We start from the raw sequence: 57,376 nt of genomic DNA on the forward strand, positions 1-57,376 counted from the left end.
CAGCTATCGATCGCCAGTTACATCCATGGGTTTTACAACGACAGCCGACTGCACTCTGCGCTGGGCTACCGTTCTCCGAACGAATATGCCAAAGGCTTGAGGCAGAAGGCTGGATAACAAGCTTCTTGGCGTCCGCTGCCAGGGGACAGGCCCAGGGTTACTTCTCTGGTTCCGCGCCTCGGGCTGGGGGCTGGATGAACGGCATCGCTGGTTCTGTAAGGGTGAGCTTGTTAGGTCTCTTTATGCACCGGTGCACCTCCTCATGCCAGCAGGGTGAGTCGGCTCCAGCAGCTTGGGTGGATCAACGTCAGTGTCGTGGTTGGCGCCTATCTCTTGGAAGCAATACTCGATGGGATCGGCTGATGCGGGTGAGCTTGTGCTTCGCGTTGGTACGAGCCCTCGGACAGGCTTCATGGATGCCACCGTTTCACTCACAGTGCTGCTCTATAAAGATAGCTTTCGTTCTGGCGGGGCACTCTCCGGCAGAGGGCGATAGCGCTTCGAAAATGGGGGAGGGCTCTGGGGGTGAGGGGTGGTCTGGTGCTGCATCTGAGGATGTTTTTTTGAGGGTCGCTCCGGGGAGAATTGTCAGTCTCTCTCGCTTCGAGGTAGGTGTCAGAAAAATGGCAGTTGTAGGGGGCGGTTTTTTTGGGGGGTAATCAGAAGTAAGGGTTCGGAGTGGGGCAGGCCCAGGCGCACTTTGGGCGAGGCGTTTTTCTGGGCGCGCGCCGCGCCGTGGGCTGGATCATTTCTTGCGGAGTATTCAGTTTGGGAGGGGGCGATCAGGCTTGAGAGGGGTGAGGGGTGACTGGCTTTCCGGGGTCGGATTGGGTTGGTGGGTGGGGGTTGTGTGTGGTTTAGGGAGTCGGGCAGGGAAATAGTAGTTCTGGGGTTGGGGTGATAATATCAATACAACAAGAAGCTGCTGCGCGAGATCGACCGGCGAGTGCGTTATCTGCGCAAGCGCCTGGAAGACGTCAAGGTCGTCGACTATTCACCGGAGCAGGAAGGCAAGGTGTTCTTCGGTGCCTGGGTCGAGGCCGAAAGCGAACAGGGCGAGCTGCGTACCTTCCGTATCGTCGGCTACGACGAAATCTACGGGCGCAACGACTACATCTCTATCGACTCGCCAATGGCCCGTGCCCTGCTGAAGAAAGAGGAGGGCGACGAGGCCGTGGTCAACACCCCGACTGGCGAGGTGCTGTGGACTATCAACGGTATCCGCTACGAACAGCCCTGAGGCGGCTCAGCCCTCGCGCAACACCGTCAACGGGCTGGCATTCAGCGCCCGTCGCGTGCCGAACACGCCGGCCCCGCCAATCAGCAATGCACCCAGCACCGGCAACAGCAGCAGGCTCGGGTGCGGGCTCCAGGACAGGTCGAAGGCGTAACGGTAAAGCGCCCAGGTAATCAGTTCCGTGCCCAGCGCCGCCAGCAGGCCACTGGCCGCACCAAGTAAGCCGAACTCGATGCGCCGTGCCTTGACCAGCAGCCCGCGACCGGCCCCCAGCGCCCGCAGCAGCGCACCTTGGCGAATGCGCTCGTCGAGGGTCGACTGCAAGCCGGCGAACAATACCGCCAGGCCTGCCGCCAGCACGAACAACAGCACGTACTCCACCGCCAGGGTGACCTGGGCGAGGATACTGCGCAGCTGTTCGAGCAAGGCATCGACTTGCAGGATGGTCACTGCCGGGAAGGCGCGGGACAGGGCCACCACCTGCTGGTCGTGGCCGGGGGCGAGGTAGAAACTGGTCAGGTAGGTGGTCGGCAAGTCCTGTAGCGTGCCGGGCTGGAAGATCATGTAGAAGTTGGGTTGGAAACTGTCCCAGTTCACTGTGCGCAAACTGCTGACCTGAGCCTGACGTTCAAGGCCGCCGATGCTGAAGGTGAGACGGTCGCCCAGTTTGAGCTTCAGGCTCTCGGCCAGTTGCGCCTCCACTGAGACGCCGGGCAAGGCGTCCGCCTGCGCGGTGGCTTGCCACCATTGGCCGCCGCTCAGGGCATTGCCCGCCGGCAGCTCGGCGGCCCAGGTGAGGCTGAGGTCGCGCTGTACGGCGCGGTCGCCGGTGGACTCCTTGCTGACCAGCTGTTGCACCGGCTGCTCGTTGATCTGCGTGAGGCGCCCGGGGATCACCGGGTACAGCGGTGCGGCGAGGGCCGAGAATTCGTCCAGGCGCTGGGCGAAGCTGGCCTTGTCGTCGGGCAGGATGTTCAGCGCGAAATAGTTTGGCGCGTCCTTGGGGAGCTGGTTCTGCCAGGTATCGAGCAGTTCGCCGCGTAGCAGGGCGATCAGCGCCATGGCCAGCAGAATCAGGCCGAACGCCAGGGCCTGACCAGCCGCCGCCAGCGGGTGGCGCAGCAATTGGCCCAGGCCCAGACGCCAAGCCAGCGGTGCCCCGGCCAGCAGCCGGCGCAGGCTGCGCAGGCCCAGCAGCAACAGGCCGCCAAGCAGCAGCGCGGCCAGCAACCCGCCACCGAGCAGGGCGAAGGTCAGCAGCAGGTCGAGGCTCAGCCGCCACATGATCAGGCCCAGTGCCAGCAGTGCGGCGCCATACACCAGCCAACTGCTCGGCGGCACCGGTAGCAGGTCACGCCGCAACACCCGCAGCGGCGGCACCCGGCCCAGCGCCGCCAGCGGTGGCAAGGCGAAGCCGGCGAGGGCGACCAGTCCGGTAGCGATCCCGGCCAGCGCCGGGGTAATACCGCCTGGTGGTACCTCGCTGGGCAGCAGTCCGGCCAGTAGGCGGAACAGGCCCAACTGTGCAAGCCAGCCGAGCAGGGCGCCGGCCAGCGCCGCCAGGCCGCCGAGCACTGCCAGCTGCAGGCAGAACAGCGTCAGCGCCTGGCGCCGCGACAGGCCCAGGCAGCGCAGCAACGCACTGGCGTCGAAACGCCGCGTGGCGAAGCGACTGGCCGATAACGCTACCGCCACCCCGGCGAGCAGCACTGCTACCAGGCTGGCCATGTTCAGATAACGCTCGGCTTTGCCCAGGGCGCCGCCAATCTGCCGGTTGCCATCGCGCGAGTCCTGCAGGCGCTGGTGGGCGGCCAGGCCCGGTTTGACCGTGGCACGGTAGGCGGCCAGGGCGTCCGGCGCGCCGCGCCAGAGGTCGCGGTAGGTGACGCGGCTACCGGGTTGCACCACGCCAGTGGCGTCGAGGTCCGCGAGGTTGATCAGCACACGGGGCGTGAGGCTGTAGAAATTACCGGCACGGTCGGGCTCGTAGGTGAGTACGCGGCTCATGCGCAGGGTTTTACTGCCGACGTCGATGCTATCGCCGATCTTCAGGTTCAGCGCTGCCAAGAGTCGCGATTCGACCCAGGCTTCGCCAGGTGCAGGGCCGCCGCCGGGGCTTTCCTGGCCTAAGGCTGCCGGCGCGCTGCGCAACTCGCCGCGCAGCGGGTAAGCACCATCGGCTGCCTTGACGCTCGACAACTGAATGCCGTTGTCGGTGGCGATGACGCTGGCGAACTCCACCACTCGCGCATGGTCGAGGTTCAGCTTGAGGCCGCTGTCGACCTGCGCGGTGTTCGCCGGGGCACTGCCTTGCAGCACCAGGTCGGCGCCGAGGAATTCGCTGGCGCGCATCAGCATCGCGCCGTTCAGGCGGGCGCCGAAATAGCCGATAGCGGTGCTCGCCGCCACCGCCACCAGCAGGGCGAAGAACAATACGCGCAGCTCGCCGGCGCGGGCATCGCGTAGCAGCTGGCGCACAGCCAGGGACAGCAGGCGCAGAAACGACAGATGTGCCATCAGGGCTCCAGGGGGCTGACCAGGTGCCCGGCGTCCAGGCGGATCAGGCGCCGGCAGCGATGTGCCAGGCGTTCGTCGTGGGTGACCAGCACCAGGGTGGTGCCGCGCTCCTGGTTCAGTTCGAAGAGCAGGTCGCTGATGCGCTCGCCGGTGTGGCTGTCGAGGTTGCCGGTGGGCTCGTCGGCAAACAGCACGGCGGGCTCGGCGGCAAAGGCGCGAGCAATTGCCACCCGTTGCTGCTCGCCACCCGACAGTTGGCGTGGCGCGTGGCTCAGGCGCTGGCCCAGGCCGACCCGCTCCAGCAGGCTGCGGGCATGCTCGCGGGCATCGCGGCGGCCGTCGAGTTCCAGCGGCAGCATGACGTTTTCCAGGGCGTTGAGGCTGTCGAGCAGTTGAAACGACTGGAACACGAAACCGACATGCTCGGCGCGCACGCGGGCGCGCTGGTCCTCATCGAGGGTGCCGAGCTCGTGCCCGGCCAAGGTCACCGAGCCGGCACTGGGCAGGTCGAGACCGGCGAGCAGGCCGAGCAGGGTGGATTTGCCCGAGCCGGAAGCGCCGACGATGGCCAGGCTGTCGCCCTGGTTCAATGCCAGCGTGAGCGGGTGCAGGATGGTCAGGTCGCCTTCCGCGCTGGGAACCACTTTGCTAAGGTTGCGCGCACTGAGAATGCTTGGGCCCATGGAGAATCCGATGCGAGTGTGGTTATTGAGTGCTGGCCTGGCCTTGCTGTGTATGGCCCAGAGCGCAACCGCAGGTACCGTGCTGATTGTTGGCGATAGTATCAGCGCCGCTTTTGGCCTGGATACCCGTCAGGGCTGGGTCGCCCTGTTCGAACAGCGCCTGCGGCAAGAGGGAATCGCTGCCCGGGTGGTCAATGCCTCGATCAGCGGTGACACCAGCGCGGGAGGCCAGGCGCGGCTGCCGGCGCTGCTTGCAGCGCACAAGCCGGCGCTGGTGGTGCTCGAATTGGGCGGCAATGATGGCCTGCGCGGGCAGCCGCCGAAGCAATTGCAACAAAACCTTGCGGCGATGATCGACAGCGCACGTCAGGCTGGCGCCAAGGTGGTGTTGCTGGGCATGCGCCTGCCGCCGAACTACGGCGTGCGTTATACCCAGGCGTTCGCCAAGGTGTATGAAAACCTTGCCAGTGAAAAGAACGTGCCGCTGGTGCCGTTCTTCCTTGAGGGCGTAGGTGGGGTGCCGGAACTGATGCAGGCCGATGGCATCCATCCGGCGCAGGGCGCCCAGGCGCGCTTGCTGGAAAATGCCTGGCCAACCATAAAACCGCTGCTTTGACGCTTTTATAGTGACCGGCTTTCGGCTAATGTTGCGCCCCCGATTTGGAGCCCCCGATGCCGCGTCCCGCCTGGTCCCTGTATGCCTATCAATTGATCGAGCCTGACGAACAGCTCGACCTGTTCGCCTGCCAGGAGATTCGTGTCCATCTGACGGCCCGCCAGCTTGAGCTGGGCGGCTCCGCCGACCGCACCTTGTGCGGCTCGTTGCTGCCTGCGCAGCCGCGCTGGTCCGGGGTGCCGCGCACCATCTACCGCGACCGCCGGCTGTGCACGCTGTGCAAGGCCATTCTCGATGCGCAGCGGCGTGGCACCCGTCCGGTGTGGCCGGAACTCTAGCCGTTCGTCCCGTTCTTAGCCCTTGCAGAGTGTGATCTGCGCCCGCGACTCCCGGTTGTGCGAGGCGCGGTGTACAATCTCTGACTGCCCTAACTGAATTTGCGAAGGATTTCCCGGATGTTGCCGCGCTTTCCCGCCGTCACCCGTTGCCTCTCCCTGGCCGCCCTGCTGCTGGCGGGCCCTGTTTCTGCGTTGGAGTTCCCCTTGCCGCCGCCTGGTGAGGACATCATCGGCCAGGTCCAGGTGATCAAGGCCAAGTACGAGGACACCTTCGCCGATATCGGTACCGCCAACGACCTGGGTTACCTGGAGCTGGTTGCCGCCAACCCGGGTGTCGATGCCTGGTTGCCTGGCGTGGGCACCGAGATCATCCTGCCGACCCGTTTCATCTTGCCGCCTGGCCCGCGTGAAGGCATCGTCATCAACCTGGCCGAGTACCGCCTGTATTACTTCCCGAAAGGCGAGAACAAGGTCTACACCTTCCCGCTGGGTATCGGTCGTGAAGGGTGGGGCTCGCCGATCGCCAACACCCGTATCACCGCGAAGACGCCGAATCCGACCTGGACCCCGCCGGCCTCGATCAAGGCCGAGCACGCCGCCGATGGCGACCCGTTGCCCAATGTGGTGCCGGCGGGCCCGGACAACCCGTTGGGGCCGTTCAAGTTCACCCTGGGCGTTCCGGGTTACCTGATCCACGGTTCGAACAAGAAGTTCGGTATCGGCATGCGCACCAGCCACGGCTGTTTCCGCATGCTCAACAACAATGTGCTGGAACTGTCGAAGATGGCGCCGGTGGGCACCCCGGTGCGAATCATCAACGAGCCGTACAAGTTTGGCCTGAGTGGCGGCAAGGTTTATCTGGAAGCGCACACTCCGTTGGATGACAAGGGCGATCCATCGGTTGTCGACAAGCACACCGCGGTGATCAATGCGCTGCTCAAGCGTGAAGACCTCAGCGGTAATGTGCGGATGAACTGGGACATGGTCCGCGACGTGGTGGCCGCCGAAGATGGTATCCCGGTAGAAATCGCCCTGCCTGCCGCCGCTTCGGGCACCGCGGTCAGCAGCATCCCGGCCGAAATACAGTAAGCCGTCGGTAACGAACAAGGCCCGCCTTTATGGCGGGCCTTTTCGTTGTTGGCGCAACTGGAAACTAGCGGGCAATAAAAAAGCCGACCCACATGTGGGTCGGCTTCTTCATAACAATCCCGAGGGACTATTACTTGCGGCTGGCTTTTTCCAGCATACGCAGAGCGCGCTCGTTAGCTTCGTCAGCAGTTTGCTGAGCTTTCTGAGCGGCAGCCAGAGCGTCATCAGCCTTACGATAGGCTTCATCAGCACGAGCTTGTGCACGAGCTGCTGCGTCTTCGGTAGCAGTCAGACGAGCTTCGGTTTCTTTGGAGACGCTGCTGCAACCGGTAGCCAGAACTGCGGCCAGAGCCAGAGCAGAGAATTTCAGAACGTTGTTCATCGTGTTCCCCTTCAAGGACTTTCTATTAAAGAGCCATCTCTCAACAATGAGAAACTGGCCGGCGTACATAGTACCCATTACTTGTAGTAAGTAAACTGACAGAGCGCAAGAAACGGAAAAAAATTGCGCCAACGTGCGGTGCTGCACAGCGCTTGGTTGAAAACCGCTCAAACGCCGCCGTGGCGGCCTGTAAGGGATTCTTCCTGCCGTGTTTTTTGTTGAACTAAAGGTGACTTAAAGTGCCACCCATCGTCATAGCACTACATGATCCGGCGACTGTTCGGAATCGGCTGACCGGTCGACCTGGCGTGCTGCAACTGTCAGAAATTTTACGCTCAACTGCCTTGAGCATCCGGCCACCGGGCGCCTACTATTTGTAGCGTGCTCAACCCGAGAACGAGCAGACTCTTCTCGCTGTCCAACAGGGCACGGGTGGCGTAGAGGTTCCTTCGCCGGATAAATATCGGTAAGGTAGGGGTCTATTAGAAGACCCGCGAGGAGTAGCGATGAGCGAGGCGTTGACCATCCACCATGACCAGGCCGGTCATCAGTTCGAGACCAATGTGGACGGTCATCGTGCGTACCTGACCTACATGGACCTGGGCAAGCAGACCCTGGACATCTACCGCACTTTCGTCCCCAACGCCCTGCGCGGCCGGGGTATTGCCGCGGCATTGACCGAAACGGCGCTGGCCTACGCCGAAGACATGGGCTACACGGTGATCCCCTCGTGCTCGTACGTGGAGCGCTACATGGAACGTCACCAGAAGCACTCGACCAAGGCCTGATCACTTCCGCACAAAAAAACGCCGGGCAATGCCCGGCGTTGTTGTCTCTGTGCCTCAGCCGCGGTTGCGCTTGGGCAGGACGTCCTTGAGCTTGGCATGCATGCCGCGCAGGGTTTTTTCGGTCGCGTCCCAGTCGATGCAGGCGTCGGTGATCGATACACCGTACTGCAGTTCGTCGAGGTTCTTCGGAATGGCCTGGCAGCCCCAGTTCAGGTGACTTTCGACCATCAGGCCGATGATCGATTCGTTGCCTTCGAGAATCTGGTTGGCGACGTTTTCCATCACCAGCGGTTGCAGGGCCGGGTCCTTGTTGGAGTTGGCGTGACTGCAGTCGACCATGATGTTCGGCTTGATCTTCGCCTTGTTCAGCGCCTGCTCGCACAGGGCGACGCTGACCGAGTCATAGTTCGGCTTGCCGTTGCCACCGCGCAGCACCACGTGACCGTAGGCGTTGCCCTTGGTGGTGACGATGGACACGCCACCTTCCTGGTTGATCCCGAGGAAGCGGTGCGGGCTGGAAACCGACTGCAGGGCATTGATCGCGACGGTCAGGCCGCCGTCGGTGCCGTTCTTGAAGCCGACCGCCGAGGACAGGCCCGAGGCCATCTCGCGGTGGGTTTGCGATTCGGTGGTACGCGCGCCGATGGCCGACCAGCTGATCAGGTCCTGCAGGTACTGCGGGGAGATCGGGTCGAGCGCTTCGGTAGCGGTCGGCAGACCCATTTCGGCCAGGTCCAGCAGCAACTGACGACCGATGTGCAGGCCGTCCTGGATCTTGAACGAGTCGTCCAGGTACGGGTCGTTGATCAGGCCTTTCCAGCCGACCGTGGTACGCGGCTTCTCGAAGTAGACGCGCATCACCAGGTAGAGGGTGTCGGAGACTTCGGCAGCCAGCACCTTGAGGCGCTCGGCGTACTCGTGGGCAGCCTTGATGTCGTGGATCGAGCAAGGTCCGACCACCACGAACAGGCGGTGATCCTTGCCGTCGAGGATATTGCGCACCACTTCGCGGCCCGCAGTAACGGTCTTCAGCGCGGTGGCGCTGAGTGGGATTTCCTTCTTGAGCTGATCGGGGGTGATCAAGGTCTCGTTGGAGGCAACGTTAAGGTCGTCGATCGGTAAATCAGCCATCGTGTTACTCGTCAGGTCACGGATGCCGGCCGCCAGCGATCCCCGTGCGGCGGAGCAGCATGATTGAACGCAGCGGGGAGCGGAACCTTAGCGCGTTACACCGTGGCTCGACAATGGGCAAGGCCAGCTTTCCTGCGCTTTGCCGGGCATCTAACGGTGGTTTTTTACGCCTGCAGCGGCATCGTCGACGCCGATGGGCCGTGTCGGGCGTCCAGGCTGGCCTCGGAAAACTCGCTGGCGTGCAGGCTGACCCATTCCTGGGCAAGGGCTTCGAGGTGGTAAGGCTCGGCCTGGCTGACACCGTGCAACTGGCAATACTGCTGGATCTGGCAGACCTGTTCGCTCATCCGCGCGCCGAACAGCGCCTGTTCGTCGACAAAGGCGATACCGACGCGGTAGCCATCATCCTGGCGCTGGCACCAGGCCACATAGCCGGGATAGCGAGCCTGTTCGCCGAGCGACGGAATGGTCATTTCCACTGCCATGCCGCGGCGGTAGGCGCGAGGATGGTTGCAGGCCACCCCGCCCAGGCTGATAGTGTGAAGTCGCTGGCGGAACAGGCTGGGTGACGGGCGCAGCGACAGTTCGACTGGCACATCGTCAGGGTGAGGCAGAAAACCACGCATGTTGACTCCGTGTCGGTTATTTGACTTTGTATGCCTGAGTATAGTGAAGCTTCTGAAAGCGGCTGATTTACGCGTCAAGATCTGATCAAAAAATCATCAAGGGGCAGGTATGGACAAGGCGAGGCTGCGCATCGGCGTTATTGGCACCGGGGCGATTGGCGGTTTTTATGGGCTGATGCTGGCGCGCGCCGGGTTCGACGTGCATTTTTTGCTGCGCAGCGAGTTCGCCGCAGTGCATGAGAACGGCCTGCAGGTGAACAGTGCCGTGCATGGCGAGTTGCGCCTCGACGGCGTACAGGCCTATGCCGATGCCGCCGACATGCCGCCCTGCGACTGGCTGCTGGTGGGCGCCAAGACCACCAGCAATGCAGCGCTGGCACCGTTGATCGCGCAGGCCGCCGCACCGGGGGCGAAGGTGGTGCTGCTGCAGAACGGCCTGGAGGTCGAGGCACAGGTGCAGCCCTTGTTACCGGCCAGCCTGCACCTGCTGGGCGGTTTGTGCTTTATCTGTGTCAATCGCACGGCACCGGGGGTGGTCCGGCATCAGGCCTTGGGCGCTGTAAACCTGGGCTATCACAGTGGCCCGGCGGACGACGGCCTGGCGCTGGCCGAGGAGGGGGCGGCGCTGTTCCGTGCGGCCGGGATCGAGTCGCAGGCAATGCCGAATCTGGCTCAGGCGCGTTGGCAGAAGCTGGTGTGGAACGTGCCCTACAATGGCCTGTCGGTGCTGCTCAGGGCCAGCACCACGCCGTTGATGAACGATGAAGCGAGCCGCGCGCTGATCCAGGCGCTGATGGCCGAGGTGGTGGCGGGGGCGCGGGCGTGTGGGCATGAATTGCCAGCGGGCTATGCCGAGCACCTTTTTGCCATCACCGAGAACATGCCGGATTACTGGCCGAGCATGTACCACGATTTCAGCGAGCGGCGGCCGCTGGAGCTGGCGGCGATCTATGCCGCGCCGCTGGCCAGGGCGCGGCAAGTCGGGTGTGCGTTACCACGGATGGAAGCGTTGTACCAGGCGCTGGCGTTCATTGACCGGCATTAAGCGCATCGCGACCCGACTTGTCCCGCGATAGGGCCCTCAAGTAAAAGGAGCAACCATGCCTCACGCGCTCACCGACAAACTGGTCATCGCCATCTCCTCGCGTGCGCTGTTCGATCTTGGCGAGAGCCACAGCGTCTACCTCGAACATGGCGTCGAAGCCTACCGCCAGTACCAGATCGAGCACGAAGACGAGCACCTCGAGCCCGGCGACGCCTTTCCGCTGGTGGAAAAGCTCCTGGCGCTGAACGCCAGCCTTGGCCAGCAGCGGGTCGAAGTGGTGCTGGTATCGCGCAACAGCGCCGACACCGGCCTGCGGGTGTTCAATTCGATCGAACACTATCGCCTGGATATCTCGCGCGCGGCTTTCGTCGGCGGGCGCAGCCCGTACCCTTATCTGTCGGCGTTCGGCTGCCACCTGTTCCTCTCCACCGACGCCGAGGACGTGCGCAACGCCCTCGCCGCCGGTTTCGCCGCCGCCACCATTCTTTCCGGCGGAGCCCGGCGTGCCGACAGCGCCGAACTGCGCATTGCCTTCGACGGCGACGCGGTGGTGTTTTCCGACGAATCCGAGCGGGTCTACCAGCAGGGCGGCCTGGCCGCCTTCCAGGCCAGCGAGCGCCAGTCTGCCCGCGAGCCGCTGCGCGGAGGGCCGTTCAAGCCGTTTCTGGCAGCGCTGAACCTGCTGCAGAACGAGTTCCCCAGCGACGCCTGCCCGATCCGCACGGCCCTGGTTACCGCACGTTCGGCGCCGGCGCATGAGCGGGTGATCCGCACGCTGCGCGAGTGGGACATCCGCCTCGACGAATCGCTGTTCCTGGGCGGTCTGGACAAGTCGGCATTCCTCGAAGCGTTTGCCGCCGACGTGTTCTTCGACGATCAGGCCGGCCACTGCGAACGGGCCCGCGGGGTGGTTGCTACCGGCCATGTGCCGCATGGCATCAGCAACGAGCGCAGCCCTGGCTGAGCCACGCCAGGCGGGCGCCGGACGGCCCTGCGCATCAGTTTGGCGCTGCTAAGCTGAAGCTTGCTCTGCCGTATCGGCAGTCGAGGAGGTCAAATGATCCGTTCGATGTTGTGTGCCACGGACCTCGGGGTTTACTCGCCTTATGTCATGCAGCACGCGCTGGTGCTGGCGCGCGGTTTTGGCGCCGAACTCTATGTGATTCATGCGGTGGAGCCGATGGGGCAGTTCGCCGAGTCGTTGCTGCAGAGCTACCTTGATGAGCAGACGCTGGACCAGTTGCACAGCCAGGGCGTGAACACGGTGATGGCCAACATCGAACAGCGCGTCCTGGAAAACTTTCGCGACGAACTGGGTGAGCAGGAGGACCTGGCCCTGATCAAGGCGGTGCGCGTGCGCCAGGGCGACCCGGCACAGGTGGTGCTGGAGCAGGCGCAGCGGCTGAGTGTCGACCTGCTGATCGTTGGCAGTCATGGTCACGGCGCCGGGGTAGAGATTCCACTCGGGCGCACTGCGGTGCGAATCCTGCAGCTGTCTCCAGTGCCGGTGTACATGGTGCCCTTGGCGCAACACCTGGGCCGTAGGAAGTCGTGAAGCGGGGGAGGGGAGGTTTGCAAGAAAACCAGGGAAATAGTTCTAGATTTATTCTTCAAACCACTAATATAGTTATAACTCGTCGCTGCTGCCGGTGACGCCCAGCTGATTTGAGGGATACCTATGAAGCTTCAACAATTGCGCTACATCTGGGAAGTGGCGCACCACGACCTCAACGTTTCCGCGACAGCGCAGAGCCTGTATACCTCGCAACCGGGTATCAGCAAGCAGATCCGCCTGTTGGAAGACGAGCTGGGCGTGGAAGTGTTTGCCCGCAGCGGCAAGCACCTGACCCGCGTAACGCCAGCCGGCGAACGGATCATCACCACCGCCGGGGAAATCCTGCGCAAGGTCGAGAGCATCAAGCAGATCGCTCAGGAGTTCTCCAACGAGAAGAAGGGTACGCTGTCCATCGCCACTACCCACACCCAGGCACGCTACGCGCTGCCACCGGTGATCAGCTCGTTCATCAAGCAGTACCCGGAAGTGGCCCTGCACATGCACCAGGGTTCGCCGATGCAGATTGCCGAAATGGCTGCCGACGGTACGGTCGATTTCGCTATTGCCACCGAGGCGCTGGAGCTGTTCGGCGACCTGGTGATGATGCCGTGCTACAAGTGGAACCGCTGTGTGGTCGTGCCGCAAGGCCACCCGCTGACCAAGCTGCCCAAGCTCACCCTGGAAGTCCTGGCCGAGTACCCGATCGTGACCTACGTGTTCGGTTTCACCGGCCGTTCCAAGCTCGACGAAGCATTCAGTCACCGAGGTCTCACGCCGAAAGTGGTGTTCACTGCGGCTGACGCCGACGTGATCAAGACGTACGTGCGCCTGGGCCTGGGCGTCGGTATCGTCGCCAAGATGGCGGTCGATCCGAAGCTCGACAGCGACCTGGTGGTGCTCGATGCCAGCGAGCTGTTCGAGTCCAGCATCACCAAGATCGGTTTCCGTCGCGGGACTTTCCTGCGAGGCTTCATGTGCGACTTCATCGAGAAGTTCGCCCCGCACCTGACCCGCGAAGTGATGGCCAAGGCCATCCAGTGCCACAACAAGCAGGAGCTCGAAGAGCTCTTCGAAGGCGTCGAGCTGCCGGTGCATTGAAGCCAGCGAAGAAAAAAGCAGCCCGCGTAGGGGCTGCTTTCTTTTGCAGCTTGCAGCTCGCCTTTAGGCTTTAACAATCAGATTGCCGGCGTGTAGGCCGCATTCCTTCTGCGTCGACTCTTCCCACCACCAGCGGCCTTCGCGCTCGTGCTGGTTCGGCAGTACCGGGCGGGTGCAAGGTTCGCAACCGATGCTGATGAAGCCGCGCTCGTGCAGGCTGTTGTAGGGCAGTTCGAGCATGCGGATGTAGCCCCAGACTTCCTCGCTGCTCATCTGCGCCAACGGGTTGAACTTGTACAGGGTGCGCTCGGCGGTGGAGAACGCCGTGTCGATTTCCAGTGCGGCCACCTGGCTACGGGTGCCGGGGCTCTGGTCGCGGCGCTGGCCGGTGGCCCAGGCGCTGACGGTGTGCAGCTTGCGGCGCAGCGGTTCGATCTTGCGGATGCCACAGCATTCGCCGTGGCCGTCCTTGTAGAAGCTGAACAGGCCCTTGTCCTTGACGAACGGGTCGAGCGTGCTGCGGTCGGGGGAGAGGATCTCGATCGGCAGGTTGTACTGCTCGCGCACCTGGTCGATGAACCGGTAGGTTTCTGGGTGCAGGCGCCCGGTATCGAGGCTGAACACCTTGACGTGCTTGTTCAGTTTCCAGGCCATATCGACCAGCACTACGTCTTCGGCGCCGCTGAAGGAGATCCACAGGTCGTCGCCGAAGTGTTCGAAGGCAAGCTTGAGGATGTCTTGCGGGGACTTGTTGGCATAGGTCGCGGCGAGGGCGGCGACGTCGAAGGGTTGGCTCATCAGGCGGCTTCCGGTCATTTGAATGGCGCTTAGCGCTCGTAATGAACCCGATGTTACCAAAAAATACCGGGGTAGACGGGCTGCTGTGTGGGAGTGTTGGCGCTGGCTTGCCTGCTACAGTTCGCCTAATGTCTGCAGCAACACCTTCACCTTGGTAATCGACTCCTGGTACTCCGCTTCCCAGTCCGAGTCCGCCACCACGGCGCCGCCGCCCCAGCAACTGACCTGGCCATCCTTGACCAGCAGGCTGCGGATCGCGATCGAGCTGTCCATCTCGCCGCGCACATCCAGGTAGATCAGCGAGCCGCAATACAGCGCCCGCCGGCTCGGCTCCAGCTCGTCGATGATCTGCATCGCGCGGATCTTCGGGGCGCCGGTGATCGAGCCGCCGGGGAAGCTGCCGGCAATCAGGTCCAGTGCGTCCTTGCCCGGCGCCAGCCGGCCGGTCACGCTGCTGACCATATGGTGCACGTTCGGGTAGCTCTCCAGGCTGAACAGTTCCGGTACCTTCACCGAGCCGATCTCGCAGCTGCGCCCCAGGTCATTGCGCAGCAAATCGACAATCATCAGGTTCTCGGCGCGGTCCTTGGCACTGGCCAGCAGTTCGAGGCCGTTGGCGGCATCTTCGGTCGGGTCGCTGCTGCGCGGCCGGGTGCCTTTGATCGGCCGGGTTTCGACCTGGCCGGCGCTGACCCGGATAAAACGCTCCGGCGAAAAGCTCAGCAGCGCACTGCCGTCGGCGAGCAGCTGGAACCCGGAGAATGGCGTCGGGCAGGCTGCCCGCAGCGCGCGGTAAGCGGCCCACGGATCGCCCTGGCACGCCGCGCGAAAACGCTGGGTGAGGTTGATCTGGTAGCAGTCGCCGGCATGGATGTACTGCTGCACGCGCTCGAACGCCTGCCGGTACTGCCCGGCAGTGATATCGCCGCGCATCGGCGCGAGCAGCTTGAACTGTCCCTGCTCGGTCGGCGCCGGAGCGCTGAACAGCTGCACCAGCCGCTCGCGTTCGGCCGGGGCCAGGTGCGGGTGGAAGACCAACTGGCTGGTGCCCAACTGGTGGTCGCTGATCAGGGCCCAGGCATACAACCCCAGGCTGGCATCGGCGAGGCCGAGGTCGTCCTCGGCCAGGGCCGGCAGGTGCTCCAGGCGGCGGCCGAAATCGTAGCTCAGGTAGCCGATCAGGCCACCGGCGAACGGCAGCGTCACGCCCTCCGGCAGTTGCGCTTCGCCGAGCGTGGCGAGCTGCTCGCGCAACCGCTGCAAATAGCTCAGGCCGTGTTCCCCGGCAGTCGGCGCCAGGCTGCACAGCGGCCAGGCGCTGAGCAGGTCGAAACGTCCGCGTTCGGCCCCAGGGCGGGCACTGTCGAGCAGCACCGCACCGGGCGCCAGGCGCACGTGAGCGAAATAGACGGCTGGGTCAGCCTGGTAGGGTAGGGGGTGGAGTGTGCAGGTCGGCATTCGAATGAACAGCTATCGAGGCGGGGGCAGGCATTGTAGTCCTCTGTAGGAAATGCTCCTAGAGGGCTGCCAGATCAAACCGACCGCCCCGGTCGCCAGCGCGCCAGGGCGGTACACGGTCAGTGCGAGGGAACGTGGCCGAACAGCTGCTGAGCAAAGCGCACGCGCTCGGCAGCGGTTTCTGTTACGCGATTTTTCGCCAGTGCTTCGAGGTGCGCCTCGATGGCGTGGGTGCGCTGGGTCAGGCCGCAGTCGTTGGCGATCTGGATGTTCAGGCCCGGTCGGGCATTGAGTTCCAGAATCAACGGGCCCTTGTCCTGGTCCAGCACCATGTCGACGCCGATGTAGCCCAGCCCGCACAGCTCATAGCAGCCGGCGGCGAGGGTCATGAACCCGTCCCAGTTCGGCAGTTGCACGCCGTCCACCGCGTTGGTGGTGTCCGGGTGCTTGCTGATGATGTTGTTCAGCCAGGTGCCACGCAGGGTGACCCCGGTGGCCAGGTCGACACCGACACCGATGGCGCCTTGGTGCAGGTTGGCCTTGCCGCCGGACTGGCGGGTCGGCAGGCGCAGCATGGCCATGACCGGGTAGCCCATCAGCACGATGATGCGGATATCCGGCACGCCTTCGTAGCTGATGCTCTTGAAGATCTGGTCCGGGGTGACCCGGTACTCGATCAGCGCCCGGTCGCGGTGCCCGCCCAGCGAGTACAGGCCGGTGAGGATGCTGGAGATCTGGTGCTCGATTTCCTCGTGGCTGATGATCTTGCCGGACACCGTGCGATAGCGGTCCTCGAAGCGGTCGGCGATCACCAGGATGCCGTCACCGCCGGCGCCCTGCGCCGGCTTGATGACGAAGTCGTTGCGGTTGCCGATGATCTCGTCGAGCTTGTCGATTTCTTTCTCGGTGGAAATGATCCCGTACATCTCCGGCACGTGAATGCCGGCCTTGATCGCGCGCTCCTTGGTGATGATCTTGTCATCGACGATTGGGTACAGGTGGCGCTTGTTGTACTTGAGGACATAGTCCGCATTGCGCCGGTTGATGCCCATGATGCCCCGGGCTTCCAGGGCCTTCCAGGTTTTCCAGAGTCCGAACATCAGGCGTCAGCCTTCATGAAAGCCTTGAAACGAACCAGCTCCGTCAGGCGGTAGCCGCGGTAGCGACCCATCGCCAGCATGAAGCCCACCAGAATCAGCAGCACCGCCGGGAAGGTAAAGACGAAGTACACCAGCTCCTGCACGCTCATCAGCAGGTGCGCCAGCGAGGCGGCGAACAAGGTGCCGACGGCCACTTTCATCGCATGGCCGCCGCCACGTTCTTCCCAGGTGATCGACAGGCGTTCGATGGTCATGGTCAGGATCACCATCGGGAACAGCGCTACCGACAGGCCGCGTTCCAGGCCCAGCTTGTGGCTGAACAGGCTGATCGCGGCGATCAGCACCACGACAAAGGTCAGTACCACCGACAGCCGCGGCAGCATCTGCAGCTTCAGGTGTTCGAGGTAGGAGCGTAGCGACAGGCCGAGTGCGGTAATCACCGTGAACAGCACGATGCCGAAGCCCAGCTGGGTTTCGCGGAAGGCCAGGGCGATCAGTACCGGGGTGAAGGTCCCGAGGGTCTGCAGGCCGATCAGGTTGCGCAGCACCAGGATCACCAGCACGCCGATCGGGATCATCACCATGATCATGAAGGTTTGCTGGGTTTGCAGCGGCAAGCCGTACAGCGAGTATTCGAGGAAGTCGGCGTCGGTGTTCTCGTCGGTCAGCTTGGCCAGGCGGATGGCGTTCATCTCGCTGTTGTTCAGGCTGAAGCTGACCGTGGCTTTCTTGCCTCCCTCGACGGTGACCAGGTTGTCGTCGCCGGTCCACCACAGCAGGCGGTCGGACGGCAGGCCCTGTTCGCCGGTTTCCGGGTTGAAGTACAGCCAGTCGTTACCGTTGAAGCTGCGCAGCCACAGCTCCGGGGTTTGTGGCTGGTCGGCCACCAGGCGGATGGTTTGCACGCGCTCCAGCGGCACGTGGGCGATCGACAGCAGCAGATCGATGACCTTGGCTTTCTTCTGCACCGAGGTGTCGCCGGCCAGCAGCAGCTTGACGTTGTCGTCGTTGAGGTTGTTGACGCGCTTGATGGTTTCGCTGACGAAGGTCTCGACGTCAGCCGAATGCTGGCGGATAGGCGCCATCAGGGCTTCGGCGGCGATCTTCTCCGGGCCTTCCACCGGCTGGCTGTCACGGAAGGTCGGGCCCTTGATCTTCGGCTTCTCGCTGCTGTAGCGCTTGGTCAGCACCAGACGGTAGTAGAGCGTCTGGTTGCCGCTGGCGCGGCGTGCCGACCAGGTCACCTTGCGGTTGCCGTCGACGCGGTTGACGCTGACCCCGTAGTTGTTGGAGATGAAGCTCTCGTTGAGGCTGACGTAGTCACGGCTCAGCGGCGGTACGAACATCTGTACCTTGACTGGGTCCTTGGGGTTGGCGACGAACTCGACCTTGGCGTCGATGTTCCACAGGTCGTCGGTTTCGTCCTCGGTCACCGGGATGCCAAGGAAGAAGATCTGATAGGCCGTAACGATGACGCCGAGCAACACCAGCACGGTGATCAGGACTTTCAGATGAAGGGTAAGAGAGCGCATCGGGGTTACTCTGCGGTGTGAGCGACAGTGGCGCAGGCGGGTTTGCCAGCAGCGTATTTAAGGCTTGGATCGACCAGCGCGTCGAAGTGCTTGAGCGCTTCGGAGCCGATCAGCAACGGGTACTGGAAGGCGCTGCGGTCGGTCAGGTTGACCTCGATGCTGCGCACGGCGGTACCCATGCAGATGTTCAGTTCGATGACCGGGCGGGCGGTGTAGGCCTTGCCTTCGTCCGGGTCGTAGTCGCCGGCGCGACGCTTGATCTTGCTCACGCGGGCCAGCGGGCGTTCTATCGGGTGCGAGTGGGCGGCGTCAATCGCCAGGTAGAAACGTACCCAGGATTCACCATTGCGCTTGAAGCGCTTGATGTCGCGGGCACTCAGCGAGGCGGTCTTGGCCCCGGTGTCGAGCTTGGCGGCGACTTCGAGGTCGAGGTCGTTGAGCCGGGCGTATTCGTTCAGGCCATAGACGGTCTTGTCCGCGGCCAGGCCCAGGGCGGGCAGCAGACAGAGGCTGAACAGCAGTGGAAGGGGCGTGAGTCTCATAAATCCTGGCGCGTTGCTCTGCGATGTTCGGGTCAAGGCCACTGGCAGTTCTGCGCAAGCTTCCTCTCGTTGATCCGCCATCGGCATAAACAGATGACAGACACACTATTCCTGCCCCAATGAGGCGGCGGCATTCTATCACGCTGGTATTCCGGCGCCAGCGGCTGCACTCAGACAACATTCACGGCTGCGAAGTTCGTTCTTAGACGATTGTCGACAATATTGAATTTGTCTTTGACTGGGCTGGTTGTTTTAGCTAGTTTTTGCCCTATCGATTTCCAAGGTGTCGACAATCATGCTGGACACAGCCCACGCCGCCACAACTGTTCAGGACGACTCGGAAACCCTTTCCGAAAACGTCTTCCGGCGTATCCAGGCGGCCATCGTCAAGGGCGAGATCGCTCCGGGCAGCAAGATCTCCGAGCCTGAGCTGGCGCGCACCTACGGCATCAGCCGCGGGCCGCTGCGCGAAGCCATCCACCGCCTCGAAGGCCAGCGCCTGCTGGTGCGCGTGCCGCATGTCGGGGCGCGGGTGGTGTCGCTGAGCCACGCCGAGCTGATCGAACTGTACGAGATCCGCGAGTCCCTCGAAGGCATGGCCTGTCGCCTGGCTGCCGAGCGTATGAGCGTAGCCGAGATCGACGAGCTGCGGCGGGTGCTCGATACCCACGAGCGCGATGCTACCTTCCAGGCCGGGCTCGGCTATTACCAGCAGGAAGGCGACTTCGACTTCCACTACCGGATCATTCAGGGCAGCGGCAACCGTACCCTGGTGCAGATGCTCTGCGGCGAGCTGTACCAGCTGGTGCGCATGTACCGCATCCAGTTTTCCGCCACGCCCAACCGGCCGCGTCAGGCTTTCGCCGAGCACCACCGGATTCTCGATGCCATCGCCGAGCGTGACGGCGAGCTGGCCGAACTCCTGATGCGCCGCCACATCGGCGCGTCCAAACGCAATATCGAGCGTCACTACAGAGACGCCACCGCCAACAGCCCACGAGGTGAGTCATGAGTCAGAAAAGCAGTCCAGGCCAGCGTTTTCGGGATGCGGTAGCAGCCGAACACCCGTTGCAGGTGGTCGGTGCAATCAATGCCAACCACGCGCTGTTGGCCAAACGTGCCGGTTTCAAGGCCATTTACCTGTCCGGTGGCGGGGTGGCTGCCGGCTCCCTCGGCCTGCCGGACCTGGGCATTACCGGCCTGGACGACGTGCTCACCGACGTGCGCCGGATCACCGACGTCTGCGACCTGCCGTTGCTGGTGGATGTCGACACCGGTTTCGGTGCCTCGGCGTTCAACGTGGCGCGTACGGTCAAGTCGATGAGCAAGTTCGGCGCCGCTGCCATCCACATCGAGGACCAGGTCGGTGCCAAGCGCTGTGGCCACCGTCCGAACAAGGAAATCGTCTCGCAGCAGGAAATGGTCGACCGCATCAAGGCTGCCGTCGATGCCCGTAGCGACGACAGCTTCGTGATCATGGCGCGTACCGACGCGCTGGCCGTCGAAGGCCTGAATGCGGCCCTGGACCGCGCGGCGGCGTGCATCGAGGCCGGCGCCGACATGATCTTCCCGGAAGCGATCACCGAACTGCAGATGTACAAGACCTTCGCCGAGCGGGTCAAAGCGCCGATCCTGGCCAACATCACCGAATTCGGCGCCACCCCGCTGTACACCACCGAACAGCTGGCGTCGGTCGACGTGTCGCTGGTGCTGTACCCGCTGTCGGCGTTCCGTGCCATGAACAAGGCGGCCGAGAACGTCTATACCGCGCTGCGCCGCGACGGTACCCAGCAGAACGTGATCGACACCATGCAAACCCGCATGGAATTGTACGAGGCCATCAACTACCACGCGTTCGAGCAGAGCCTCGACGCGCTGTTCGCCCAGAAGAAGGGCTGAGCCGCCTTAGCCGTGATGAATCGCCGTTTCCCATAACAAATTCAAGAGTGGAGAAAGACAATGGCCGAAGCAAAAGTACTCAGTGGGGCCGGCCTGCGTGGTCAAGTGGCCGGGCAGACCGCCCTGTCGACCGTGGGCCAGGCTGGTGCCGGGCTGACCTACCGCGGTTATGACGTCCGCGACCTGGCGGCGGGCGCCGAATTCGAAGAAGTTGCCTACCTGTTGCTCTACGGCGAACTGCCGAGCGCAGCGCAACTGGCCGAGTACAAAGGCAAGCTCAAGGGCCTGCGCGACCTGCCGCAGGCATTGAAGGAAGTGCTTGAGCGCATCCCCGTCACCGCCCACCCGATGGACGTGATGCGCACCGGCTGCTCGGTGTTGGGCACGCTGGAGCCGGAGCACAGCTTCGATCTGCAGCACGACAAGACCGACCGCTTGCTGGCGGTGTTCCCGGCGATCATGTGCTACTGGTATCGCTTCAGTCACCATGGCGTGCGCATCGACTGCGTGACCGACGAAGACACCCTGGGCGGGCATTTCCTGCACCTGCTGCACGGCAAGCAGCCGAGCGCGTTGCACGTGAAGGTGATGAACGTTTCGCTGATCCTCTACGCCGAGCACGAATTCAACGCCTCGACCTTCACGGCGCGGGTCTGTGCGTCGACCCTGTCCGACCTGTATTCCTGCGTGACCGCGGCCATCGGCTCGCTGCGCGGCCCGCTGCATGGCGGCGCCAACGAGGCGGCGATGGAACTGATCGAGCGCTTCCAGACCCCGCAGGAAGCGGTCAACGAGCTGCTGCAGATGCTGGCGCGCAAGGACAAGATCATGGGCTTCGGCCATGCCATCTATAAAGAGTCCGACCCGCGCAACGAGGTGATCAAGGGCTGGGCCAGGCAGTTGGCCGACGAGGTCGGGGACAAGGTCCTGTATCCGGTTTCGGAAGCCATCGACCAGACCATGTGGGAACAGAAGAAGCTGTTCCCGAATGCCGACTTCTACCATGCCTCGGCGTACCACTTCATGGGTATCCCGACCAAGCTGTTCACACCGATCTTCGTCTGCTCGCGCCTGACCGGCTGGGCGGCGCATGTATTCGAGCAGCGTGCCAACAACCGCATCATCCGCCCAAGCGCCGAGTACACCGGCGTGGAACAGCGCAAGTTCGTGCCAATCGAGCAACGCTGAGCACAGCGCTGCACCGGTTCAGCACCACCGACCTTACTGTGATTGAGTCCCGTGCCATGAACACAGATTTCCGCACATCGCTTCCCGGTACTGCGCTGGATTACTTCGACGCCCGTGCGGCTGTCGAGGCGATCCAGCCAGGCGCCTATGATCGCCTGCCGTACACCTCGCGCGTACTCGCCGAAAACCTCGTGCGCCGCTGCGCCCCGGCGACCCTCAACGCTTCCCTCGGCCAGCTGATCGAGCGCAAGCGCGACCTCGACTTCCCCTGGTTCCCGGCGCGTGTGGTCTGCCACGACATCCTCGGCCAGACCGCCCTGGTCGACCTCGCCGGCCTGCGCGACGCCATCGCCGAAGGCGGCGGTGACCCGGCCCAGGTCAACCCGGTGGTGCCGGTACAGTTGATCGTCGACCACTCGCTGGCAGTCGAATGCGGCGGTTTCGACCCGCAGGCCTTCGAAAAGAACCGTGCCATCGAAGACCGTCGCAACGAAGACCGCTTCCATTTCATCAATTGGACCAAGAAGGCCTTCAAGAACGTCGACGTGATCCAGCCGGGCAACGGCATCATGCACCAGATCAACCTGGAGAAGATGTCCCCGGTGATCCATGCCGAACGCGGCGTGGCCTATCCCGACACCTGTGTCGGCACCGATAGCCACACCCCGCACGTCGATGCCCTGGGCGTGATCGCCATCGGTGTCGGCGGTCTTGAAGCCGAGAACGTCATGCTCGGCCGTGCATCGTGGATGCGCCTGCCGGAAATCGTCGGCGTCGAGCTGTCCGGCAAGCCGCAACCGGGTATCACCGCCACCGACGTGGTGCTGGCCCTGACCGAGTTCCTGCGTCAGCAGAAAGTCGTCGGCGCCTACCTCGAATTCCACGGCGAAGGTGCCCGCGCCCTGACCCTCGGCGACCGCGCGACCATCTCCAACATGGCCCCGGAATACGGCGCCACCGCCGCGATGTTCGCCATCGACCAGCAGACCATCGACTACCTCAAGCTCACCGGCCGTGAAGACCAGCAGGTACAACTGGTGGAAACCTACGCCAAGGTCGCCGGCCTCTGGGCCGACAGCCTGGCCCACGCCGAGTACGAGCGCCTGCTGCGCTTCGACCTGTCCAGCGTGGTGCGCAACATGGCCGGCCCGTCCAACCCGCACGCCCGCGTCGCCACCAGCGACCTGGCGAGCAAGGGCATTGCCGGGCAGTGGGAAGACGTACCGGGGCAGATGCCCGACGGCGCGGTGATCATCGCCGCCATCACCAGTTGCACCAACACCAGCAACCCGCGCAACGTGATTGCCGCCGGCCTGCTGGCACGCAACGCCAACAGGCTCGGCCTGAGCCGCAAGCCGTGGGTCAAGTCGTCGCTGGCGCCGGGTTCGAAAACCGTGGCGCTGTACCTCGACGAAGCCGGCCTGAGCAGTGAACTGGAACAGCTGGGCTTCGGCATCGTCGCCTTCGCCTGCACCACCTGCAACGGCATGTCCGGCGCGCTCGATCCAGTGATCCAGCAGGAAATCATCGACCGCGACCTGTACGCCACTGCGGTACTGTCGGGCAACCGCAACTTCGACGGACGTATCCACCCGTATGCCAAGCAGGCATTCCTGGCCTCGCCGCCGCTGGTGGTGGCCTACGCGATTGCCGGGACCATCCGTTTCGACATCGAGAAGGATGTGCTGGGCGTGGTCGATGGCAAGGAAATCCGCCTGAAGGATATCTGGCCGTCGGACGAAGAGATCGACGCGGTGGTCAAGGCGGCGGTCAAGCCCGAGCAGTTCCGCCAGGTGTACATCCCGATGTTCGCCATCGAGGAAGACCGTGGGCCGAAGGTGGCCCCGCTGTACGACTGGCGCGAGATGAGCACCTACATCCGCCGCCCGCCGTACTGGGAAGGCGCGCTGGCCGGCGAGCGCACGCTCAAGGGCATGCGCCCGCTGGCGGTGCTGCCGGACAACATCACCACCGATCACCTGTCGCCGTCCAACGCGATCATGCTCGACAGCGCGGCGGGCGAGTACCTGGCGAAAATGGGCCTGCCGGAAGAGGACTTCAACTCCTACGCCACCCACCGCGGCGACCACCTGACGGCGCAGCGGGCGACCTTCGCCAACCCGAAACTGTTCAACGAGATGGTCGTCGAGAACGGTAAGGTCAAGCAGGGTTCGCTGGCGCGGATCGAGCCGGAAGGCAAGGTCACCCGCATGTGGGAAGCGATCGAGACCTATATGGCGCGCAAGCAGCCGCTGATCATCGTCGCTGGCGCCGACTACGGCCAGGGCTCGTCGCGCGACTGGGCGGCCAAGGGCGTGCGCCTGGCCGGGGTGGAGGCGATCGTCGCCGAAGGCTTCGAGCGCATTCACCGCACCAACCTGGTGGGCATGGGCGTATTGCCGCTGGAGTTCAAACCGGGGGTGGATCGCAAGACCCTGGGTATCGACGGCACCGAAACCTATGACGTGATCGGTGCGCGCACGCCACGGGCGACCTTGACCCTGGTCATTACCCGACGCAACGGCGAGCAACTGCAAGTGCCGGTGACCTGCCGCCTGGATACGGCGGAAGAAGTCTCGATCTATGAAGCGGGCGGCGTGTTGCAGCGCTTTGCCCAGGACTTCCTCGAGGCCGCGGTCTAACCGCATCGCGCGACCAGCCCGCTCCCACAAGGGCACAACACCAGCCGCTGTGGGAGCGGGCTAGGCCCGCGATAGCTTCCCCCAAATGCCACTGACCAGGACACATTCCCTATGGCCCACGTACCCCAGATCAAAATCCCCGCCACCTACCTGCGTGGCGGCACCAGCAAAGGCGTGTTCTTCAACCTGCGCGACCTGCCCGAGGCTGCCCAGCTGCCTGGCGCCGCCCGCGATGCACTGCTGCTGCGGGTGATCGGCAGCCCCGACCCCTACGGCAAACAGATCGACGGCATGGGCGGGGCCACCTCCAGCACCAGCAAAACCGTGATCCTCTCGCGCAGCATCAAGCCCGACCACGACGTCGACTACCTGTTCGGCCAGGTCGCCATCGACAAGGCCTTCGTCGACTGGAGCGGCAACTGCGGCAACCTCTCGGCCGCCGTCGGCTCGTTCGCCATCAGTGCCGGCCTGGTGGATGCCGAGCGCATTCCGCACAACGGTATCGCCACTGTGCGCATCTGGCAGGCCAACATCGGCAAGAGCATCATCGCCCATGTACCGATCAGCAACGGCGAAGTCCAGGAAACCGGCGATTTCGAACTCGACGGCGTCACCTTCCCGGCCGCCGAAGTGCAACTGGAGTTCCTCGACCCGGCCGCCGACGAAGACGGCGCCGGCGGTTCGATGTTCCCCACCGGCAACCTGATCGACGACCTCGAGGTGCCGGGCATCGGTACCCTCAAGGTGACGCTGATCAACGCTGGCATCCCGACCATCTTCGTCGAGGCCGAAGCCATCGGCTACACCGGCACCGAGCTGCAGGAGGCGATCAACGCCGACCCGGCCGCACTCGCCCGCTTCGAAACCATCCGCGCTCACGGCGCCTTGCGCATGGGCCTGATCAAGCAGCTGGACGAAGCCGCCAGCCGCCAGCACACGCCGAAAGTGGCGTTTGTCGCCAAACCGCTCGATTACGTGTCGTCCAGCGGCAAGCCGGTGGCCGGCAACGACATCGACCTGCTGGTACGGGCGATGTCCATGGGCAAACTGCACCACGCCATGATGGGCACCGCTGCCGTTGCCATCGGTACCGCCGCGGCCATCCCCGGCACTCTGGTCAATCTGGCTGCCGGTGGCGGCGAGCGCAGCGCCGTGCGCTTCGGTCACCCGTCGGGCACCTTGCGCGTGGGCGCCGAGGCGCAGCAGGTGAATGGCGAATGGACGGTCACCAAAGCAATCATGAGCCGCAGCGCGCGGGTACTGATGGAGGGCTGGGTGCGGGTCCCCGGCGATACCTTCTAACCCCCCGGCTGTTGCATGCGGCGCCCCCCGATCTTCGTTTCATGGATCTGACGGTTTGCGGGCGCCTTGATCTGTGTAGGCGGTGAACTTGTGGGGCTTCGTCCGGCGATGAGGCCCCTGGATCAGTTCCCCGTCAACGCTCCCACCACCTGCTCGACACTCACCTTCAGCCCCGCCAGCGGATCTTCGGCATCGGTTTCCAGCACTACCAGCCTGGCCCCCGCGGCAGCAATCACCTCGGCAATTTCCTTGCTTGGCTGCTTGTGGTGCAGTACCAGCTTCACCTGCTGGTCTTTCAACTCATCGCCCAGGCGTTTCAGCGCTACCGTATCCCACTGGTCATCGGCCACCTGCGGGTGATCGACCAGGTCCAGGTTCAGGCCGCCGATCAGATACCCCAGACGGTCCGACAGGTTCACCACCGCCAGGTTGTCTGCTGCGGCCAGCTTCGCTTCGCTGCCGGCACTCAATTCCAGCAACTGACGCTTCAACGCCGCCAGGTTGGCCTGGATCTTCGGCTGCTCGGCCGGCACCAGGCGGCCCAGGTCGTTGGCCAGCACATCGGCCATGCGCCCGAGGTTGCTCGGGTTCAGCCACGGATAGCCGGCAAAGGCATTGCTGCCCTGCACGGCGATCCCCGGCAAGGCACCGTCCACCGGCCGCGCGGCATCGATCTCGACAATGCGGATATTGCTGCGCCGTGCCACCGGGTAGAGCGGGTCGTCCGACCAGATCGAGCGCAAGCCAATCACTGCATCCGCCGCCTGCGCCGCCTTTTGCAGGCTCGGCGCACCCCGTCCGCTGAAGTACGACGGCTGGCGCGACGCCGGAATGTTCGCCGGCGCCGCCCGCAGCAGTGTCACCGCCGTGCCATCAAGCAATACCGCGCCCAGCGCATAGGTCACCGGCAACGACGCCAGTACGCTCACCCCGACCGTCTGGCCGGCTGTCGTCGGCGCCTGGGCCAGGGTCAGGGTGGGCAAGCCCGCCAGCAGCAGGGCCAGGCTCAGCTGTTTCAGATTGAACGTCATGCCGGGTTTCCTTGCAAACGGGGCACCAGGCCGCGCGCCAGCGCCGCCAGGGCGAAGAAACTGCCGGCAACCAGAATGATCGCAGCGCCCGACGGCACCGGCAGGTCGAAGACGATCGGCAGCAGAATGCCGATCAGCGTGCTGAACGTGGCAATCAACACCGAAGCCCAGAAGAAGCCCTTGAGCGACTGGCTCACCAGCCGCGCCGCCGCCGCCGGAATCACCAGCAGGGCGCCGACCAGGATCGCACCGATGACTTTTACCGCAGCCACGGTCACCAGCGTGACCAGCACCACGAACAGGTAGTCGAGGCTTTTCACCGCCACCCCGCGCACCGCCGCCAACTGTGGGTTGAAACTGGCCAGCATGATGCGGTTGTACAGTGGCAGGGCCAGGCATAGCACCAGCGTGCCGACGATGCCCAGCACCAGCAGGTCGGCGCCGGCCACGGTCAGCACCGAGCCGAACAGCACGTTTTCGAGAATGTGCACGTTGATCTTGCCGGCCAGCATCAGCAGCAGGCTCGCGCCCAGCGCCAGCGACACCGAGAGGAACACCCCGATCAGCGTGTCCGGCGACAGCCCGGTGCGGTTGCGCAGGAAGTTCAGCAGGATACCGAACAGCAGGCAGTAGCCGAACAGGCTGCCATACGGGCCGGTATACGGCTCGCCGAGCAGGATGCCGATGGCTACCCCGGTCAGCGCCGCGTGGCCGACCGCCTCGGAGAAGAAGGCGAAACGCTTGACCACCACCAGCGTACCGAGGCCGCCGAGCACCGGGCCGATCATCAGCCCGGCGAGCAGGGCGTTGACCACGAAGCCATAGGCCAGCGCTTGCGGCAGGTAGCCGGCGCTGGCCCAGCCCTGGATCAGCAAGCGGAATTCTTCGTAGTTCATCAGGCGATGCCCTCGCTGCGCGGGTGGATGGAGAACAGGCTGAGCAGCCGTTCGGGGGTCAGCGCCTGCTGCGGTGGCGCATCGAACAGCACCCGCCGGCTCAGTCCGGTCACCCGGTCGGCCAGGCGTGCCACGGCTTCGAGGTCGTGCTCGATCCACAGCACCGTGGTACCGGCCGCGCGCCAGTCGAGCAGCAAGCGCTCGAACACCTGGATGCCGGCTTCGTCCAGCGCCGACATCGGCTCGTCCAGCACCAGCAGTTGCGGCGCCGGGATCAGCCCCTGGGCCAGCAGCACGCGCTGGCGCTCGCCGCCGGACAGTGCGCCCATGCGCCGCTTGCGCTTGTCGCGCATGCCGACCCGTTGCAGCGCTGCGTCGATGGCCGGCGCTACCTGCTTCGACAGGCCGAGGAAGGCCGGCCGGCGCTGGCACATGGCAGCCATGAAATCGTCGACGGTCATCGGCAGGCCACGGTCGAACTCCAGCGCCTGCGGCACATAGCCGATCACCTGCGCGTCGCCCGGCCAGCTCAGCGCCAGCCGGCCCTGATGCGGCATCTGCCCGAGCAGGGTCTTGATCAGCGAACTCTTGCCACCGCCGTTCGGCCCGACCAGCGCATGCACGCTGCCGGCGGCGACGTCGAAGCTGACCTGGTCGAGGATACGCGTGCGACCCAGGGTCAGCTCGACCCCGGCAAACTCGATGGACGGCCCGCAGATCAGGTTTGGGGCGAATTCGGCAGCCGTCATGCCCGCGACTCCTTGATCGCGCGGACCACGGTGTCGAGGTTGCGCTTCATCTCCACTTCATACTTGTCCTTGGTGTATTCACCATAGGAAATGTGCGTCAGCGGATAGATCTTCACCCCGGACTCGCGCTGGATGGTGTCGACATAGGCCGAGGGGAAATCCATCTCCGAGAAGATCACTTTCACGTCCAGCGCCTTGAGCTGGTCGATGGTTTTCTTCAACTGGCTCGGGCTCGGTTCGATGCCGTGCGCCGGCTCGACCACGGCGGTGACTTCCAGGCCGAATTCGCGCACCAGGTAGTCATAGGCGGCGTGGATGGTGGCCACGCGGAACGCCGGGTTCGGGGCTTCGCTGAGCTGGGCCAGGGCATCGGCGCGTAGGCTGCGCAGGCGCTTGGCATAGTCGCGGGCGTTCTTGCTGTAGAACCTGGCGTTGTCCGGGTCGAGCTTGCCCAGCTCGCGGGCAATGTTGTTGACCTGGGCGATGCTGGCGCTGATCGACAGGAAGGTGTGCGGGTTGACCACCTTGCCGGCGCCCCGCGCGGCGAGGCCGGTGGCGGCCAGCAGCGGCACGTTGCGGTTTGACTCGATGGTGGCGATGTTCGGTTTTTCGCTGGCGGCGATCATCCGGTCGGCGAAGTCGTCGTGGCCGACGCCATTGAGCACGATCACGTCCAGCGTGCCGATGCGCTTGATGTCTTCGGCGCGCGGCTCGTAGGCATGCGGGTTGAACCCGGCCGGAATCAGCGGCACCACTTCGGCCTTGTCGCCGACGATCGTGCTCACGTAGCTGTAATACGGGTGCAGGGTGATGCCGATGCGCAGCGGCTTGCCGTTGTCGGCAACGGCGAAGGCGGGTAGGGCGCAGGCGAGGAACAGGCTGAGAACGCGGCGGGCAAAGCGGGAACGGCGCATGGGGAGTCCTTGGCGATCAGTGCGAATGCTGGCGGGTGACACCGGCGTCGTAGTGGGCGGCGATCTGTTTCCAGCCCGCGGCCTGCAAGGCCTCCGGGCTCAGTTCGGCAGGCACGGCGGTGGCGCTGGTGCGCGACAGCCAGAAGTCGGCAGCGCCGTCGCTGGCGTTGGGCACCAGGAGCAGGAAACTACCGGCGACCGTGGCGTCCTGGCTCAGCCCGAGGTAGGCCGTGTTGCCCAGCAGTTGCCACTGGTGCTGGCCACGGCTGGCGCTGCTGGCATCGTTGACGAAGGGCGGGAAGCCCTCGTCGGCCAGCACCTCGACGGCCACCAGTTCGGGGGTGTCTTCGCGCAGCGCCTGGACTTCGTCGAAGGCCACCCGCAGGTCGGCATAGATGCCCTGCTCGGCGGCGTTCAGGTCGCGGCGGGCGTCGAGTTGGTGGGCGGCCAGGGGCACCTCGTCCTGGCGCTCGCCGCGCAGGGCGACCACCCCGGCAGCGCCCAGCAGGATCAGCAGGCTGACCAGCAGCACATAGAGGGTCTCGTGCCCGGCGCCGGCCGGGCGCACTACCTGGACCCGGCTCATGGCTCACCGATGTCGGCGTAGTCGATTTCCACGACGTGGCCGGGGCCGGCGTCGAACAGTACGTAGAACTCGCCCTCGGGGCGCTTGAAGGTCAGCGTCGAGTCGTCGCCGAGCTTGCCCGGCAGCAGCACGGCCTCGTTGTAGCCGATCACATCGAGGGTCACCCCCGGCGCGCCGCTGCCATCGGAAAAGCCGCCGGTGCACTTGATCTGCTCACCGGCAAGCGGTTCGCACTGGCACATCGGGTTGTGCGCCAGGGCCGGGCTGGCGGCGCCGAGCATCAGCAACGCCAGAGCCAGCCTGCGGACAGGGAATGTCATCATTTACCTCCTTGTTGGTTCAGCCAGGCGAGGGTTGCCGGCGATGCCTTGGCCAGCGGGATCGCCGTCTGCTGCAGGCTGCCGTCCCAGCCTTCGAGGGTGATCCACAGCTCGGCATCCGGCGTGGTTCTGGGCGGAATCGGCAGGTTGGCGCTCATCCGGTACGGCGTGCCGCTGAACAGCACCCCGGCGGCGCGCAGGCTGCGCGGCTTGCCGATGCGCAGGTACACCGCCTTGACCTCGCCGATGCAGGTTTTGCACAGCGCCGCGTTGAACACTTTGAAGTGCCCGGCCGGGCCGTCGGCGCGTGGTGCGTCGTTGCGCAGTTCGGCTAGTTGCAGGGTCCACGGGCCCACCGCGATCTCGCCGATCTGGTGCTCGCCCAGGCCGCTGTCGCCACGGAACAGCGAGGCGTCGTGGAAGTACTTGGGCATGAACCCGAGGGGGATCAGGATCAGCAGGATGTTGATGTGGAAGCGCCAGGTGTGCCAGAGCCGCGCCAACGGGCGCTGCGCGATTGCGTTTGCCTTGCTCATGCGTTGGCCTCCGTGGCGGCTTCGCCGCTGGCGGCGACCTTGAGTCGTGGTTTGCGTTTGAGCGCGGCAGCGGTGGCGTGGGCGGTGCGCTTGGTCCAGATCAGCAGGCCGCTGAGCACCATCAGGGTCAGGATCAGGCCGAAGCAGGCCCAGATCAGCTTGATCCACAGGCCGCCGAAGTCGCCGGTGTGCAGTGGGCGCATCGACTCGGTGACGATCTCGGTGGCGGAACGGTCGGCAACCAGGAACTTGGCCTCGACCTTGCCGTTGTACGGGTTGACGTTGGCGGTCTGGAACATCAGCGGGTACCAGCCACGACCGCCCAGGTACAGGTGGTTGTAGGCGCTGCCGGGCAGCGTGATGAAGCTGACGTCCAGCCCCGGCAATTGCTGCATGGCAACCTGCTCGGCCTCGTCCAGGTCGATGCGCGGGGCCGGCTCGCCGTTCGGCGTCTGCGGCACATCTTCACGGGCGATCACCGGCACGATCGGCTCGGTGGACAGGGTGACGTGGTTGTCGGCGAGGATCGCCTGAATCAGGAACCAGGTGCCGGTGATGGAAATCACCGCAATGAACCAGATCGACCAGATGCCGCTCAGGCGGTGCAGGTCGCCCCAGAAAATCCGCGGGCCATGGCTGATACGCAGGGTCGGGCGCAGGAAGCCTTTCCAGAACTTTTTATAGACCACCAGCCCGGTCACCAGCGAAGCGAGCAGCGGCAGGCCGAGGATCGACACCAGGTACCAGCCCCAGCTGTAGCCGTTGGTGAATGGCACCAGCCACCAGCCGTGCAGGGCGCGGGTAAAGGCCTGGAAGTCGAACGACGGGCTCTCGCCCTGGATCACCCCGGTGTAGGGGTTGACGTACAGGATCGGTGAGCGGCCGTCGGGGTAGGTGACCCGCGCCTCGTAGGCAAAGTGCGTTTCGTCGGGCTTGGCGATGTAGTCCACGGCCACGTCCGGCGCCGCCCTGTGGATCGCCTCCAGGGTTTGCTGGAAGCTCAGCGGCACGGCGTCGCCCGCCGGCTTGCTCGCCCGTACGTCCGGGTTGGCCAGCCAGACGATCTCCTGGCTGACCACGGCCAGGGTGCCGGTAACGCAAACGATCAGGACAAAGAACCAGATCGGCAGGGCGAGCCAGCTGTGCACCAGGAACCACAGGCGGGAGTTGGACTTTTTCTGTTTCTTGGACATTTGCGCGTCTTGTTCGAATAGAAAATTAAGGTCGAGACGAAGCTCAGCCTTGGCGTCTGTAATGAATAGGACGGATGAGCCTGGGAAAAACTGCACGGATAAATGAAAGAAAATGTTTCCGCGTCGTATTCAGCCGCGCACTGGATTGCCTGCCGCAGCGCTAATTTTCCTTGCGGGTCATCCGTTTCCCATGGACTACCGGGCCTGCCGGCTCGTTGTTCCCCTGGATGGATGAAAGTCGATGAATGCAGATGACGCCCGCACGTTAGCCCGCCGTTTCCTGGCGTTGCCGCTGGAAAAACGTCGGATCTTCCTGGCCGGCTTGCAGCGTGAAGGCGTCGATTTTGCCCAGTTCCCGATCCCTGCCCAGGTGCCGGTGGCCGAGCGCGGGCAGTTGTCCTACGCCCAGCAGCGCATGTGGGTGCTTTGGCAATTGGACCCGCAGAGCGCCGCCTACAACCTGCCCAGCGCCGTGCGACTCAAGGGGCCGCTAGTGGTCGAGGCATTGCAGGCGGCGTTTGCCAGCCTGGTCGAGCGGCATGAAACGCTGCGCAGCGTGTTCGAGCAGGACGCGCATGGCGAGGTTCGCCAGGTGCCGATGGCGCAGGAGCCGCAGGTGCAGCATCTGGACCTCGGCGCGTTGCCGCCGGACGCGCGCGAGGCCCGGGTCAAGGCACTGGCCGAGGCGCAGTCGCTGCAGCCATTCGACCTGGCCAGCGGTCCGCTGCTGCGGGTGCAACTGCTCAAGCTGGCGGCCGACGAGCACGTGCTGCTGCTGACCCTGCACCACATCGTTTCAGACGGTTGGTCGATGAACGTGCTGATCGAAGAGTTCAGCCATCTCTACGGCGCCCACCTGCGCGGCGTGGCGCCGGCGCTGGCGGCGTTGCCGATCCAGTACAGCGACTATGCGTTGTGGCAGCGCTGCTGGCTGGAGGCCGGCGAGAAGGAGCGGCAGTTAGCCTACTGGCGCGCGCAACTGGGCGAAGCGCATCCGCCACTGGAACTGCCGCTGGACCGCCCGCGCCCAGCGGTGCCGAGCTACCGTGGTCGTCGCCATGCCTTCGCTATCGAACCGGCGCTGGCCGAGCAGCTCGGCCGGCTGGCCGGCGAGCAGGGCGTGACGCTGTTCATGCTGCTGCTCGGCGCCTTCAATATTCTGTTGTACCGCTACACCGGCCAGGGCGACCTGCGGGTCGGCGTGCCGATTGCCAACCGTAACCGCAGCGATGTCGAGGGGCTGATCGGGGTATTCGTCAACACCCAGGTACTGCGCGCGCAGTTGGACGGGCAGATGAGCGTGGTGCAGCTGCTGGGCGCGATCAAGCAGGCGGCGGTCGGCGCGCAGGCGCATCAGGACCTGCCATTCGAACAGTTGGTCGAGGCCTTGGCGCTGGAGCGCAGCCTCAGCCACACGCCGTTGTTCCAGGTGATGTACAACCATCAGCCGCAGGTGGCCGACGTTGCCCAACTGAACCTGGAAGGCGGTCTGCAACTGAGCCAGGTGCAGTGGGAAAGCCGCACCAGCCAGTTCGACCTGACGCTGGACACCTACGAGCAGGGCGGTCGCCTGCACGCTGTGCTCGGTTACGCCAGCGACCTGTTCGACCCGGCGAGCATCGTGCGCATGGGCCAGCACTGGCTGGCGCTGTTGCGCGGCATGCTGGCCGACCCGCAGCAGCGTATCGAACAGTTGCCGATGCTGGCGCCGGAGGAATACCAGCGCATCGTCCTCGACTGCAACGCCACCACGCAGGCGTACCCGCTGCAACAGCCGCTGCACCGCCTGATCGAGGCGCAGGTCGAGCGTAGCCCCGAGGCCACGGCGCTGCTGTTTGGCGGCCAGGCGCTCAGCTATCGTGCGCTGAACGCTCGCGCCAACCAGCTGGCGCACTGCCTGCTGGCGGCCGGGGTGGGCCCGGACAGCCTGGTCGGGATCGCGCTGGAGCGCTCGCTGGAGATGGTGGTCGGCTTGCTGGCGACGCTCAAGGCAGGCGCTGCCTATGTGCCGTTCGACCCGGAGTATCCGGCCGAGCGGCTGGCGTACATGGTCGAAGACAGTGCTGTGCAGTGGGTGCTGACCCAGGCGCAGCTGGTCGAGCGCCTGCCGCTGGAGGGGGTGCGCCGGCTGGTGCTGGGCGAGGGCGGGGTGGCGCTGGATGGCTTCAGCGACGCCAACCCGCAGGTGGTGGTCGATCCGCGGCAACTGGCCTATGTGATTTATACCTCCGGCTCTACCGGCCGGCCGAAGGGCGCTGGCAACAGCCATGCGGCGCTGGTCAACCGCCTGTGCTGGATGCAGCAGGCGTATCCGCTGGAGGCCCGCGACACCGTGTTGCAGAAGACCCCGTTCAGCTTCGACGTGTCGGTATGGGAGTTCTTCTGGCCGCTGATGACTGGTGCGCGGCTGGCGGTGGCCGGGCCTGGCGATCATCGCGATCCGGCGAAGCTGGTGGCGCTGATCGAACAGCATCAGGTCACTACGCTGCACTTCGTCCCGTCCATGCTGCAGGTCTTCCTGCAGTCTTTGGATTCCCCGCAATCCTTGTCGGCGTCGGCAAGGCCGGCTCCCACAGGGGCGGATGCGCTTGCGGTGCTGCGGCGGATCATTTGCAGCGGTGAGGCACTGCCGGTCGACGCCCAGTTGCAGGTCTTTGCCAAGCTGCCAAAGGTCGCCCTCTACAACCTCTACGGCCCCACCGAAGCCGCTATCGATGTCACCCACTGGACCTGCATCGACGAAGGCCGCGACAGCGTGCCTATTGGCCAGCCCATCGCCAACCTGCACACCTATGTCCTCGACGCGAGCCTTGCGCCGGTCCCGCCGGGGGTTTCCGGTGAGCTTTACCTTGGCGGCCAGGGCCTGGCGCGCGGCTACCACCGGCGCCCGGCGCTGACCGCCGAGCGTTTCGTGAGCGATCCGTTCGGCAGTGGCGGGCGCCTGTACCGCACCGGCGACCGCGTGCGCCAGCGCGAAGACGGCGTGATCGAATACCTCGGCCGCTTCGATCATCAGGTAAAGATCCGTGGCCTGCGCATCGAACTGGGCGAAATCGAAGCGCGCCTGGCCCAGCACGCGCTGGTCCGCGAAGCGGTGGTGCTGGCCCATGATGGCCGTCAGTTGGTTGCCTACCTGGTGCTCGCTGCCAACCCCGACGGCTGGCCGCAACAGCTCAAGGACTGGCTGCTGCAAGCCCTGCCGGAATTCATGGTGCCGAGCCACCTGCTCAGCCTCGACCGACTGCCGCTGACCGCCAACGGCAAGCTCGATCGCAAGGCCCTGCCAGCGCCGCACGCCAGCGTGCGTAACGACTACGCCGCGCCGCAAAACGCCACCCAGCAGCAACTCGCCACCCTCTGGCAAAGCCTGTTGGGGGTGGCGCAGGTCGGCCTCGACGACAACTTCTTCGAACTCGGCGGCGATTCGATCATCGCCATCCAGCTGGTCAGCCGCGCCCGGCAGTTGGGCCTGCACTACACCCCGCGCGACCTGTTCCAGTACCAGACCGTGCGCAGCCTGGCCGCCGTTGCCGGGCGTGGCACCCAGGTGCAGGCCGAGCAGGGCCCGCTCAGCGGCAGCGTCGAGCTGACGCCGATCCAGCACGCCTTCTTCGCCCAAACCATGGCCGTGCGCAGCCACTGGAACCAGTCGCTGCTGCTCACCCCGCGCCAGGTGCTGGATGCCGCCAGCCTGCGCAGCGCCGTCGGCCAGCTGCTGCAACAGCACGACGCCCTGCGCCTGCGCTTCAGCGAACGCCCGGAAGGCTGGCAGCAGTACCACGCCGACGCCGCGCTCGACGCCAGCTTCGCCGTGGCCGAAGCGGCCGACCGCGACGCCCTCGCCGCGCTCTGCGAGCAAACCCAGCGCAGCCTGGACCTGGCGCAAGGCCCGCTGCTGCGCGCGCTGCTGGTGCAGCTGGGCGATGGCAGCCAGCGCCTGTTGCTGGTGATCCACCACCTGGTGGTCGACGGCGTGTCGTGGCGCGTGCTGCTGGAAGACTTGCAGCTGGCCTATCAGCAACAACCGCTTGCGGCCAAGACCAGCGCCTGGCAGGCCTGGGCCGCGCGTTTGCCGGCACTGGCACAGCAGCACAGCGTCGAGCTTGCCTACTGGCGCGCGCAGAGCGTGCCCGGCGAGTTGCCGGTCGATTACCCGCAGGGCGACCTGAGCAACCGTAGCGGGCGCACGCTGGACAGCCGTTTCGATGCCGAACTGACCCGCCAGCTGTTGCAGCTGGCGCCGGCGGCCTACCGCACCCAGGTCAACGACCTGCTGCTGACTGCCCTGGCCCGCGTCGTCGCACGCTGGAGCGGGCAGGACGCAGCGCTGCTGCAGTTGGAAGGGCACGGTCGCGAAGACGTGTTTGCCGATATCGACCTGTCGCGCACCGTCGGCTGGTTTACCACGCTGTTTCCGCTGCGGCTGACCCCGGCGGGCGGGCTTGGCGAGTCGATCAAGGCCATCAAGGAGCAGTTGCGCGCCGTGCCGGGCAAGGGGCTGGGCTTCGGCCTGTTGCGCTATCTGGGCAGCGATGTCGAGCGCGCTACGCTGGCCGACCTGACCGCGCCGCGCATCACCTTCAACTACCTCGGCCAGTTCGACCAGCAGTTCGATGCCCAGGCGCTGTGGGCGCCGGCCGCCGAATCCAGCGGCGTGGCCCAGGACGAGCAGGCGCCGCTGGCCAACTGGCTGACCGTGGAAGGCCAGGTGTATGGCGGCGAACTGGGCCTGCGCTGGGGCTATAGCGCGGCGATGTACCCGCCGCAAACCATCGCCGCACTCGCCGCCGATTTCGAGCAGGAACTGCGCGCGCTGGTTGCGCATTGCTGCCAGTTGCCGGTGGCCGAGGCAACCCCGTCGGACTTCCCGCTGGCGCGCCTCAGCCAGGCCGCGCTGGACACGTTGCCGGTGCCGCTGGCGGCACTCAGCGACATCTACGGGGTATCGCCGATGCAGCAGGGCATGCTGTTCCACAGCCTGCTGGAGGAGGATGCCGGTAACTACATCAATCAATTGCGCCTGTCGATCGACGGCCTCGACCCGCAACGCTTCCAGGCCGCCTGGCAGGCCACCCTGGCCGCCCACGACATCCTGCGTACCGGCTTTGCCTGGCAAGGTGCGCTAGAGCAGCCAGTACAGGTGGTCTACCGCGACCTCGAACTGCCGTTCGTCAGCCTCGACTGGCGCGGCCGCGAGGCATTGGCGCAGGCGCTGGACGCGCTGGCCGCCAGCGAACGCGAGCGAGGCTTCGACCTGCTGGCCGCGCCGCTGCTGCGCTTGCAACTGGTGCGCACCGCCGAACAGGCGTACCACCTGATCTACACCCATCATCACGTGCTGATGGACGGCTGGAGCAACGCCCGGTTGCTTGGCGAGGTGCTGCAACGCTACAGCGGCCAGGTGCCGACAGTGGCGTCTGGGCGATACCGCGATTACATCGCCTGGCTGCAACGTCAGGATGCACTGGCCAGTGAGGCGTTCTGGCGTGAGCGGCTGGCCCCGCTGCCAGGGCCGACCCGGCTGGCCCGCAGCCTGCCGTGCGAGCAGCCGGGCAGCGGCTTTGCCGATCATTACCGGCAACTGTCGGTGGATCGCTTGCAGCAATTGAACGCGTTTGCCCGGGCCCAGAAGGTTACGCTCAACACCGTGGTGCAAGCGGCCTGGCTGTTGCTGTTGCAGCGCTACAGCGGCCAGTCGACGGTGTGTTTCGGGGCCACGGTGGCTGGGCGTCCGGCTGCGCTTGCCGGGGTGGAGCAGCAGATCGGGCTGTTCATCAACACCTTGCCGGTGATTGCCAGCCCACCGGGCGATCAGCGCGTGGGCGACTGGTTGCAGGCTGTGCAGGCGCTGAACCTGAGCCTGCGCGACCATGAGCACACGCCGTTGGTGGATATCCAGGGCTGGTTCGGCCAGGGCGGCGCGGCGCTGTTCGACAATATTCTGGTGTTCGACAACTACCCGCTTGGCGACGCCTTGCAGCAGGCCGGTAGCGACCTGCGCTTTGGTGCGGTGGACCACCGCGAGCATACCCATTACGCGCTGACCCTGGCCGTCGGGCAGGGGCAGGGCCTGTCGCTGCACTTCAGTTACGACCGTGGGCAGTTCGAGGCGCAGGCCATCGAAGCGTTGGCCGGGCATCTGGATTGCCTGCTTGAAGGCGTGTGCGGGTCGGCGGAGCGAGCGCTGGGGAACCTGGCGTTGGTGACGCCGGAGGCCCTGCGACAGGGCCAGGAGTGCTGGAATGCCACGGCCACCGCGTACCCGTTGCAGCGCAGCGTGCAGGCGCTGATCGAGGCGCAGGTGGAGCGGGCGCCCGATGCGCCGGCGCTTGTGCTTGATGAGGTTGAGCTGACCTACGCCGAGCTGAATGCGCGGGCGAACCAGCTGGCGCATCGGTTGATTGAAGCGGGGGTTGGGCCGGATGTGCTGGTGGGCATCGCGGCCGAGCGTTCGCTGGACATGGTGGTGGGCTTGCTTGGGGTGCTGAAGGCGGGCGGGGCGTATGTGCCGCTGGATCCTGAGTATCCCGAGGAACGACTGGCCTATATGTTCGAGGACAGTGGCATTCGTCTGTTGCTGACGCAGCGGCATCTGCTGGAGGCGCTGCCGATTCCCGCTTCGTTGGCCACGCTGCTGCTGGATGAATCGCTCGACGATTACGCCACGCATAACCCGAATGTTGAGGTGACCGGGGAAAACCTGGCCTATGTGATTTATACCTCGGGCTCGACGGGTAAGCCGAAAGGCGCAGGCAACCGCCACTCGGCGCTGACCAACCGCTTGTGCTGGATGCAGCAGGCGTATGGGTTGGATGGCAGCGACACCGTTTTGCAGAAGACCCCGTTCAGCTTCGACGTGTCGGTATGGGAATTCTTCTGGCCGTTGATGACCGGGGCCCGGCTGGCACTGGCGGCGCCGGGGGATCATCGCGATCCGGCGAAGCTGGTCGAGCTGATCGAACGGCATCAGGTCACCACGCTGCACTTCGTCCCGTCGATGCTCCAGGTCTTCCTCCAATCCCTTCCAGAATCCATGGAAGCTGGCTCTTCTGTGGGCGCGGGCTTGTCCCGCGGTCGAGCGCGCAGCGCTCGCCAAGAGTCGCATTCAGCGGATTTGCTGGCGCTTCGCAGCCGTTCGCGGGACGAGTCGGGTCGCCGCACCGCCGCTCCTACAGGTGGCGGTGGCGTCAGACGCATTATTTGCAGTGGTGAGGCATTGCCTGTCGATGCCCAACTGCAAGTCTTCGCCAAGCTACCAGAGGCCAACCTCTACAACCTCTACGGCCCCACCGAAGCCGCCATCGACGTCACCCACTGGACCTGCGTCGACGAAGGCCGCGACGGCGTGCCTATTGGCCACCCCATCGCCAACCTGTCGACCTTCATCCTCGACCCGGAACTGAACCCGGTCCCGGTCGGCGTCATCGGCGAACTGTACCTGGGCGGCGAAGGCCTGGCTCGCGGCTACCACCGTCGCCCCGGCCTCACCGCCGAGCGCTTCATGACCAGCCCGTTCGGCAATGGCGAACGCCTGTACCGCACGGGCGACCTGGCCCGTTACCGCGCCGACGGCGTGATCGAATACGCCGGCCGCATCGACCATCAGGTGAAAATCCGTGGCCTGCGCATCGAGCTGGGCGAGATCGAAGCGCGCCTGAACGAGCAGGATCCGGTCCGCGAGGGGGTGGTCCTGGCCCTGCCAGGCGCCAGCGGCCAGCAACTGGTCGGCTACGTGGTGCCCACCGACACCAGCGCCGACGAAAGTGTCCTACGCGAGCAGATCAAAACCCGCCTCAAGGAACACCTGCCGGACTACATGGTCCCGGCCCAATGGGTGTTCCTCGGCGAATTCCCGCTCAGCCCCAACGGCAAGCTGGAACGCAAGGCGCTGCCCAAGCCCGACGCTAGTCAGGGGCACGGCGGCTACCGCGCGCCGCAGAGCGAGCTGGAACAGCACCTGGCGCTCATCTGGCAGGAGGTCCTGCAGGTAAGCCGGGTGAGCCTCGACGACGACTTCTATCAGCTCGGCGGCAACTCGCTGCAACTGGTCATGCTGCAATCGCGCCTGCGTGCCGGCCTCGCCCGCGACGTGCAACTGCGCGACATCCAGGGCCTGCGCACGCTCGCGGAGCTGGCCGCCTACCTGGAAACAACACCATCCGAAGAAGGGCTTGGTTCAGAGCTCGATCTGATTTTCGACGCGCTCGATGAACTGGAGGAAAACCATGCTTAAGCACAGCCCCGCACGCACAGAGGAACTGGTCGCACGGATCGGGGGCCTGGACTCGGGCAAGCGCCGTCAACTGTTCGCCAAGCTGCACCAGGCCGGGGTCGCGGTGGCCCGTCTGCCGATCGTACCGGCCAGCGAGGGCGGCGCCTTGCCGCTGTCGTCTGCCCAGCAGCGGCAACTGTTCCTCTGGCAGCTCGATCCGCAGGGCTGCGCCTACAACCTGCCGGCGGCGCTGCGTTTGCGCGGCACGCTGGACGTGGCGGCGTTGCACGCCAGCTTCCAGGCCCTGCTTGAACGTCAGGGCAGCTTGCGTACGCGCTATGTGCAGGTGGATGAGCAGGCCCGTCAGGTGCTGGCCGAGGCCAGCGAGCTGGTTATCGAAGCGCAGCCGTTGGCGCTGAGCGGGCAGGGCGTCGAGGGGGCGATCCAGGCCTGTATCGAGGCCGAACTGACCGAGCCGTTCGACTTGCTGCAAGGCCTGCCGCTGCGCGTGCGCCTGCTGCGCATTGCTGACGACGATCACCTGTTGCTGCTGACCTTGCACCATATCGCCACCGATGGCTGGGCCATGGGGGTGCTGGTCGAGGAGCTGCTGGAGCTCTACAGCGCCGCCGTGCTCGGCCGCGCCGCACAGCTGCCGGCCTTGCCGGTGAGCTATGCCGACTATGCGCAATGGCAGCACGAGTGGATGGATGCTGGCGAGCGCGAGCGCCAGCTGGGCTACTGGCGCGAACGCCTGGGCAGCGAACACCCGGTGCTGGAACTGCCCGGCGACCGCCCGCGGCCGACCCGCCAGCGCTACCGTGGCGCCCACATCGAGGTGCCGCTGAGTGCCGAACTGAGCGCCCGGCTGCGGGCCTTGGCGCTGCGCGAGCAGGTGACCCCATTCATGCTGTTGCTGGCCTCGTTCGAGGTGCTGTTGCACCGCTACAGCGGCCAGGCCGACCTGCGTATCGGCGTGCCGAATGCCAACCGCAACCGCTTGGAAACCGAGCGTTTGATCGGGCTGTTCGTCAACACCCAGATCTTCCGGGCTCAACTGCATGGCGCGCAGCCGTTCAGCGCGCTGCTGCAAGAGGTTGCCGAGGCGGCGCAGGAGGCCCAGGCCCACCAGGATCTGCCGTTCGAGCAACTGGTCGAGGCCTTGCAGCCGGCGCGCAGCCTCAGCCACAACCCGCTGTTCCAGGTGATGTTCAACCACCAGCCGCAGGCGCAACGCTTGAGCGCGGTGGCGTTGCCCGGCCTGTACGTCGAAGGGCTGGAGCTGGCCAGCAGCACTGCACAGCTGGACCTGACGCTGGAAACCTATGACGCTGCGGAGGGCTTCACGGCGCGGTTTGTGTACGCCACCGACCTGTTCGAGGCGTCGACCATCGAGCGCATGGCGCGGCATTGGCTGAACCTGCTGGAAGGGATTGTCGCGGCACCGGATACGCGGGTGGCGGACCTGCCAATGCTGGACGCGGATGAGCGCTGGGCGATGGTCGAGGGCTGGAATGCCACGGCGACCGAATACCCCTTGCAGAGCAGTGTTCAGGCGCTGATCGAGGCACAGGTGGAGCGTGTGCCCGATGCGCCGGCGTTGCTGTTTGGTGAGGTGGAACTGAGCTATGCCGAGCTGAATGCGCGGGCGAACCAGCTGGCGCATCGGTTGATCGAGGCGGGGGTTGGGCCGGATGTGCTGGTGGGCATCGCGGCCGAGCGTTCGCTGGACATGGTGGTGGGCTTGCTTGGGGTGCTGAAGGCGGGCGGGGCGTATGTGCCGCTGGACCCTGAGTATCCCGAGGAACGACTGGCCTATATGTTCGAGGACAGCGCTATTCGGCTGCTGCTGACCCAAAAGCATCTGTGCGAGGCGCTGCCGATTCCCGCTTCCCTGGCCACGCTGCTGCTGGATGAGCCGTTGGACGGCTATGCCACGCATAACCCGAATGTTGAGGTGACCGGGGAAAACCTGGCCTATGTGATTTATACCTCGGGCTCGACCGGCAAACCGAAAGGCGCAGGCAACCGCCACTCGGCGCTGACCAACCGCTTGTGCTGGATGCAGCAGGCGTATGGGTTGGATGACAGCGACACCGTGTTGCAGAAGACCCCGTTCAGCTTCGACGTGTCGGTATGGGAGTTCTTCTGGCCGTTGATGACCGGGGCCCGGTTGGCACTGGCGGCGCCGGGGGATCATCGCGATCCGGCGAAGCTGGTCGAGCTGATCGAACGGCATCAGGTCACCACGCTGCACTTCGTCCCATCGATGCTCCAGGTCTTCCTCCAATCCCTTCCAGAATCCATGGAGGCTGGCTCTTCTGTGGGCGCGGGCTTGTCCCGCGATCGAGCGCGCAGCGCTCGCCAAGAGTCGCATTCAGCGGATTTGCTGGCGCTTCGCAGCCGTTCGCGGGATACAGGGGGCGGTGGCGTCAGACGCATTATTTGCAGTGGTGAGGCATTGCCAGTCGATGCCCAACTGCAAGTCTTCGCCAAGCTACCAGAGGCCAGCCTCTACAACCTCTACGGCCCCACCGAAGCCGCCATCGACGTCACCCACTGGACCTGCGTCGACGAAGGCCGCGACGGCGTGCCTATTGGCCACCCCATCGCCAACCTGTCGACCTTCATCCTCGACCCGGAACTGAACCCGGTCCCGGTCGGCGTCATCGGCGAACTGTACCTGGGCGGCGAAGGCCTGGCTCGCGGCTACCAGCGTCGCCCCGGCCTCACCGCCGAGCGCTTCATGACCAGCCCGTTCGGCAACGGCGAACGCCTGTACCGCACGGGCGACCTGGCCCGTTACCGCGCCGACGGCGTGATCGAATACGCCGGCCGCATCGACCATCAGGTAAAAATCCGTGGCCTACGCATCGAGCTGGGCGAGATCGAAGCGCGCCTGAACGAGCAGGATCCGGTCCGCGAGGCGGTGGTCCTGGCCCTGCCAGGCGCCAGCGGCCAGCAACTGGTCGGCTACGTGGTGCCCACCGACACCAGCGCCGACGAAAGCACCCTGCGCGAGCAGATCAAAAGCCGCCTCAAGGAGCACCTGCCGGACTACATGATTCCGGCCCAATGGGTGTTCCTTGCTGAATTCCCGCTCAGCCCCAACGGCAAGCTGGAGCGCAAGGCCCTGCCCAAGCCCGACGCCAGCCAGCAGCAAGCCGCCTACATCGCCCCACACAGCGAACTGGAACAACGGATTGCCGCGATCTGGCAGGACGTGCTCAAGGTAGAGCGCGTCGGCCTGGTGGATAACTTCTTCGAACTCGGCGGCCACTCCCTGCTGGCCACCCAGATGACCTCGCGTATCCGCCAGGCACTGGGCCTGGCCGTGCCGCTCAACGCCGTGTTCGAAGCCGCCACCCTCGGCGAGTTCGTTCAGGCCCTGGCCAGCCGCCCAACCCAGCAACGTCCACCACTGAAACGCCTGGCGCGCGGCGAGTCGCTGGCACTGTCCTATGCCCAGGAGCGGCAATGGTTCCTCTGGCAACTCGACCCGAGCAGCGCCGCCTACCATATCCCCATGGCCCTGCGCCTGCGCGGGCCGCTGGACACGGCGAGCCTGCAGCACAGCTTCGACAGCCTGGTCAGCCGTCATGAGTCGCTGCGCACCACCTTGCGCAGTGATGCCGAGCACGCCCGGCAGTGGATCAACCCGCCCGCGCCGGTGCGCATCGAACAGGTTGCGGTGGCCAACGAAGCCGAACTGCACACCAGCCTGGAGGCCGAGGTGCGTCGGCTGTTCGACCTGCACAACGGCCCGCTGCTGCGAGTCAAACTGTTCCGCCTCGGTCACGACGAACACGTGCTGCTGCTGACCCTGCACCACATCGTTTCCGACGCCTGGTCGATGCAGGTGCTGGCCGAGGAACTGATCGAACTGTACGCCGCCGCCCGCGAGCAACGCAGCGCGGTGCTCGCGCCGCTGCCGGTGCAATACGCCGACTACGCCCTGTGGCAGCGCCAGTGGATGCAGGCCGGCGAGCGCGAGCGGCAATTGCAGTACTGGCTCGAACAGCTCGGCGGCGAGCAGGCGGTGCTGGAACTGCCTACCGACCACCCGCGCCCGGCCGTGCAGAGCTACCGGGGGGCGCGCTTCGACATGCAACTGCCGGACAGCCTGGCCGCCGGCCTCAAGCGCCTGGCCCAGCAGGCCAACGCCACGCCGTTCATGCTGCTGCTGGCGTCGTTCCAGGTCCTGCTGTACCGCTACAGCGGCCAGGCACAGATCCGCGTCGGCGTGCCGATTGCCAACCGCAACCTGCTGGAAACCGAACGGCTGATCGGCTTCTTCGTCAACACCCAGGTGCTCAAGGCCGAGTTCGACCCGCAGCTGCCGTTTAGCGTGGCGCTGCAACAGGTGCGGCGCACCGCGCTGGACGCCCAGGACCATCAGGACCTACCGTTCGAACAGCTGGTCGACGCCCTGCAACCGGAGCGCAGTCTGAGCCACACACCGCTGTTCCAGGTGATGTTCAACCACCGCAGCCACGACCTGCGCCAGGCCCTCGGCCAGCGCCTCGACGACCTGCAGATCGAGGAGCTGGCCTGGCAAGGCGGGACCGCCCAGTTCGACTTGACCCTCGACACCTACGAAACCGCCCACGGCCTCAATGCCGCGCTGACCTACGCCAGCGACCTGTTCGAGCCGGCGACCATCGCGCGCATGGCCGGGCACTGGCTGAACCTGTTGCAGGCGGTGCTGGCCGACCCGCAGCAATGCCTGGGCGATCTGCCCTTGCTCGGTGCCGCCGAGCGCGAGCAACTGGTGCAGCGCTGGCAGCCGCTGGACAGCCGCTGGCACGACCTGCAACCGGTGCACCAGCGCATCGCCGGCTGGGCCGAACGGACCCCGCAGGCCATCGCCGTGCACTGCGCCGGGCGGCAACTGAGCTTTGCCCAGCTGGAGGCCCAGGCCAATGCCCTGGCGGCCGAGCTGGTCGCCCGTGGCATCGGTGCGGAAACCCTGGTGGGCATTGCGCTGCCGCGCTCGGTGGAGATGATTGTCGGCCTGCTGGCCATCCACAAAGCCGGCGCCGCCTACGTGCCGCTCGACCCGCAATACCCGCGCGAGCGCCTGGCCTTCCTGATCGAGGATGCGGCCATCGCCTTGCTGCTCAGCACCTCGGCCCTGGCTGCGACATTACCGGTGCCGGCCGGGCTGGCGCTGCTGGCCCTCGACCAGCTCGACCTGACGGCGGCCAACGTAGCGGCGCCGCAGGTGGCAATCGATCCGCGGCAGCTGGCCTACGTGATCTACACCTCCGGTTCCACCGGCCAGCCCAAGGGCGTGACGGTCGAGCACGGCCCACTGGCCATGCACTGCCAGGCCATCGGCGCGCGCTATGAAATGAGCCCAGCCGACTGCGAGCTGCACTTCATGTCGTTCGCCTTCGACGGTGCCCACGAGCGCTGGCTGACCGCGCTGACCCACGGCGCCCGCCTGCTGTTGCGCGACGACAGCCTGTGGAGCCCGGAGCAGACCTACGAGGCGATGCGCGCGCACGGCGTCAGCGTCGCCGCGTTCCCGCCGGCCTACCTGCAACAGCTGGCCGAGCATGCCGAGCGCGACGGCCATCCGCCGAACGTGCGGGTGTACTGTTTCGGTGGCGATGCGGTGCCGCACGCCAGCTTCGAACTGGCCAAGCGCGCGCTGCGCCCGCAGTACATCATCAACGGCTACGGGCCGACCGAAACCGTGGTCACCCCGCTGATCTGGAAGGCCGGCCGCGACGACAGCTGCCAGGCCGCCTACGCGCCGATCGGCACGCGCATCGGCGAACGCAGCGCGCAGGTGCTCGACAGCGGTCTGGCGCTGCTGCCGGTCGGCCTGGTTGGCGAGCTGTACCTGGGCGGCAGCGGGGTCGCCCGTGGCTACCTGCGCCGGCCGTCGCTGACGGCCGAGCGCTTTGTGCCGGATCCGTTCGGCGCCGCCGGGGCGCGCCTGTACCGCAGCGGCGACCTGGTGCGCCAGCGTGCCGACGGCGTGGTCGACTACCTCGGGCGCATCGACCATCAGGTCAAGGTGCGCGGTTTCCGCATCGAACTGGGTGAGATCGAGGCGCGCCTGCAAGACCTGCCCGAGGTTCGCGAGGCGCTGGTGCTGGCTCGCGAAAGCGCCCTCGGCGCGCAGCTGGTGGCCTACCTGACCCTGACCGAGCACGGCCCGGCGCTGGACGACCGCGACGGCCTGATGCGCAGCCGCGCGGCGCTCAAGGCGGCGCTCAAGCAGGCGCTGCCCGGCTACATGGTGCCGAGCCACCTGTTGTTCCTCGAATGCTGGCCGCTGACGCCCAATGGCAAGGTCGACCGCAAGGCCCTGCCAGCCCCTGACCTGGGTGCTTTGCAGCAGGACTACCTGGCCCCGGAAACCGACCTGCAACGGCAGATCGCTGCGGTCTGGCAGCAGGTGCTGCAACTGCCGCAGGTAGGGCTGGGCGACAACTTCTTCGAACTGGGCGGGCACTCGCTGCTGGCGACCCAGGCGACCGCGCTGCTGCAACGACAACTCGCCGGCAACATTCCGCTCGACCTGCTGTTCAAGGCCGCTGCCTTGAGCGATTACGCGCTGAGCGTGAGCGGCTGTGTCAGCACCACGCTGGATGAAGACCTGAGTGATATGTACGACTTTCTTGCTGAACTGGAGGCCAACTGAAATGGCTGGGATGGACAACGTCGCGCTGGTTCAGCGTTTCATCAAGCTGCCGCTGGAACAGCGCAAGGCCTTTTTCGACAAGCTCGCCAGCAAGGGCATGAGCCTGGCGCAGCTGCCGATCCCGGTTAGCTGCGCAGGCCTGGCGCGCTTCGAAACCTCCTACGCGCAGCAGCGCCAGTGGTTCCTCTGGCAACTGGAGCCGGACAGCCCGGCCTACCATATTCCGGCCGCCCTGCGCCTGCGCGGGGTGCTCGACATCGATGCGCTGCAACGCAGCTTCGACGCGTTGCTGGCGCGCCACCAGACCCTGCGTACCACCTTCGAGGAAGATGGCGGTCAACTGCTGCAAGTGGTGGCGCCACAGGTCGAGCTGCACATCGAGCATGAACAGTGGGCGGCGATGGCTGACCGGCAACAGCGCGAAGCGCGTTTGACCGCCTTCATCGACGAACAGACCCGACGCCTGTTCGACCTGCAACAGTCGCCACTGATGCGCGTGACCCTGCTCAGCCTGGGCAACGACGAGCACGTGCTGGTGATGGTGCTGCACCATATCGTCTCCGACGGCTGGTCGATGGGGGTGATGGTTGACGAACTGCTGCAGCTCTATGCCGGGTTCAGTCGTCAGCAACCGGCGCCGTTGCCGCCGTTGCCGATCCAGTACGGCGACTACAGCGTGTGGCAACGGCGCTGGATGGAGGCCGGCGAACGCGAGCGCCAGTTGGCCTACTGGACGGCCCAACTGGGCGGCGAGCAGGTACTGCTGGAACTGCCCACCGACTTCCCGCGTCCGGCACAGCAAAGCTACCGTGGCGCGCGCCTGGACCTCGACCTGCCGGCCGCCCTCGGCCAGGCGCTCAAACGCCTGGCGCAGCGCGAGAACTGCACGCCGTTCATGGTCCTGCTGGCCTCGTTCCAGGCGTTGTTGCACCGCTACAGCGGCCAGCGCGATATCCGCATCGGCGTGCCGATCGCCAACCGCCACCGTGCGGAAACCGCCGGTTTGATCGGCTTCTTCATCAACACCCAGGTGCTCAAGGCCGAGGTTGACCCGCGCCAGCCGTTCGCCGAGCTGCTGCGGCAGGCCCGCGACACCACGGCGGCGGCCCAGGCGCACCAGGACCTGCCGTTCGAGCAACTGGTCGAAGCGCTGCAGCCGGCGCGCAATCTCAGCCACGGGGCGCTGTTCCAGGTGATGCACAACCACCGCAGCGAAGCACCGCGGGCAGTGCCGAGCAACGACCTCGGTCTGCAGATCGACAACCTGGTGCTGCCGAGCCATTCGAGCAAGTTCGACCTGACCCTGGAAACCCTGGAGCATCCGCAAGGCTTCAGTGCCTCGCTGATCTATGCCTACGACCTGTTCAGCGCCGCAACCATCGAGCGTCTGGCCGGGCACTGGCTGAACCTGTTGCAGGCGGTGCTGGACAACCCGCAGCTGGCGGTGGGCGACTGCGACCTGCGCAGCGCCGACGAGCAGGCCCAGACCCTGGGCGAGGTGCACACCGCTGGCGAGCTGCCGTCGGTGGTCGAACGCTTCGAGGCCAATGCCGCGCTGTATCCGCAGCGTCTGGCGGTGGTCGCCGGGATTCAGGCGCTGAGCTACGCCGAACTGGAACGGCGGGCCAATGCCCTGGCCGCGCGGCTGGTTGCGCAGGGTATCGGCAGCGATTGCCGGGTCGGCATCGCCGCCGAGCGCTCGGTGCACTGGCTGGTGGCCGTGCTGGCCGTACTCAAGACAGGCGCCGCCTACCTGGCGCTGGATATCGCCAGCCCGGCCGAGCGGCAGTGCCAGCTGCTGGAAGACAGCGGCGTGGCTGCGCTGCTCTCGGACGGCAGCCTGCCGGCCGGGCTGAACCCGGCGCTGGCGGTACTGGCGATCGAGGCAGCGGGCGAGCAGGGCGGTGTCGCGCTGCCCAGCCGCGCGCGCCTGAGCGGCGAGCCGGCCTACATCGTCTACACCTCCGGCTCCACCGGCCGGCCGAAGGGCGTGGTGGTCAGCCATGCCGCGCTGGCCAATTATGTCGATGGTGTGCTGGCGCGGATTCCGCTGGCTGAAGCGAGCAACCTGGCGATGGTCTCCACGGTGGCTGCCGACCTCGGTTACACGCTGCTGTTCGGTGCCCTGTGCGCCGGGCAGACCCTGCACCTGATCGATGCCGAACGGATGATGGATGCCGACGGCTTTGCCCGCTACATGGATGAACAGCAGATCGATGCGCTGAAGATCGTGCCGTCGCACCTGGCAGCCTTGCTCAAGGTCGAGCAGGCGCAGCGCGTGCTGCCGCGCCAGTGCCTGATCCTCGGCGGCGAAGCCTGCTCGGCCGGGCTGCTGGACGAGATCGAGCGGCTCAGCCCGCACACCGCCGTGTTCAACCACTACGGCCCGAGCGAAACCACTGTCGGGGTGCTGGCCGGCGCCATGCAAATGAGCGAACGCGGCACCGCGCTGCTCGGTCAGCCGCTGGCCAACAGCCGGGTGCAGGTGCTCGACGACGAGCTGCACGCGGTGGCCCGTGGTGTGGCTGGCGAGCTGTACATCGGCGGCGCCGGCCTGGCCCAGGGCTATCTGGACCAGCCGGGGCTGACCGCCGAACGCTTCGTACCGGATCCGTTTGCCGCCGATGGCAGCCGCCTGTACCGCAGTGGCGACCGCGTGCGCCTTGGCAACCGTGGCCTGGAATACCGTGGGCGGGTCGACGATCAACTGAAGATTCGCGGCTTCCGCGTCGAGCCGGGCGAAGTGGCGGCGGCGCTACGCCAGTTGCCAGGCGTCGCCGAGGCGCTGGTGCTGGCGCGCGATACCGGCGTCGGTCGTCAGTTGGTGGCCTATGTGCTCGCCACTGAGCCGTCGGCGGACCCGGCCGTGCAGGCGCAGTTGCGCGACACGCTGCTCGCCGCGCTCAAGGCCGAGTTGCCGGACTACCTGCTGCCGGCGCACCTGCTGGTGCTGGAGCAACTGCCGTTGAACGCCAACGGCAAGCTCGACCGCAAGCGCCTGCCGGAGCCCGCTCAGCTGGCGGGTGCAGGTGCCTGGCAGGCACCGCAGGGCGAGATGGAAAGCCGGATCGCAGCGATCTGGCAAGGCGTGCTCAAGGTCGAGCGGGTCGGGCGCAACGACAATTTCTTCGAGCTGGGCGGCGACTCGATCATCTCCATCCAGGTGGTCAGCCGCGCGCGCCAGGCGGGGATTCGCTTCAGCCCCAAGGCGCTGTTCCAGCACCAGACCGTACAGGCCCTGGCCTGCATCGCGCAGATCGAAACCCGGGGCAGTGACGCCCAGGTCGAGGTCAGTGGCAGTGCGCGCCTGTTGCCGATCCAGCAGGCGTTCTTCGCCGCAGCGATGCCGCAGCAGGATCACTGGAACCAGTCGGTGCTGCTGACCCCGGCCGCGCCGTTGCAGGCCAGCCGCGTCGAACAGGCCGTGCAGGCGCTGGTGCGCCAGCATGACGCCTTGCGCCTGCGCTTCAGTCATGACGGCGAGCAGCACTGGCGCGCCGATTTCATCGAGTGGCCGACCCTGCAAGCGGCCTGGGCCAAGGCACCGCTGCTGTGGCAGGCGGAAGTTGCCGATGCCGACGCACTGCTGGCGCTGGGTGAGCAGGCCCAGCGTAGCCTCGACATCGAACAGGGCCAGTTGCTGCGGGCGGTGCTGGCGACCCTGGCCAATGGCGAGCAGCGCCTTTTGTTGGTCATCCATCACCTGGTGGTGGATGGGGTGTCCTGGCGGATTCTCTTCGAAGACCTGCAACAGGCCTATCAGCAGTTGCAGGCAGGCCGCGCGGTGGAACTGCCGGCCAAGACCAGCTCGGTGCAGCAATGGGCCGAGCAGCTGCATGCGTATGCCGCCAGCCCGGCGCTGGCCGCCGAAGTGGCGTTCTGGTGCAACCAGCTGGACGGCGCCCGCGCCGAGTTGCCATGCCGCAACCCGGATGGTGCGCGGCAGAACCGTCATGCGCGCAGCGTGCAACTGCAACTCGATGCCGAGCAGACTCGGCAATTGCTGCAACAGGCCCCCGCAGCCTACCGCACCCAGGTCAACGACCTGCTGCTGACCGCGCTGGCCCGTGCCGTCGCGCCCTGGAGCGGGCAGGCCGGGGCGCTGGTGCAGTTGGAAGGGCACGGCCGCGAGGACCTGTTCGAACAGCTCGACCTTACCCGCACCCTCGGCTGGTTCACCAGCAAGTACCCGGTGTGGTTGCAGCCCGCTGCCGAACGCGGTGCGTCGCTGAAGGCGGTCAAGGAGCAACTGCGCGCGGCGCCGAACAAGGGCCTCGGCTTCGCGGTGCTGCGCTACCTCGGTGACGCAGATGCGCGCGCGACGCTGGCGGCCTTGCCGAGCCCGCGCATCACCTTCAACTACCTTGGTCAGTTCGACAGCAGTTTTGCCGGCGAGCAGGCGGCACTGTTCGCCCCGGCCCGCGAGGCCGCCGGTGCCGAACAGAGCCCGGACGCGCCGATGGGCAACTGGCTGACCCTGACCGGCCAGGTCTACGATGGCCGCCTGCGCCTGAGCTGGACGTTCAGCAGCGAGGTCTTCGACGAGGCGGCGATCCAGGCCCTGGCCGAGGCCTACCTGAACGAACTGCAGTGCCTGATCGAGCATTGCCTGAGCAGCGCTGCCGCTGGCGTGACACCGTCGGACTTCCCGCTGGCGCCGCTGAACCAGGCCCAGCTGGACAGCCTCGACCTGCCGCTGGGCAACCTCGACGACCTCTACCCGCTGTCGCCGATGCAGCAGGGCATGCTGTTCCACAGCCTGTACGCCGAGACCGCTGGCGACTACATCAACCAGATGCGCCTGGACATCGACGGCCTCGACCCGCAGCGTTTCCGCGCGGCCTGGGCGCGCTGCGTCGAGGCGCATGCCATCCTGCGCAGCGGCTTTGTCTGGCAAGGTGCCCTGGAGCAGCCGTTGCAAGTGGTGTTCAAGCAGGTCGAACTGCCGTTCGAAGTGCATGACCTGCGCGGCGTCGGCGACGTGCGTCAGGCGCTCGATGCGCTGGCCGCCGCGCAACTGGCGCAGGGCTTCGTGCTCGGCCAGGCGCCCTTGCTGCGGCTGCTGCTGGGGCGTACCAGCGAGCAGGGTTATCACCTGATCTACACCCATCACCACATCCTGATGGACGGCTGGAGCAGTTCGAGGCTGCTCGGCGAGGTACTCCAGCATTACCGCGGTGCTGGGCCAGTGGGCAGCGTTGGGCGCTACCGCGATTACATCGCGTGGCTGCAACGCCAGGACGCTGCGGCCGATCAGGCGTTCTGGCAACGCCAACTGGCGAACCTCGACGAGCCGACCCGGCTAGCCGATGCGCTGGTCCGCCCACCCGCTGGCGCGGTGGGCTACGGCAACCACTACCAGGTGCTGGATGCCGGCAAGACCCGCCAACTGGGCGAATTTGCCCGGCAACAGAAAGTCACCCTCAACACCTTGGTGCAGGCGGCCTGGCTGCTGATTCTGCAACGCTACAGCGGCAAGCCCGACGTGTGCTTCGGCGCCACCGTGGCCGGGCGCCCGGCCGAGCTGCCCGGGGTCGAGCAGCAGATCGGCCTGTTCATCAACACCCTGCCGGTAATTGCCCGGCCGGAAGCCCGGCAGCCGCTCGGTGATTGGCTGCAACAGGTGCAGGCCTGCAACCTGGCGCTGCGCGAGCACGAGCACACGCCGCTGTTCGATATCCAGCGCTGGGCCGGGCAGGGCGGTGCGCCGCTGTTCGACACTATCCTGATCTTCGAGAACTACCCGGTGTCCGAGGCGCTGGCGCAGCAGGCGCCGAAAGACCTGCGCTTCGGCGAGATCGCCAACCACGAGCAGACCAACTACCCGCTGGCGCTGGCGGTCGGCCTTGGTGAGACCCTGTCGCTGCACTTCAGCTTCGCCCACGCGCAGTTCGGCGTTGCGGCCATCGAGCGCCTCGGCGCGCAGCTGGAGCAACTGCTCTGTGGCATGCCGGCGAACCCCGCGCGCCCCCTCGGCGAGCTGCAACTGCTTGGCCAGGCTGAGCGCGAGCAGGTGTTGCACGCCTGGAACAGCACGGCGGTGGCGCATGACCTGCACCTGAACATCGCCCAACGCTTCGAACGGCAGGTGGACCAGGCGCCGCACCACCCGGCACTGGAGTTCGCCGGCCAGACCCTCAGCTACGCCGAGCTCGACCGCCGCGCCAACTCGCTGGCCCACGCGCTGATCGAGCGCGGCGTGGGGCCTGACGTGCTGGTCGGTATCGCGGTGGAGCGCAGCCTGGAGATGATCGTCGGCCTGCTGGCGGTGCTCAAGGCCGGCGGCGCCTACATCCCGCTGGACCCGGCGTACCCCGAGGAACGCCTGGCCTACATGATCGAGGACAGCGGCATTAATCTGCTGCTGACCCAGGCGCACCTGCTGGCGAGCCTGCCGCTGCCGCCACAGGTGCAGGCACTGCTGCTGGACCACGCCGACACCGCGTTTGCCGATTACCCGGCGAGCCGGCCGTCGTCTGCCGTGCAGGCGGACAACCTGGCCTACGTGATCTACACCTCCGGCTCTACCGGCAAGCCCAAGGGGGTGATGATTGCCCATGCCGCGCTGGTCAACTTTGTCGCGAGCATGGCGGCTTGCCCGGGGCTGGCGCGCGGCGAGCGGATGCTCTCGCTGACCACCTTCTCGTTCGATATCTTCGGCCTGGAAATCTACCTGCCGTTGCTGGTCGGGGCCACGGTGATCCTGACCGAGAAAGCCACCAGCATGGACCCGAGCGCGGCCCTGGCGCTGATCGAACAGGCGCGGGTCAGTGCCCTGCAAGCCACCCCATCGACCTGGCGCATGCTGCTCGACCACGAGCGCGCCGAGGTGCTACGCGGGCGTCGGCTGTTGTGCGGCGGTGAAGCGCTGCCGGACGCACTGGCCCAGCGCATGCTGGCGCTGGAGGCCCAGGTGTGGAACCTCTACGGCCCGACCGAGACCACCATCTGGTCGGCCGTGCAGCCGCTCAGCCGGATGGCGCCGCAGCCTTGGCTCGGGCGGCCGATCGACAACACCCAGTTGCACCTGCTCGACACCGAGCTGGAGCCGAACCCGATTGGCGTCGCCGGCGAGCTGTTGATCGGCGGCGCCGGCCTGGCCCGTGGCTACTTGCACCGGCCCGCGCTGACCGCCGAGCGCTTCGTCCCCAACCCGTTCGCCAGCAACGGCGAACGCCTCTATCGCAGCGGCGACCTGGCGCGTTACCGCGAGGACGGCGTGGTCGAGTACATCGGCCGCATCGACCATCAGGTGAAGATTCGCGGTTTCCGCATCGAACTGGGCGAGATCGAAGCGCGCCTGCTGGCGCACCCGCAGCTGCGCGAAGCGGCCGTGCTGGCCCAGGACGGGCCTGGCGGGCAGCAACTGGTCGCTTACCTGGTGCCGGCCGACAGCCAGTGGCTGAGCGCGCCGACCGCGCAGCAGCTGGAACAGCGCGACCAGTTGCGCGCCTGGCTGCGCGAGACGCTGCCGGAGTTCATGCTGCCGGCGCACCTGTTGCTGCTGGAACGCTTCCCGCTGACGCCTAACGGCAAGCTCGACCGCAAGGCCCTGCCCAGCATCGATCAGGCCCACCTGCGCAAGGCCTACCGTGCGCCGCAGAGCGAGCTGGAGCAGCAGTTGGCCGCGATCTGGTGTGCGGTGCTGGAGGTCGAGCAGGTGGGGCTGGACGACAACTTCTTCGACCTCGGCGGGCACTCGTTGCTGGCGACCCAGGTGATGGTGCGGGTGCGCAACCAGTTGCGCACCGAAATAGCCCTGAAGGCGTTGTTCGACAGTGCCGATCTGGCCGGCTTTGTCCAGCGTGTCCAGGCCTTGCGCCAGGGGGGGTCGGCGCTGGATGAAGAATTGGCTAAATCTTTGGAGGCCCTCAAACGTTTATCAAGCGTTGAACTGGAGAAGCTAATTTCCGAGTGAGGGTGTTGCGGTGCAAGAGTTGATCGAGTCGGTAGGTGGGCTGTCGCAGAACCAACGCAAGGCCTTGGCGGTTCTGCTAAAGCAAAAAGGCATCAACTTGTTTGCGCTGGTTCCCGTGTTCAAGCGCCAGGCGGATGAGCCACTGCTGCTGTCGTATGCCCAGGAACGCCAGTGGTTTCTCTGGCAACTGGACCCGCACAGCGCGGCCTACCACATCCCGACCGCCTTGCAACTGCGCGGGGCTTTGGATGTAGCGGCGCTGGAGCGCAGCTTCGCGGCGCTGATTGCCCGTCACGAAAGCCTGCGTACGGTGTTCGTCGAGGACGGCGAGCGTACCGTGCAGCAGGTGCTGCCGCGCCTGGACGTAGCGCTGACCCGGCAGCGCCTGCCGGCTGCGGTAAGCCCGCAGCAGCGCGACGCCTGGGGCCGTGCTTTCGCTGCCGAGCGCAGTGCGCTGCTGTTCGACTTGCAGCAGGGGCCGCTGCTGCGCCTCGACCTGTTGCAACTGGCGGACGACGAGCACGTGCTGCTGGTGACCTTGCACCACATCATTACCGACGGTGCTTCGATGCAGTTGATGGTCGAGGAGCTGGTGCAGTTCTACGGCGCCTTCAGCCAGGGCCGGGCCCTGGAATTGCCGGCGTTGCCGGTGCAGTACCCGGACTACGCCCTGTGGCAACGGCAGTGGATGGAGAACGGCGAGCGCGAGCGTCAGTTGGCCTACTGGACGACGCAACTGGCGGGTGAGCAGAGCGTGCTGGCGCTGCCCACCGATCATCCGCGCCCGGCCGAGCAGAGCTTCCGTGGTGCACGCTGGCCGGTGGTGTTGCCGCCGGTCCTGAGCCAGGGCCTGAAAGCGCTGGCCCAGCGCGAGGGTGTGACGCCGTTCATGCTGTTGCTGGCCTCGTATCAGCTGTTGTTGCAGCGCTACAGCGGCCAGGACGATATCCGTGTCGGCGTGCCGATTGCCAACCGCAATCGTGCCGAAACCGAGCGCTTGATCGGCTTCTTCGTCAACACCCAGATTCTCAAGGCCAGCTTCAGCGAGGGGCTGACCTTCCGCGCCTTGTTGCAGCAGGTGAAAGACACCGCCTTGCAGGCCCAGGCGCATCAGGACCTGCCGTTCGAGCAACTGGTCGAGGCCTTGCAGCCGGTGCGCAGCCTGAGTCACAGCCCGCTGTTCCAGGTGCTGTTCAACCACCAGAACGCCGGGCGCGCAGTGGCGACCGGGCCAGCCTCGGCACTGCGCGTGGAGCCGCTGAGTTGGCAGAAGCAGACCTCGCAGTTCGACCTGACGCTGGATACGTTCGAGTCGGCCGAGGCGTTGTCGGCGGCGTTTACCTACGCCACCGACCTGTTCGAGGCATCGACCATCGAGCGCATGGCGCGGCATTGGTTGAACCTGCTGGAAGGGATTGTCGCGGCACCGGATACGCGGGTGGCGGACCTGCCAATGCTGGACGCGGATGAGCGCCGGGCGATGGTCGAGGGCTGGAATGCCACGGCGACCGAATACCCCTTGCAGAGCAGTGTTCAGGCGCTGATCGAGGCACAGGTGGAGCGTGTGCCCGATGCGCCGGCGTTGCTGTTTGGTGAGGTGGAACTGAGCTATGCCGAGCTGAATGCGCGGGCGAACCAGCTGGCGCATCGGTTGATCGAGGCGGGGGTTGGGCCGGATGTGCTGGTGGGCATCGCGGCCGAGCGTTCGCTGGACATGGTGGTGGGCTTGCTTGGGGTGCTGAAGGCGGGCGGGGCGTATGTGCCGCTGGACCCTGAGTATCCCGAGGAACGACTGGCCTATATGTTCGAGGACAGTGGCATTCGTCTGTTGCTGACGCAGCGGCATCTGCTGGAGGCGCTGCCGATTCCCGCTTCGTTGGCCACGCTGCTGCTGGATGAATCGCTCGACGATTACGCCACGCATAACCCGAATGTTGAGGTGACCGGGGAAAACCTGGCCTATGTGATTTATACCTCGGGCTCGACGGGTAAGCCGAAAGGCGCAGGCAACCGCCACTCGGCGCTGACCAACCGCTTGTGCTGGATGCAGCAGGCGTATGGGTTGGATGGCAGCGACACCGTTTTGCAGAAGACCCCGTTCAGCTTCGACGTGTCGGTATGGGAATTCTTCTGGCCGTTGATGACCGGGGCCCGGCTGGCACTGGCGGCGCCGGGGGATCATCGCGATCCGGCGAAGCTGGTCGAGCTGATCGAACGGCATCAGGTCACCACGCTGCACTTCGTCCCGTCGATGCTCCAGGTCTTCCTCCAATCCCTTCCAGAACCCATGGAAGCTGGCTCTTCTGTGGGCGCGGGCTTGTCCCGCGATCAAGCGCGCAGCGCTCGCCAAGAGTCGCATCCAGCGGATTTGCTGGCGCTTCGCAGCCGTTCGCGGGATACAGGGGGCGGTGGCGTCAGACGCATTATTTGCAGTGGTGAGGCATTGCCTGTCGATGCCCAACTGCAAGTCTTCGCCAAGCTACCAGAGGCCAACCTCTACAACCTCTACGGCCCCACCGAAGCCGCCATCGACGTCACCCACTGGACCTGCGTCGACGAAGGCCGCGACGGCGTGCCTATTGGCCACCCCATCGCCAACCTGTCGACCTTCATCCTCGACCCGGAACTGAACCCGGTCCCGGTCGGCGTCATCGGCGAACTGTACCTGGGCGGCGAAGGCCTGGCTCGCGGTTACCACCGTCGCCCCGGCCTCACCGCCGAGCGCTTCATGACCAGCCCGTTCGGCAACGGCGAACGCCTGTACCGCACGGGCGACCTGGCCCGTTACCGCGCCGAC

Annotated in this window: 35 protein-coding genes and 1 pseudogene; 18 read left to right on the plus strand and 18 right to left on the minus strand. The window is 65.6% G+C overall.

Annotation, left to right across the window (positions count from 1 at the left end; translation table 11 throughout):
* Positions 1-904: 904 nt before the first annotated feature.
* Positions 905-1,240 (plus strand): annotated as a pseudogene (gene greB / locus DCO48_RS18740) (transcription elongation factor GreB); the annotation flags it as partial.
* Positions 1,241-1,246: 6 nt separating this feature from the next.
* Here greB and DCO48_RS18745 read toward each other — a convergent pair.
* Both DCO48_RS18745 and DCO48_RS18750 read right to left on the minus strand, forming a co-directional pair.
* Positions 1,247-3,754 carry an ABC transporter permease gene (locus DCO48_RS18745; RefSeq protein WP_116552101.1) on the minus strand — a complete coding sequence of 836 codons (2,508 nt, stop codon included), beginning with the start codon at positions 3,752-3,754 and terminating at the stop codon, positions 1,247-1,249.
* A complete protein-coding gene (locus tag DCO48_RS18750) occupies positions 3,754-4,437 on the minus strand; it encodes an ABC transporter ATP-binding protein (protein ID WP_116552102.1) in 684 nt (227 codons plus the stop codon). The genes DCO48_RS18745 and DCO48_RS18750 overlap by 1 nt, the downstream gene beginning before the upstream one ends.
* 10 nt (positions 4,438-4,447) lie before the next feature.
* On the opposite strand from DCO48_RS18750, the gene DCO48_RS18755 reads away from it, so the two are divergent.
* The 3 genes from DCO48_RS18755 to DCO48_RS18765 all read left to right on the plus strand — a co-directional run bounded on the left by DCO48_RS18755 (position 4,448) and on the right by DCO48_RS18765 (position 6,480).
* Positions 4,448-5,053 carry an arylesterase gene (locus DCO48_RS18755; protein ID WP_116552103.1) on the plus strand — a complete coding sequence of 202 codons (606 nt, stop codon included), beginning with the start codon at positions 4,448-4,450 and terminating at the stop codon, positions 5,051-5,053.
* 56 nt (positions 5,054-5,109) lie between these two features.
* Positions 5,110-5,391, plus strand: a complete 282-nt coding sequence (locus tag DCO48_RS18760) for a hypothetical protein (RefSeq protein WP_116552104.1) — start codon at positions 5,110-5,112, stop codon at positions 5,389-5,391.
* A gap of 117 nt (positions 5,392-5,508) precedes the next feature.
* Positions 5,509-6,480 carry a L,D-transpeptidase family protein gene (locus DCO48_RS18765; RefSeq protein WP_116552105.1) on the plus strand — a complete coding sequence of 324 codons (972 nt, stop codon included), beginning with the start codon at positions 5,509-5,511 and terminating at the stop codon, positions 6,478-6,480.
* A 130-nt stretch (positions 6,481-6,610) separates the two neighbouring features.
* Here DCO48_RS18765 and oprI read toward each other — a convergent pair whose 3' ends face one another.
* Complete coding sequence (oprI, locus tag DCO48_RS18770; RefSeq protein WP_037058464.1) at positions 6,611-6,862, minus strand: outer membrane lipoprotei OprI; 252 nt, start codon at positions 6,860-6,862, stop codon at positions 6,611-6,613.
* Positions 6,863-7,368: 506 nt separating this feature from the next.
* Here oprI and DCO48_RS18775 point away from each other — a divergent pair.
* Entirely contained in the window at positions 7,369-7,650 is a 282-nt protein-coding gene (locus DCO48_RS18775) for a GNAT family N-acetyltransferase (protein ID WP_116552106.1), read from the plus strand.
* A gap of 54 nt (positions 7,651-7,704) precedes the next feature.
* Here DCO48_RS18775 and DCO48_RS18780 read toward each other — a convergent pair whose 3' ends face one another.
* Entirely contained in the window at positions 7,705-8,781 is a 1,077-nt protein-coding gene (locus DCO48_RS18780) for a 3-deoxy-7-phosphoheptulonate synthase (RefSeq protein ID WP_116552107.1), read from the minus strand.
* A 164-nt stretch (positions 8,782-8,945) separates the two neighbouring features.
* Entirely contained in the window at positions 8,946-9,407 is a 462-nt protein-coding gene (locus tag DCO48_RS18785) for a PilZ domain-containing protein (RefSeq protein ID WP_116552108.1), read from the minus strand.
* A 109-nt stretch (positions 9,408-9,516) separates the two neighbouring features.
* On the opposite strand from DCO48_RS18785, the gene DCO48_RS18790 reads away from it, so the two are divergent.
* The 4 genes from DCO48_RS18790 (at position 9,517) to cysB (ending at position 13,105) form a co-directional block, all read left to right on the plus strand.
* Positions 9,517-10,452 carry a putative 2-dehydropantoate 2-reductase gene (locus tag DCO48_RS18790; protein ID WP_116552109.1) on the plus strand — a complete coding sequence of 312 codons (936 nt, stop codon included), beginning with the start codon at positions 9,517-9,519 and terminating at the stop codon, positions 10,450-10,452.
* A 55-nt stretch (positions 10,453-10,507) separates the two neighbouring features.
* Positions 10,508-11,416, plus strand: a complete 909-nt coding sequence (locus DCO48_RS18795; protein WP_116552110.1) for a 5'-nucleotidase — start codon at positions 10,508-10,510, stop codon at positions 11,414-11,416.
* A gap of 93 nt (positions 11,417-11,509) precedes the next feature.
* Entirely contained in the window at positions 11,510-12,007 is a 498-nt protein-coding gene (locus DCO48_RS18800; RefSeq protein WP_116552111.1) for a universal stress protein, read from the plus strand.
* A 123-nt stretch (positions 12,008-12,130) separates the two neighbouring features.
* Entirely contained in the window at positions 12,131-13,105 is a 975-nt protein-coding gene (gene cysB / locus DCO48_RS18805) for an HTH-type transcriptional regulator CysB (RefSeq protein ID WP_116552112.1), read from the plus strand.
* A gap of 63 nt (positions 13,106-13,168) precedes the next feature.
* Here cysB and DCO48_RS18810 read toward each other — a convergent pair whose 3' ends face one another.
* The 5 genes from DCO48_RS18810 to DCO48_RS18830 all read right to left on the minus strand — a co-directional run bounded on the left by DCO48_RS18810 (position 13,169) and on the right by DCO48_RS18830 (position 18,535).
* Complete coding sequence (locus DCO48_RS18810; protein ID WP_116552113.1) at positions 13,169-13,903, minus strand: phosphoadenylyl-sulfate reductase; 735 nt, start codon at positions 13,901-13,903, stop codon at positions 13,169-13,171.
* Between the two features lie 114 nt (positions 13,904-14,017).
* Positions 14,018-15,361, minus strand: a complete 1,344-nt coding sequence (pabB, locus tag DCO48_RS18815) for an aminodeoxychorismate synthase component I (protein ID WP_116552114.1) — start codon at positions 15,359-15,361, stop codon at positions 14,018-14,020.
* Between the two features lie 119 nt (positions 15,362-15,480).
* Positions 15,481-16,461: an alpha-L-glutamate ligase-like protein gene (locus DCO48_RS18820; RefSeq protein ID WP_116552115.1), complete on the minus strand. Its 981-nt coding sequence runs from the start codon at positions 16,459-16,461 to the stop codon at positions 15,481-15,483.
* Positions 16,461-17,993 carry an inactive transglutaminase family protein gene (locus DCO48_RS18825; RefSeq protein ID WP_116552116.1) on the minus strand — a complete coding sequence of 511 codons (1,533 nt, stop codon included), beginning with the start codon at positions 17,991-17,993 and terminating at the stop codon, positions 16,461-16,463. The genes DCO48_RS18820 and DCO48_RS18825 overlap by 1 nt, the downstream gene beginning before the upstream one ends.
* A gap of 5 nt (positions 17,994-17,998) precedes the next feature.
* Positions 17,999-18,535 carry an ATP-dependent zinc protease gene (locus tag DCO48_RS18830; protein ID WP_116552117.1) on the minus strand — a complete coding sequence of 179 codons (537 nt, stop codon included), beginning with the start codon at positions 18,533-18,535 and terminating at the stop codon, positions 17,999-18,001.
* Positions 18,536-18,830: 295 nt separating this feature from the next.
* On the opposite strand from DCO48_RS18830, the gene DCO48_RS18835 reads away from it, so the two are divergent.
* From DCO48_RS18835 to prpF, 5 genes are all read left to right on the plus strand, one after another.
* Positions 18,831-19,547: a GntR family transcriptional regulator gene (locus DCO48_RS18835; protein ID WP_116552118.1), complete on the plus strand. Its 717-nt coding sequence runs from the start codon at positions 18,831-18,833 to the stop codon at positions 19,545-19,547.
* Entirely contained in the window at positions 19,544-20,434 is an 891-nt protein-coding gene (gene prpB / locus DCO48_RS18840; RefSeq protein ID WP_116552119.1) for a methylisocitrate lyase, read from the plus strand. The genes DCO48_RS18835 and prpB overlap by 4 nt, the downstream gene beginning before the upstream one ends.
* 60 nt (positions 20,435-20,494) lie before the next feature.
* Positions 20,495-21,622: a 2-methylcitrate synthase gene (prpC, locus tag DCO48_RS18845; RefSeq protein WP_116552120.1), complete on the plus strand. Its 1,128-nt coding sequence runs from the start codon at positions 20,495-20,497 to the stop codon at positions 21,620-21,622.
* 56 nt (positions 21,623-21,678) lie between these two features.
* Positions 21,679-24,264: a Fe/S-dependent 2-methylisocitrate dehydratase AcnD gene (acnD, locus tag DCO48_RS18850; RefSeq protein ID WP_116552121.1), complete on the plus strand. Its 2,586-nt coding sequence runs from the start codon at positions 21,679-21,681 to the stop codon at positions 24,262-24,264.
* A 111-nt stretch (positions 24,265-24,375) separates the two neighbouring features.
* Complete coding sequence (gene prpF / locus DCO48_RS18855) at positions 24,376-25,566, plus strand: 2-methylaconitate cis-trans isomerase PrpF (protein ID WP_116552122.1); 1,191 nt, start codon at positions 24,376-24,378, stop codon at positions 25,564-25,566.
* A 122-nt stretch (positions 25,567-25,688) separates the two neighbouring features.
* Here the strand turns inward: prpF and DCO48_RS18860 are convergent, their stop codons facing one another.
* Genes DCO48_RS18860 through DCO48_RS18895 form a run of 8 tightly spaced genes read right to left on the minus strand, consistent with a single transcriptional unit; the run spans position 25,689 to position 31,791 of the window.
* On the minus strand, positions 25,689-26,597 hold the full coding sequence (locus DCO48_RS18860) for a metal ABC transporter solute-binding protein, Zn/Mn family (RefSeq protein WP_116552123.1): 909 nt from the start codon (positions 26,595-26,597) through the stop codon (positions 25,689-25,691).
* On the minus strand, positions 26,594-27,493 hold the full coding sequence (locus tag DCO48_RS18865; protein ID WP_116552124.1) for a metal ABC transporter permease: 900 nt from the start codon (positions 27,491-27,493) through the stop codon (positions 26,594-26,596). The genes DCO48_RS18860 and DCO48_RS18865 overlap by 4 nt, the downstream gene beginning before the upstream one ends.
* Complete coding sequence (locus DCO48_RS18870; RefSeq protein WP_116552125.1) at positions 27,493-28,242, minus strand: metal ABC transporter ATP-binding protein; 750 nt, start codon at positions 28,240-28,242, stop codon at positions 27,493-27,495. Before DCO48_RS18870 ends, DCO48_RS18865 begins: the two co-directional genes overlap by 1 nt.
* Positions 28,239-29,156: a metal ABC transporter substrate-binding protein gene (locus DCO48_RS18875; RefSeq protein ID WP_165840802.1), complete on the minus strand. Its 918-nt coding sequence runs from the start codon at positions 29,154-29,156 to the stop codon at positions 28,239-28,241. Before DCO48_RS18875 ends, DCO48_RS18870 begins: the two co-directional genes overlap by 4 nt.
* A gap of 16 nt (positions 29,157-29,172) precedes the next feature.
* Positions 29,173-29,742 carry a DUF6162 family protein gene (locus tag DCO48_RS18880; protein WP_116552126.1) on the minus strand — a complete coding sequence of 190 codons (570 nt, stop codon included), beginning with the start codon at positions 29,740-29,742 and terminating at the stop codon, positions 29,173-29,175.
* Positions 29,739-30,062, minus strand: coding sequence for a hypothetical protein (locus DCO48_RS18885; RefSeq protein ID WP_116552127.1), 324 nt, complete (start codon positions 30,060-30,062; stop codon positions 29,739-29,741). The genes DCO48_RS18880 and DCO48_RS18885 overlap by 4 nt, the downstream gene beginning before the upstream one ends.
* Positions 30,062-30,598: a thiamine pyrophosphate-binding protein gene (locus tag DCO48_RS18890; protein WP_116552128.1), complete on the minus strand. Its 537-nt coding sequence runs from the start codon at positions 30,596-30,598 to the stop codon at positions 30,062-30,064. Before DCO48_RS18890 ends, DCO48_RS18885 begins: the two co-directional genes overlap by 1 nt.
* Positions 30,595-31,791, minus strand: coding sequence for a PepSY domain-containing protein (locus DCO48_RS18895; protein WP_116552129.1), 1,197 nt, complete (start codon positions 31,789-31,791; stop codon positions 30,595-30,597). Before DCO48_RS18895 ends, DCO48_RS18890 begins: the two co-directional genes overlap by 4 nt.
* A gap of 241 nt (positions 31,792-32,032) precedes the next feature.
* On the opposite strand from DCO48_RS18895, the gene DCO48_RS18900 reads away from it, so the two are divergent.
* From DCO48_RS18900 to DCO48_RS18915, 4 genes are all read left to right on the plus strand, one after another.
* Complete coding sequence (locus DCO48_RS18900) at positions 32,033-40,024, plus strand: non-ribosomal peptide synthetase (protein WP_116552130.1); 7,992 nt, start codon at positions 32,033-32,035, stop codon at positions 40,022-40,024.
* A complete protein-coding gene (locus DCO48_RS18905; protein ID WP_256584097.1) occupies positions 40,017-46,661 on the plus strand; it encodes a non-ribosomal peptide synthetase in 6,645 nt (2,214 codons plus the stop codon). Before DCO48_RS18900 ends, DCO48_RS18905 begins: the two co-directional genes overlap by 8 nt.
* Position 46,662: 1 nt before the next feature.
* The gene (locus DCO48_RS18910) at positions 46,663-54,579 is read left to right on the plus strand and encodes a non-ribosomal peptide synthetase (protein WP_116552132.1); all 7,917 of its coding nucleotides are present in this window, start codon (positions 46,663-46,665) and stop codon (positions 54,577-54,579) included.
* A gap of 10 nt (positions 54,580-54,589) precedes the next feature.
* A partial coding sequence (locus DCO48_RS18915; RefSeq protein ID WP_256584098.1) for a condensation domain-containing protein occupies positions 54,590-57,376 on the plus strand: 2,787 nt, incomplete at its 3' end.

The sequence above is a fragment of the Pseudomonas sp. SDI genome, from assembly GCF_003105155.1.
Taxonomy (GTDB): domain Bacteria; phylum Pseudomonadota; class Gammaproteobacteria; order Pseudomonadales; family Pseudomonadaceae; genus Aquipseudomonas.

Excerpts from the sequence above, each read along its gene's own strand:
- DCO48_RS18865 (WP_116552124.1), bottom strand. The coding sequence starts at position 27,493 with ATGAACTACGAAGAATTCCGCTTGCTGATCCAGGGCTGGGCCAGCGCC.
- DCO48_RS18800 (WP_116552111.1), top strand. The coding sequence starts at position 11,510 with ATGATCCGTTCGATGTTGTGTGCCACGGACCTCGGGGTTTACTCGCCT.
- cysB (WP_116552112.1), top strand. The coding sequence starts at position 12,131 with ATGAAGCTTCAACAATTGCGCTACATCTGGGAAGTGGCGCACCACGAC.
- prpF (WP_116552122.1), top strand. The coding sequence starts at position 24,376 with ATGGCCCACGTACCCCAGATCAAAATCCCCGCCACCTACCTGCGTGGC.
- DCO48_RS18890 (WP_116552128.1), bottom strand. The coding sequence starts at position 30,598 with ATGAGCAAGGCAAACGCAATCGCGCAGCGCCCGTTGGCGCGGCTCTGG.
- DCO48_RS18755 (WP_116552103.1), top strand. The coding sequence starts at position 4,448 with ATGCGAGTGTGGTTATTGAGTGCTGGCCTGGCCTTGCTGTGTATGGCC.
- DCO48_RS18780 (WP_116552107.1), bottom strand. The coding sequence starts at position 8,781 with ATGGCTGATTTACCGATCGACGACCTTAACGTTGCCTCCAACGAGACC.
- DCO48_RS18790 (WP_116552109.1), top strand. The coding sequence starts at position 9,517 with ATGGACAAGGCGAGGCTGCGCATCGGCGTTATTGGCACCGGGGCGATT.
- DCO48_RS18870 (WP_116552125.1), bottom strand. The coding sequence starts at position 28,242 with ATGACGGCTGCCGAATTCGCCCCAAACCTGATCTGCGGGCCGTCCATC.
- DCO48_RS18860 (WP_116552123.1), bottom strand. The coding sequence starts at position 26,597 with ATGACGTTCAATCTGAAACAGCTGAGCCTGGCCCTGCTGCTGGCGGGC.
- DCO48_RS18875 (WP_165840802.1), bottom strand. The coding sequence starts at position 29,156 with ATGCGCCGTTCCCGCTTTGCCCGCCGCGTTCTCAGCCTGTTCCTCGCC.
- DCO48_RS18830 (WP_116552117.1), bottom strand. The coding sequence starts at position 18,535 with ATGAGACTCACGCCCCTTCCACTGCTGTTCAGCCTCTGTCTGCTGCCC.
- DCO48_RS18880 (WP_116552126.1), bottom strand. The coding sequence starts at position 29,742 with ATGAGCCGGGTCCAGGTAGTGCGCCCGGCCGGCGCCGGGCACGAGACC.
- DCO48_RS18825 (WP_116552116.1), bottom strand. The coding sequence starts at position 17,993 with ATGCGCTCTCTTACCCTTCATCTGAAAGTCCTGATCACCGTGCTGGTG.
- DCO48_RS18760 (WP_116552104.1), top strand. The coding sequence starts at position 5,110 with ATGCCGCGTCCCGCCTGGTCCCTGTATGCCTATCAATTGATCGAGCCT.
- DCO48_RS18885 (WP_116552127.1), bottom strand. The coding sequence starts at position 30,062 with ATGACATTCCCTGTCCGCAGGCTGGCTCTGGCGTTGCTGATGCTCGGC.
- DCO48_RS18905 (WP_256584097.1), top strand. The coding sequence starts at position 40,017 with ATGCTTAAGCACAGCCCCGCACGCACAGAGGAACTGGTCGCACGGATC.
- DCO48_RS18820 (WP_116552115.1), bottom strand. The coding sequence starts at position 16,461 with ATGTTCGGACTCTGGAAAACCTGGAAGGCCCTGGAAGCCCGGGGCATC.
- DCO48_RS18895 (WP_116552129.1), bottom strand. The coding sequence starts at position 31,791 with ATGTCCAAGAAACAGAAAAAGTCCAACTCCCGCCTGTGGTTCCTGGTG.
- prpB (WP_116552119.1), top strand. The coding sequence starts at position 19,544 with ATGAGTCAGAAAAGCAGTCCAGGCCAGCGTTTTCGGGATGCGGTAGCA.
- DCO48_RS18775 (WP_116552106.1), top strand. The coding sequence starts at position 7,369 with ATGAGCGAGGCGTTGACCATCCACCATGACCAGGCCGGTCATCAGTTC.
- pabB (WP_116552114.1), bottom strand. The coding sequence starts at position 15,361 with ATGCCGACCTGCACACTCCACCCCCTACCCTACCAGGCTGACCCAGCC.
- DCO48_RS18750 (WP_116552102.1), bottom strand. The coding sequence starts at position 4,437 with ATGGGCCCAAGCATTCTCAGTGCGCGCAACCTTAGCAAAGTGGTTCCC.
- acnD (WP_116552121.1), top strand. The coding sequence starts at position 21,679 with ATGAACACAGATTTCCGCACATCGCTTCCCGGTACTGCGCTGGATTAC.
- prpC (WP_116552120.1), top strand. The coding sequence starts at position 20,495 with ATGGCCGAAGCAAAAGTACTCAGTGGGGCCGGCCTGCGTGGTCAAGTG.
- DCO48_RS18785 (WP_116552108.1), bottom strand. The coding sequence starts at position 9,407 with ATGCGTGGTTTTCTGCCTCACCCTGACGATGTGCCAGTCGAACTGTCG.
- DCO48_RS18765 (WP_116552105.1), top strand. The coding sequence starts at position 5,509 with ATGTTGCCGCGCTTTCCCGCCGTCACCCGTTGCCTCTCCCTGGCCGCC.
- DCO48_RS18745 (WP_116552101.1), bottom strand. The coding sequence starts at position 3,754 with ATGGCACATCTGTCGTTTCTGCGCCTGCTGTCCCTGGCTGTGCGCCAG.
- DCO48_RS18835 (WP_116552118.1), top strand. The coding sequence starts at position 18,831 with ATGCTGGACACAGCCCACGCCGCCACAACTGTTCAGGACGACTCGGAA.
- DCO48_RS18910 (WP_116552132.1), top strand. The coding sequence starts at position 46,663 with ATGGCTGGGATGGACAACGTCGCGCTGGTTCAGCGTTTCATCAAGCTG.
- DCO48_RS18810 (WP_116552113.1), bottom strand. The coding sequence starts at position 13,903 with ATGAGCCAACCCTTCGACGTCGCCGCCCTCGCCGCGACCTATGCCAAC.
- oprI (WP_037058464.1), bottom strand. The coding sequence starts at position 6,862 with ATGAACAACGTTCTGAAATTCTCTGCTCTGGCTCTGGCCGCAGTTCTG.
- DCO48_RS18795 (WP_116552110.1), top strand. The coding sequence starts at position 10,508 with ATGCCTCACGCGCTCACCGACAAACTGGTCATCGCCATCTCCTCGCGT.
- DCO48_RS18900 (WP_116552130.1), top strand. The coding sequence starts at position 32,033 with ATGAATGCAGATGACGCCCGCACGTTAGCCCGCCGTTTCCTGGCGTTG.